This is a genomic window from Amycolatopsis thailandensis, assembly GCF_002234405.1.
In the GTDB taxonomy this organism is placed as follows: Bacteria; Actinomycetota; Actinomycetes; order Mycobacteriales; family Pseudonocardiaceae; genus Amycolatopsis; species Amycolatopsis thailandensis.
Genome location: NZ_NMQT01000055.1, coordinates 1 through 55,620, shown reverse-complemented (window position 1 = coordinate 55,620; position 55,620 = coordinate 1). Strand labels below are relative to the sequence as shown.

Genomic DNA, 55,620 nt, shown 5'->3' with positions numbered 1-55,620 from the left:
CGAAGCGCGATGTCGCGGTCGTACTCGTTGCCCGCCGTCTTTTCCTTGGCGTGCAGCCGCGCGAGGTCGTGGAAGGTGTACCGGTCGTCGCCGCGGTCGATCAGCAGCCCGACGTCGACCAGCTGGTCCAGCAGGTCGTCGGCGACCTCGGGGCGGACGGCGATCGACGCGGCCGCCACGCCGACGCCGAAGTCGGGGCCGGGGTGGAGCCCGAGGGCCGCGTACAGCGCGGCCGCGTCGGAAGGAAGTTCGTCGTAGGACAGGTTGAAGCTGGCTTCCACCGATTGCGCCTCTTTCGTCGAGAGCGTGGCCAGTCGACGATATTCCTTCCCCAGCTCGGTGGCGATCTTCTCCAGCGACATTTTCGGGCGCCCCGCCAGCTTGGCGCTGACCGTGGTGAGGGCGATCGGCAGGCCGCCGCACAGCTCGGCGATGGCCCTCGCCTGGTCGGCTTCGGCGCCGACCCGCTCGGCGCCGACAGCGCGTCCCAGCAGTTCGGCGCTGTGCGCGGAACCGAAGGGGGACAGCTCGACCAGCTTCGCGCGATGCTCGGTCTGGAGCCTGCCGAGGCGGCGTCGCGAAGTCACGATCACGAGACTCGCCCCGTCGGCGGGAAGCAGCGGAAGCACCTGATCGGTCGAAGCCGCGTTGTCGAGCAGCACGAGCAACGGCCGCTCGGCGGTCGTCGTGCGGTACAGGGCGGTGAGCTCCTCGACGTCCGCGGGCAGTCCCTCCGGCGGGACCCCCAGCGCGCGGAGGAACCGGCCGAGCGCTTCGCTCACCGACAGCGGGCCGTTGGCGCTGAACCCGCCGAGATCCGCCCAGAGGTGCCCGTCCGGGAACCGGTCGGCGAGATGACGCCCCCACGCGGCGGCCAGCGCCGTCTTCCCGATCCCGCCCTGGCCGCTGATCAGGTGCACCGAAGGACCGTCGGTGTCGTGCTGGGCCAGCAGCTTTTCGAGCAGCGCGAGCTCGGCCGCACGGTTGGTGAAATGCGCGGGGGCAGGCGGAAGCTGCCGCGGCCCCGAGCTGGTCTGCCTGGTGAGCCGGACCGCCGATCGCTGGCGCGGCACCCGCGGAGCGCTGATTTCGCTGTCACCCGGCAACGGGCCGCCCATTTTCCATCCCCTCATCGGGTTAACCCCAGCGATCGCGTAGAGCATCCCGGTGAAGGTCCGGAGAGGACAGTGAAACCGGTCAAATGCGGCCGGATGGAGCAAGGCGTGTAACAGCCCGAAAAAAAGATCCGCCGCCGATGTCGAGACCGGCGGGACGGCTCCGTCCCCGGGGCGATCGCGGCCGAAGTGGCCGCAAGCACCGGAAGGACGGACATGCGCAAGCTCATCGTTCAGCAGTGGGTCACCGCCGACAACCTCGTCGCGGACGAGGACGGCGGGCTCGGCTTCGTGCCGGGAGAGCCGTTCTCCGAGAAGACCCAGCCCGCGTTCAAAGCGAGCGTGATGGGGCTCGTCGATTCGGTCGACACGATGATCCTGGGCGCGAACACCTACGCCATGGCCAAGGACTACTGGCCGCACGCCGAAGAGCAGGGCGAATACGGCGAGAAGGTCAACGCGCTGACCAAGTTCGTCGCCTCGTCGAAGCTGGAGAAGGCCCCCTGGGGTGACTTTCCCGAAGCGACCGTGACCCGCGACCCCGCCGCCACCGTCCGGGAACTCAAGGAACAGGGCGGCAAGGACCTCTGGTTGTGGGGGAGCCTGACGCTCATGCGATCCCTGCTGGACGCCGGCCTCGTCGACGAGGTCCGGATGATGGTCGCCCCCGTGGCGCTGGGCAAGGGGAGGCGCCTTTTCGAGGACCGGCGGGACCTGAAGCCGGTCGAGGCCACCGCGTTCGAGAACGGCGTGGTGATCCTGCGGTACGAGGTGAAGAACTAGGAGGTCGGGACGACGGGAGCTCGCGTGAGGACGACGGCGAACCCGAACGCGAGCCCCATCACCGTCAGCTCCAGCGTCGCCCAGGCCGCCAGCGCCGTGCGGTTGTGCCGGATGATCCGCGGCATCAGCTTCCACCGCGTGTACGCGCCGAGGGTCGCGATCACCCCGGTGCACAGCAGCTTGAGCAGCACCAGTTGCCCGTACGGCGTGGTGAAGACGCCTTCCCAGAACCCGAGGGACGGGTTGAGCGAGATCTCGATCAGCCCGTTGAACAGGCCGGTCGCCGCGCCGAGGATCAGGCACAGCGTCGCCAGTTTCGAGAACCGCGGCAGGGCGTGCGCGAGCAGGGTCCGGTTCCCGACGAGCAGCACCGTCATCGCGCCGAGCCCGCCGGTCCAGGCGACGGCGCTCATGACGTGCAGTTCCATCGAGATCATCGTGTAGTCGTGGTAGTTCCAGTTCGACGCGTGCCCGGTGACCGGCAGCGGCAGCAGCGCGAACAGGCCCAGCCCGACGCGAACCTCGGCGGGCACCTTCTCGCCGTGCTTCAGCGAGAGGATGCCGAGCCCCGCGTGGAGCAGGGCCAGCACCGCGACGATGAGCAGCGCCTTCCCGGCGCCGACGTCGGCGATGTAGCTCCCGACGTCCGACATCGACAGCGTGCTGGAACCAGGCCGGTATTCGGCGGTTTGCAGGATCAGCGCGACGAGCGCCGTCGTCGCCCAGATCAGCGCGGCCGCGACGCTCGCCGGCCGCGCGAGCCGCATGATCGGCTCGGAGAGCTTCGGCCGGTCGTAGCCGACCAGCACCGAAAGCAGCGCCAGCCCGATCGTGGCGACCGCCGAGATGTCCAGCAGGACCCGCACGAGCGGGATGGAGACCGAGACCGCCTCGCTGACCTGCGCGACCCCGGGAACCGGGGCGGTGGCCGTGAGCGCGACGCCGATCAGGGCGCCGACGATGCCGGCCGTCACCACGCAGAACAGCACGGCGACGCGGGCGCGCGAGGTGGTCTCGGCCTGTGTCATGACCCGCTCTTCTCCTTGTCGCCCGCTCCGGTGCGCAGCGCGACGGTCAGTCCGACGGCGAGCAGCACGACGGCGCCCGCGATCCACACCCAGATCGGCACGCCGGACGAGCCTTCGCCGCCGGTCGCCGGGGTGGTCTCGGCCTGGCCCGCGTTGCCGCGCGCGGCGTCGGCGCTCGCCGGGGTGCCGGTGCCCGCGGCGGTGAGGGTGAACGGCACCTCACCGGTCACGGCGTGCCCGTCCGCGGACAGGATCCGGTAGCCGATCTTGTACTCGCCCGCCGGGCCGAGCGGTCGCAGCGCGACACTCACGGCGCTGTCGCGGACCTCGACCTGGCCCTCGGCCCACTGGCCGCCGCCCGGTCCGATGACCGCGATCTGGTTGACGTTCGCGTTCTGGACGTACTGGTCGAACGTGAGCGTGATCTTCGCGGGCCCGGCGGCGATCGAAGCGCCCTTCGCCGGGTCCGAGGAGATCAGGACGTTGTGCGCCAGCGCCGGGGTGGCCGTGGCGAGCCAGGCCACCCCGGTGATCGCCAGCGCGACGATCGCTTTACGCATTTACTCGGTTCCCTCGGTGTTGCTGCTCTTGGTGGAAGCTCCCGCGGTCGCGCGGCGGGCGCGCAGGGTGGCACCGGCGCCGACGCCGAGGCCCAGCGCGCCGACGACGAGCCCGGCGCCGCCGAGCCAGCGGGCGGTGCTGTCGGACGACGACGAAGCGGCGTGGGAGTCCTCGGACGTGGCCTTCGTGTCGGCGCCGTGACCACCGCCGTGCCCGTCACCGCTCTTCTCGGCGAGCTTCACGCTCGGCGCGGGGTGCTCGGGCTCTTCACCGGAGGCCGGGGTCGGCTGGTTCCACTCGACGACCTTGCCGTTCTCGTAGGTCTGGGTGGCCGGGAACTCGATCGCGTCGACGTTGGTCGGGAGCTTGCCCGCGCTGATCTGGAACTCCTGGAACTCGGTCGACCCGGCGGCGATCTTCGTGCCGGGCTCCGCGGTCCAGGAGACCTTGGTGACGGCCTCGGTGATCTGCGTGCCGGAGTCGGTGGTCACCGGGGCCGGCAGCTTGGACTTGACGACCTCGGCCTTCCAGCCGGGCAGCGGCTTGGCCCGCACGGAACTCAGCGCGTACTCGGGCTTGACGGTGATCTCCACCTTGATGGTGCCGGCGTCCTTCTCCTCGTTGGGGACGCGGAAGAAGATCGACCCGTAGCCGCCCTTCGCGGGCTGGGGGCCGTAGACGTTGGCGGTGACGTGGGCCGAGGCGACCCCGGCGGACAGCAGACCGGCGGCGCCGATGGCGGCGGCGAGGAAACCGGCGCGCTTGAAGACGTGCTTGGACACGGAAACTCCTGAACATGATCGAGACGGCGGGTTCGAGGACCTCGCCGGGTTACGGGGGATCGAGCTGGGGTTCAGGAGAACAGCGGCGGGCCGCGTCTGCCGTGGACGCGGCGGAGGTCCACGCGGACGAGGTGGCCGGGGCCCGCCGGACGGGCGAGCACCGGGGACGCCGTCGCGGCGCGCACCGGGAGGGCGCCGAGGATGAAGGGGACCAGCGCGCGCAGGCAGGAGAGGACGCCGAGCAGCAGTCCGTCGGCCTTGGCCAGCAGCAACGCGGTGACCAGGGTGGCGACGACGTGCGCGACGGTCATCGCGAGCCCGCCCGAGACCGGTGCTGGTTCGTCGTGCATCAACTCGTGGCTGCTCAGCGAGCTGAGCACGAGGTGCATCACGACCTGGCCGGCGCCGAGGTCGACGATCGTGGCCAGCGGGCCGCGGGCCTTCGCGGCGAGCGCGGCCGCGTTCCAGCCGATCAGCACGGTGAGCAACAACGTCATCGCCGTATCGGGTACTTCGCCGTCCCCGATCACGTGAGCGGTCACGGCGAGCGCCGCGGAACTCACGCCGAGCAAGCCACCACGTACGGCGCGTAGCGCGCTTCGGTGATGGCTGCCCTTACTCACGGGTGAAGAGTATTCGACGTCCAGCCGGGTGGTCGATGTCCTCCCGGCTGTTGAGCAGCCTCAAAGACACCTCCGGGTCGGCGCGTGCGTTTGCCTGATTGCGCCGAATGGGGAAGGTTTGCAGGACAAGAAGCGGTAAACAGGGGTTTGACCGCGAGCGTTCTGGGTAGTCAGGCTCCCGATACAGCTACTCCGAATGGGTGAGGAGTCTCACCCAGAGGCGGCGGGAGAACCAGCACGCGATGAATCTCTTCGAGTACATCTCGGATCGGTGGGACAGACTCGCCCTCCAAGGGCTCCTGCATGTCAGCGCGGTCGTGCAGTGCACGATCCTGGCCGCCGTGCTCGGCGTGGTGATCGGCATCGCCGTCTACCGCAGCCCGATCGGGTCGGCCGTGGCGACGGCCTTGGCGAGCACGATCCTCACCGTCCCCTCCTTCGCCCTCCTGGGCCTCCTCATCCCGGTGTTCGGCCTCGGCGCGAACACCACCGTCATCGCCCTGGTGCTCTACGCGCTCCTGCCGATCGTGCGGAACACGATCGTCGGGCTGAGCGGCGTGGATCCAGCGGTCAGCGACGCGGCGCGCGGCATCGGCATGAGCCGGTTCGGCGTGCTGACCAGGGTGGAGCTGCGGCTCGCCTGGCCCGCGATCCTGGCGGGCATGCGGGTCGCGACGCAGATGCTCATGGGCATCGCGGTCATCGCGGCCTACGCGAAAGGCCCGGGTCTCGGCTCGGAGGTCTTCTCCGGCCTCACCAACGCGGGGAGCACGAACTCCCTCAACCAGGCTCTGACCGGGACGCTCGGCGTGGTCGTCCTCGCTCTGATCCTCGACGCCGTTTACGTCCTGATCAACCGTCTGACCGTCTCAAGGGGTGTCCGTGGCTGAGACCGAAACCGTATCCGGCGTCGAAATCGAGCTGGAGAACGTCACGAAGCGCTACGCCGGCACCCGTGAGCCGGCCGTCGACGACTTCTCGATGGTGGTGCCCGCCGGCAAGATCGTGGTCTTCGTCGGCCCGTCCGGCTGCGGCAAGACCACCACCATGCGGATGATCAACCGGCTGATCGAGCCGACGTCGGGCCGCATCACCATCGGCGGCGACGACGCGCTGAAGCTCGACGTCGACACCCTGCGCCGCCGCATCGGCTACGCGATCCAGCAGGCCGGGCTGTTCCCGCACTTCACCGTCGCGCAGAACATCGCGGTGGTCCCCGGGCTGCTCGGCTGGGAGAAGAAGAAGGTCAACGACCGGGTCGAGGAGATGATGGACCTGGTCGGGCTGGACCCGGCCGACTTCCGCGACCGGTTCCCGCGTCAGCTGTCCGGTGGGCAGCAGCAGCGGGTCGGCGTCGCGCGGGCGCTCGCGGCGGACCCGCCGGTGCTGCTGATGGACGAGCCGTTCGGCGCGGTCGACCCGATCACCCGCGGCAACCTCCAGGACGAGCTGCTGCGGCTGCAGACCGAACTGAAGAAGACGATCGTCTTCGTCACCCACGACTTCGACGAAGCCGTGAAGCTGGGCGACAAGATCGCGGTGCTCGGCAACCAGTCGCGGATCCTCCAGTACGACACCCCGGACGCGATCCTCGCGAACCCGGCCGACGACACGGTCGCCGGTTTCGTCGGCGCCGGTGCCTCGCTCAAGCAGCTGACACTGCTGCGGGTCCGCGACGTCGAGCTGAAGCAGGACGCCCTGACCGCGATGGTCAGCGAATCGCCGTCGGACGTCCGCGAGAAGCTCACCCAGCAGCGCAAGCATTTCGTGCTGGTGCTCGATCAGCGCCGCCGCCCGATGCGGTGGGTGCACGTCCGCGAGCTGACCAAGGCGTCGTCGCTGGCCACCGCCGGCAAGCCGCTGCGCGACTCGGTCAGCACTCAGTCGACGTTGCAGGACGCGCTCGAAGCCATGCTCGCCGAGGGCGGCAGCGTCCCGGTGACCGGCGCCCGCGGCGAGTACGCCGGGACGATCGAGCTCGACACCGTCATCTCGACGATCCAGCAGCTGCGCGAGGAGCACTCCGACGACAACCCGGCGGAAGGTGTGACCGCATGACGGCCGTCGATACCGGGTTCACCACCGAATCCTCGTCGAGAGGCGCCGAACGGGTCCGGCTGTTCGCCCAGCCCGCGGCGGTCCTGCTGATCGTCGCCGGCGTGCTGATCTGGGTGTTCACCAGCGATCTGACTGCGACGGAAAAGGCGACCCTCAACGCCTCCGGGCTGTTCACCGCGTTGCGCGACCATCTGGCGATGACCGTCGTGGTCACCGCGATCGTGGTGGCCGTGGCGGTGCCGCTCGGCGTGCTCGTCACCCGGCCCTGGGCGAAATGGGCGGCGCCGGTGTTCCTGGCGATCGCGAACATCGGCCAGGCCGCGCCCGCGCTCGGTGTGCTGGTGCTGTGGTTCATCGTCACCGGCGCGACCGGCGGACTGTGGGTCGCGGCGCTGCCGCTGGCGTTCTACTCGCTGCTTCCCGTGCTGCGGAACACGATGGTCGGCTTGCAGCAGGTCGACCCCTCGCTGATCGACGCGGGGCGCGGCATCGGCATGTCGGCCTCCGGCGTGCTGTGGCGGGTCGAACTCCCGCTGGCCGTCCCGCTGATCCTGGCGGGCCTGCGGACCTCGCTGGTGCTGGCCGTGGGCACGGCGACGTTCGGCATGTTCGTCAACGCCGGCGGTTTCGGCCTGCTCATCGACACCGGCTACAAGCTCAACCTGACGAAGGTGCTGATCACCGGCTCGGTGCTCGCCGTCGCGCTGGCGCTGCTGGTGGACTGGCTCGGCGCGGTGGCGGAACAGTTCTTCGGACCGAAGGGACTGCGCTGACATGCGACTCAAAGCGATCCTGGGCGCTGTCCTGTTGTGCGGCACGCTTTCCGCGTGCGGACTCGAGGTCAACACCGCGCTGCCGTACAAGATCGAACCCGGTTCGATCAAACCCATCGAATCCCTCAAGGGCGTCAAGGTGACGGTGGGGTCGAAGGACTTCACCGAGAACATCATCCTGGGCTACATGGCCGAAATGGCGCTTTCCGCGGCGGGCGCGGACGTCGTCGACCTGACCGACATCAAGGGCTCGAACTCGTCGCGGCAGGCGCTGCTCGCCGGCCAGACCGACGTCACCTGGGAGTACACCGGCACCGGCTGGATCAACTACCAGGGCAACGAACTCCCCGTCCCCGGCGGGGAACAGGCCCAGTACGAAGCCACGAAGACGGCCGACGAGGCGAAGTTCGGCGTCACCTGGCTGAACTACTCGCCGCTCAACGACCAGTACGCCTTCGCGGTCACGGAGGCCTACGGCGCGGCGAACAACCTGAAGACGACGTCGGACCTGGCGGAGTTCCTGAAGCGGAAGCCGGACCAGAACGTGTTCTGCCTGGAGACCGAATTCACCAGCCGTCAGGACGGTTTCCCGGCCGCCGTGCGGGCGTACGGGTTCCAGAACCCGGTGATCAAGAACTTCGGCATCGGCACGATCTACTCGGCCGTCGCGAGCGGGACCTGCCCGATCGGCGAGATCTTCACGACCGACGGCCGCATCGCCGGACTCAACCTGCGCGTCCTCGAAGACGACAAGAAGGCGTTCCCGCAGTACAACGCCGTGCCCACGTTGCGCACGGACTTCCTCAAGCAGTACCCGGAACTGCGCGGACCGCTGGAAGCCGTCGGCGCGGCGCTGGACAACAAGCAGATGATCGAACTGTGCAAGCAGGTCGACGTCGACGGCCGGGACCAGGGCGAAGTCGCCTACGAGTGGATGAAGTCGAAGGGGTTCATCTCTTAGCCGCCAGGTGTGTCATGAGGGGTCCCCATGAGACGAAATTCGTCTCATGGGGACCCCTCATGACATCCGGCGAGGCGGAGGTGAGTCAGATCCCCAGCCGGTGCAGCAGCTTCCCCTCCAGCTGGTCCAGCTCCCCGGCCACGGCCCGGTGCGCCGCCTTCCGCCGCGCGGCGGGCATCCGCTCCGAAGCGCGGACGGTCGCCGAGAGCTGCTCCAGCGTCCCCTGAGTGTCCTTCGCGAAGGCCGCGTCGGCGTCCGTCGCCTTCGCGGACCTCTTCAGTTCCGCGAGCCCCTGCGTCAGCCCCGCGATCCGCGCGTGCAGCGCGGCACCGCGTCCGCTGAACTCGCCGAGCTGGTCGACGGCCACGCCGAGCTTCTTCGCCTGATAACGGTCGTATAGCTCTCGCGCGGCACCCGCCGCTCGAACGGCGTACGGCGCGATCACCGGCAGTACGGCCGGCCCGAGTACTTTGGCCACCGCGACGGCGTTCTTCGCCTTCTTCGGGGTGATCCTGCCTTCGCCCTCGATGGCTTTGGCCTTGCGCGCCATGGCACCTCCCACGCTGTGTCACTGACGAACTTACTGGTCCCCGAAGTGGCGGGCATGTCGGCTTGCCGGTGGCCTTCTAGAGTGTTGTCCGTGAGTAACGAGGTGCTACTGGACGCGGGAGCGGTGAGCCGCTGCCGGCGTCGCGTGCACCTGGAACACGACCCGGCGATGCGCGAGGTCCCGCTCGCCCCGCCCGACCCCGCCGCGCAGCAGCGGATCGCCGACGCGTCAGCGCATCGCGACGCGATCGTGCGGCGGCTCATGGACGCGACGGGCCCCGACGCGGGCTGGGTCAAGATCTCCCGCGACCTCCCGGCCGCCGAGCGCGTGCAGCTCACCGAAGAGGCCTTCGCCGCCGAAGCGCGCTACATCTGGGGCGGGCTGCTGCCGGTGGATCGCGCCGGTCACCGGCGTGGTGGTTCCGAACTCCTGGTCAACACCGGCTCCGGCTACGTGCCGGTGCTGGTCGTGCGGCACCGCATCACCGATCGCGGTTCGGGCGCGCCGACCACGGTGATGACCGATCTCGACCCGGCCAACCGGCTGCCGGACGCGGCACGGAAGGTCCGTTCGCAGCCGCGGGACCAGATGCGGCTCGCGCACCTCTACCGGATGCTCGAAGCGCTCGGAAAGCACGAGGGGCACCGCGCCATCGGCGGCGTCATCGGCCTCGACGCGGACGTCGTCGTCTGGCACGACCTGTCCGCGGGCACCTGGCCGGGCGGGAAAAGCGCGCTGACGGAGTACCAGAGCCGCTTCGCCGACAGGCTCGCCATCGCGAGCGCGGCCGCCGAAGGGGAAGAGGCGCTCGCCGAACCGTCCCGGGTGCTGGAATGCCGTCGCTGCCCCTGGTGGCCGACGTGCGAGGTCGTGCTCACCGAGACCCGCGACGTCAGCCTGGTCGTGCGCGGCGAGGACGCGATGGAGCTCCGCCGCGCCGGAGTGTCCACAGTGGACAAGCTGGCCGCGCTCGATCCCGCCGACGAACCCCCGCCGATGAACTGGACCGGCGGCACCTTCGCCGATTCGATCATCCTCGCGCGCGCCTGGCTCGCCGATCTCACGATGGTGCGCAAGGTCGACCGCGTCGAGGTCTCGCGCGGCGACGTCGAGGTCGACGTCGACATGGAGAGCTTCGGTGATTCCGGCGCGTATCTGTGGGGTTCGCTGCTGACCGGCGCCGACATCGGGATGGAGCAGGGCTACCGGGCCTTCGCGACGTGGGAGCCGTTGCCGACCGCCGACGAGGCCCGGTCGTTCGCGGAGTTCTGGGCTTGGTTCTCCGAAGTCCGCGAACGCACGCTCGCCGCGGGCCTGACCTTCCGCGCCTACTGCTACAACGCGCTCGCCGAGAACCGCTGGCTCTTCGGTTCGGCAGGCCGGTTCGGCGAGTACCCCGGCATTCCCGCCAAGGCCGAGATCGCGTCCTTTGTGGACTCCGAAGAATGGGTGGATCTCTTCCGCAGCGTCACCGACCAGTTCCTGTGCTCGCAAGGCAAGGGGCTCAAGGTGATCGCCCCGGTCGCCGGGTTCGCCTGGCGTGACCCGGAAGCGGGCGGTGAGGCGTCGATGCGCTGGTACCGCGACGCGGTCGGCATGGACGGCGGAATCCCGGACGACGTCCAGCGGGAACGCCTGCTGCGCTACAACGAGGACGACGTCCTGGCGACGCACGCGCTGCGGAACTGGATGACCGACCACGCGCAGACGTCCGTGCCGTACATGAACGACCTCTGACCTCACGTCGTCTGCCAGGCCGCGTTCAAGAACTTCGTGTGGCCGGTGAAAGCGCTCGACGAGATGTACCGCGTGCTGCGCCCGGGCGGCACGGCCGTGGTGCAGGACACGAACCGCGACGCGACCGACGGCGAGATCGCGCGTGAGGTCGAGAGCATGAAGATCGGGAAGCTGGCGGGGCTCGGCGTGCGGCAGGCGCTCGGCGGGCTCCGGCGGCGTGCTTACACGCCTGTCGACTTCAGCGGACTGGTCGCCGAAACCGCGTTCCGGACCTGTGAGGTCACCACCGTGGGCATCGGTCTGGACGTCCGCCTCACCCGTCCGTAGCGCGCCATGAAAGGTCCTTTCCTTGCAAATTTCGCAAGGAAAGGACCTTTCCTCTCACGCGGGGAAGGCTCAGCGAGGAGCCATGCGCAGCGAGCCGTCCATCCGGATGACCTCGCCGTTCAGGTAGTCGTGGTCGATCAGCGACAGCGCGAGCTGCGCGTACTCGTCCGGCCGCGCGAGCCGCTTCGGGAACGGGACGCCTTCGGCCAGCGAAGCGCGGAACTCGTCGCTCACGGTCGCCAGCATCGGGGTGTCGACGATGCCCGGCGCGATGGTCAGCACCCGGATCCCGTGCGACGCGAGGTCGCGCGCGGCGGGCAGGGTCATCCCGACGATGCCGCCCTTGGACGACGAGTACGCCACCTGCCCGATCTGGCCGTCGAAGGCCGCGATCGACGCGGTGTTGATGATGACGCCGCGCGCGTTGTCGGCCAGCGGTTCCGTCTTCGCGATGGCTTCGGAAGCCAGCGTCAGCACGTTGAACGAGCCGATCAGGTTGATCTGCACGACCTTCGCGTACAGGGCGAGGTCGTGCGGGCCCTTCTTCGAAAGGATCCGGGCGGACGGCCCGATCCCGGCGCAGTTCACCACGGTCCGCAGCGGCACCCCGGATTCGGCGGCGGTCGCGACGGCGGCGCGCACCTGCTCCGGGTCGGTCACGTCGGCCTCGACGTAGGTGATGCCGTCGATCTGCTCGGCGTTGGCGATGGCACCGGCGAGGTCCAGCGCGAAGACCCGCGCGCCCTTCGCCGCGAGCGCCTTCGCGGTGGCGCCGCCGAGCCCGGACGCGCCGCCCGTGACGAGCGCCGCGGTATCGGTGATCTGCATGTTCTCCCTTTCGTCGACAACCGCGTCTAGGTTAACGCTCGTTCGCATCGGGGTAGCGCGTGTGTTGTCTCACGTCGGTGGGCGGCATGTCGTGAGGAGTATTCGGGCCTGAAGCATTCCGTTCGCTCGGAGGTCAACTCCGGCTGTCACCTTCAGCAGCATGAGCGCTGCTCGGATCGTGGTGGTGGGGACCGGTTACGTCGGATTGACCACGGGGGCCTGCCTGGCCGGCCTGGGGCATCGAGTCACTTGCGTCGATGTCGACCAGGCGAAGGTCGCAAGGCTCTCCGCCGGACGCGTGGACATCCTGGAGCCGGGATTGTCCGAGCTGGTGTCGAGGGGGCTGACCAGCGGAAGACTCAATTTCGTGGTGGGCGCGCGCGACGCCGTCCGGGACGCGGAGGCCGTCTTCCTCTGCGTGCCGACGCCGATGGGCGCGGGCGGCTCGGCGGATCTGCGGGCCGTCGAGGCCGTGACCAACGAGATCGGCGACGTCATCCCCGCGGGGTGCGCGCTGATCACCAAATCGACCGTTCCGGTGGGCACGTCGAAGCGGATCCAGGCGATGCTCGGCCGCACGGACGTGCCGGTCGTGTCGAATCCGGAGTTCCTGCGCGAGGGCACCGCGGTGGAGGACTTCCTCGGCCCGGACCGGATCGTCGTCGGTTCGGACGACGTCGCGGCCGCCCGCTGGGTCGGCGACCTCTACGCCGACCTCGCCGCCCCGGTCGTCGTCGCCGACGCGGCCAGCGCGGAACTGGTGAAGTACGCGGCGAACTGCTTCCTCGCGATGAAACTGTCCTATGTGAACTCGATCGCCGAACTGTGCGAACGCCTCGGCGCGGACATCGACCTGGTCACCGAAGGCATGGGCTACGACCGGCGCATCGGCCGCTCGTTTCTCAAACCCGGCCCCGGCTGGGGCGGCTCGTGCCTGCCAAAGGACACCAGCGCGCTGGTCCGGGTCGCCGAGTCGGTGAACTACGACTTCACGCTGCTCACCTCGGCGATCGAGGAGAACATCGCGCAGCGGGACCGCATCGTCGCGAAGATCGCCGGCGCCGTCGGCGGCACCCTCGCGGGTTCGCGGATCGGCGTCCTCGGGCTGGCGTTCAAGGCCGGGACGAACGACCTGCGCGACTCGCCCGCCCTCGCGGTCGCTTCCGTGCTGGGCGCGCTCGGCGCGGACCTGACCGCCTACGACCCGGCCGTCGGCGGCCAGATCGCCGGGATGACCGTGGTCGACGACCCATATCAGGTCGCGAAGGCGGCCGACGCCGTCGTCGTGCTGACGGAATGGGACGAGTTCAAACGGCTCGACTGGACCTATATGGCCGAGCAGATGGACGGCGACTCGGTCGTCGACACCCGCAATCTCCTGGAGCCGCAACGGATCCTGGACGCCGGCCTGTCGTGGCAGGGCGTCGGGCGGCCGCGGGCGGCGCTGCGGCGGAAGGTCGCCGTCTCCTGACCCACCTGCCTCCCGCGGGTGTCATGAGGGGTCCCCTTAGGACGAAATCCGTCTTAAGGGGACCCCTCATGACACGCGGGAGACGAGCGCCATCAGCCCGTCCACGACCTCCTCGGCCGTCGGAGCGTTCTCCGGGTCGAGCATGTGCTGCAGCATCACGCCCGAGTTGAGCGCCGTCGCGACCGCCCCGATCCGGCGCTCGTCGGCCTCGGTGAGCGTGTCCTCGTCGATCCCCAGGATGCCCGCCGCCATCCCGCGCCGTCCCTCGCGCTGTGCCGCGGCGAGCTGCTTCCGCAGCTCAGGGTGATGTTCGGACTGGGTGAACGCCTCGATCGAGGCGATCCACAGCTGCCGGTTGCGGCCGTAGGAGTCGATCATCGCGCGCCAGGACGCGACGTACTGCTCGGCCGCCGTCGCCGCCGGGTCGACAGCGCTCCGCATCTCCAGCTGGATCTCTTTGCCCCAGTCGTCCATCGCCTGCGAGAACGCCGTCAGCAACAGGGCTTCGCGCGATCCGAAGTGGTAGCCGATCGCCGCGTGGCTGACCCCGGCCGCCGTCGCGATGTCGCGCACCGTCGTGCGTGACCAGCCTTTTTCCTTCAAGCACTGGATGGCACCCGCCATCAGGTCCTCGCGATTACCCATGTCCGGGATCGTAGACCACGCGGTTTATCCAAATGGTTTAACCAAGCGGCTTGACCAAGCGTGCAAATCTGCCGTACGGTCGTTCTCGACACCACGAACCCCTGGGAGCAGCCATGACGACCACCGTTCTGATCTCCGGCGCCGGCATCGCGGGCCCGGCCCTCGCCTTCTGGCTACGCGAGCGCGGCTTCGCGCCGACAGTCGTGGAGCGCGCCCCGGCGCTGCGCGAAGGCGGCAGCGCGGTCGACTTCCGCGGCGAGCAGATGACCCTGCTGGAGCGCATGGGGATCCTCGAGGACATCCGCGCGAAGGAAACCGCGATGGGAGCGCAGGTCATCGTCGATCCGAACGGCAAGAAGGTCGCTCAGATGCCGTCGGTCTTCTTCAGCGGCGAAGTCGAGATCGAGCGCGGGGACCTCACGCGCATCCTGTACGACCACACGAAGAACGACGTCGAATACGTCTTCGGAGACTGGATCACCGGGCTGGACGAGGTTCCGGACGGCGTCGACGTCAGCTTCGCCCATGGCGCGTCACGCAAGTTCGACCTGGTCGTCGGCGCGGACGGGCTGCACTCGGGCGTACGACGGCTCACATTCGGCGACGAAGAACAGTTCCGGACCGACCTCGGTTTCCAGACGGCGGGTTTCACCGTGCCGAACCACTTCGGCCTCGATCACCTCGGCTTGATCTGCAGCGTTCCCGGCCGGACCGTGATGGCCGCCAGCGGACGCGACGGTGCGGCGCTCAACGTCAGTTTTCTCTTCACGTCCGGCACGGTGGACGTGCACCGGCGCGACGTCGAAGGCCAGAAACGCCTGGTCGCCGAGCGGTTCGCCGACTTCGGCTGGGAAGTTCCGGCGCTGTTGGATGGCCTCGGCGACGTCGACGCGCTGTACTTCGATTCGCTGAGCCAGATCCATCTCGACAAGTGGTCGAAGGGCCGTGTCGTGCTGCTCGGTGACGCGGCTTGGTGTGCCGGTCCGGGCGGCTCGGGCACCGGGCTCGCGATGATGGGCGCGTACACGCTGGCCGGGGAACTCGCCGCCGCGCGCGGTGATCACGAGGTCGCTTTCGCGCGGTACGAGGAGAAACTGCGCGGACCGGTGAAGATCTCGCAGAAGCAGGCGGCCGGGATCGGCACGTTCCTCATCCCGACGTCGCGGTTCGTGATGGGCTACCGGAACTTCATGTACCGGGTGCTGGGTTCGAAGCCCATGACCAAGGTGTTCACGTGGATCACCTCGCGTGCGGCGAACGCGGCGACGCTCGAAAACTATGACGTTCCGGTCGCCGCGCGGGGATAGTTTCGGCGGGTGACGGACCAGAAGGAGTTTCGCCGGGCCTGCTACGAGGCGGCCCGGCGGACGCGCGGCAAGGTCACCCGGTTCGTGCCCTCCGAGGTGGCACGGAACTTCGAAACCGGCGAGATCGCGTTTGACCATCGAACCGTCGCGGTGCTGTGGACGCAGGACGGGGACGAGGGCGGAAGCCGGGAGATCCTCGGCATCGCCGACGCGTTCATCACCTTCGGAACGATCACCTTCGTCGACGAGCCGGGGTTGCTGGCCGTCTTGGGAGAGCTTCTTCCCGGGCACCGGTTGTACTCCCGTGCCGAACTCGAAGCGCCGATCGACCTCACGGCGCCGCGCTGGAGGAACCACTACGACGCCCAGTACTGGAAGCCCGACTGTCTCGGCAAGGTTCTCTTCAGCTGCTGGGACTGAAAAGGTACTCAGCCTGACGGAATCGTCACGACCGTCACTTGCCCATCCATCAGGCATTCGATGAGCACTGAACCGCCAAGCGGGTGGATCCAGAAGTGTGGCCCGGCGTCCAGGATGTCCCGCGCGTGCCGCACCGCGACATCAACGGGCATGGTCACGGTCGGCATCAGATAGTTGCCCCAGATGACGGCGATCCGCTCATCCCGCTCCGCGTACGAGGAGAACAGCTCCGCCGCCATCCTGGTCCAGTGCTCCTCATCGTCCCACCAGAGGCGGTCTTCGAACGGGGTGGACCCGAAGTCGATCACGTCGCCGGTAGCAGCAGGGAATCTGCTCAGTGTCGCTGCCGCCAGCGCGCGGTTCTCGGCGAAGTCCAGCTTCGTCACTTGCCGGCCGTCGTCGTCACGAGGGTCGTTCATGAAGTCCGGAAGATATTCCGGATGACTCCCGTAAGAACTGCCGTCGGTCATACGTTCCGCCTCGACTGGGACTGAAAAAGTACTTAGCAAAGCGTAGTATCGGCCGGGTGTTCACGACCAGGCCGGAACTGGCCGGCACCCACGGCATGGTGGCATCGACGCACTGGCTGGCTTCGGCCACCGGCATGGCGGTGCTGGAAGACGGCGGCAACGCCTTCGACGCGGCGGTAGCGGCCGGGTTCGTCCTGCAGATCGCCGAGCCGCATCTGTGTGGTCCGGCCGGGCAGGTCCCCGGCATCTTCGTCACCGCCGAGGACCGAACCCCGCGAGTCCTCGCGGGTCAGGGCGTCTCACCTGCGGCGGCGACGCCCGAGCACTTCGCGGACCTCGGGCTCGATCTGATCCCCGGCAGCGGCTTGCTCCCCGCGACCGTCCCGGGCGCTTGGGACGGCTGGCTGCTGCTCCTGCGGGATCACGGCACGAAGTCGTTGCGCGAAGTCCTCGGTTACGCGATTTCCTACGCGCGCAACGGGATTCCGCTGGTCAGCCGGGTCGGTGACACGATCCGCGCGGTCCGGGACCTCTTCACCGAACATTGGCCGACGTCGGCGGCGCTCTGGCTGCCGGACGGCAAGCCCGCCGAGGGCCTGCACCGGAACCCGGCGCTCGCGGACACGTGGGAGCGGCTGGTCGCCGAGGCCGAGTCGGTCAGCGGACGTGAGGCGCAGATCGACGCCGGCCGCCGCGCGTGGTCGCGGGGTTTCGTCGCCGAGGCGATCGAAGCGTTCAGTCGCAAAGCTTTCCGTGACGACTCCGGCCGCGACCACGCCGGTCTCCTCACCGGCGAGGACATCGCGGGCTGGGAAGCGACGTACGAGGACGCGCTGCAAGTCGACTTCGGCGACTGGGGCCTGGTGAAGATGGGCGCCTGGACGCAGGGGCCCGCGTTGCTTCAGCAGGCGCGACTGCTGGACGGCCTGCGCGGCGAATTGTCCTATGTGGACGGAATCCCGACGGAGCGCACCGTGCACTTGGCCGTCGAGGCGGCGAAGCTGGCGTTCGCGGACCGCGAGGCTTGGTACGGGGACTCTCCCGACGTGCCGATCGAGTTGCTGATCTCCCGCGAATACGCGGACACCCGGCGTGCCTTGATCACCGACGAGGCCTCGGCGGAGCTCCGGCCCGGTGGTCCTTCACCGCGGCTGCCCGCGATTCTCGAAAAGCTGCGCGGACTCGAATCCGGTTCCGGCGCGACGGGGGAGCCGACGGTCGGGCCGCTGGGCGAGACCCGGGGCGACACCGTGCACATCGACGTCGTCGACGCGGCAGGGAACATGATCTCGGTGACGCCGTCGGGTGGCTGGTTGCAGTCGAGTCCGACGATCCCGGAGCTCGGTTTCTGTCTCGACTCGCGCGGGCAGATGTTCTGGCTGGAACAGGGCTTGCCGAACTCGCTGGCGCCGCGGAAGCGGCCGCGGATCACGCTTTCGCCGTCGATGGGCCTGCGCGACGGCGAGCCGGTGCTGGCGTTCGGGACCCCCGGCGGCGACCAGCAGGACCAGTGGCAGCTGTGTTTCTGGCTGGCGCACACGCTCGGCGGGCTGAACCTGCAGGAGTCGATCGACTCGCCCGCGTGGCACACCACCGCGTTCCCGAGTTCGTTCTACCCGCGCTCGTGGACGCCGCGGGAACTGGTGGTCGAATCGCGGCTCGGTCAGTCCACAATGGACGCTCTCGCCGTGCGCGGGCACGACGTCGTCGATGCCGGACCTTGGGCGCTGGGGCGGCTTTCGGCCGTTTCGCGTTCCGGTGGCGTGCTCCGCGCCGGTGCCAACGCGCGAGGAATGCAGGGCTACGCCGTCGGCCGCTGACGCTGTTCCGCTCGACTGTCCGTGAAGGCCTCCTTCCCTACCTTGAAGGTAGGGAAGGAGGCCTTCACGGCGCACGGCGTCCTCCCACCCCGTGCCCGGTTGTCCACAATGACCCCCGTCTGTGGACAACTCACGTCAGCTCCCCACCCGACCCCTCATCGGCGATAGACTGGCTTCGGCTCCTTCCGACAGGCCCTCACCGCGCCGAGGAACGTCTCCGACGTCAGCTCCTCGGCGAGGGCGCGATCACCGCACCGGGACAGCAGGTACCCGTAGACCTCCGGCAACGCCGTCTCGTACAGCGAAAGCAGCGCGAAGGCCGGGTCCCGATGCACCCGTGGTTCCGTCACATCCCCATCGTCGCTCGGGGAGCCACAACTCCGACGGGTGAAAGCGAACTTTCTCAGATCCGCGGATCCGGCAGCCGCCGCGCCACCGTGATCACGCCGACCGTCAGCACCGCCTGAATCCCGATGACCAGCACGAACGCGCCTTTCATCCCGAGCGGGCCCGCCCCGACGGACGCGAACAAGGTCCCCAATGTCGCCACTCCCAGCGCCATCGCGGCCTGCTGTGACGTCGTCAGCATCCCGCTGCCGACCCCGGCGATCTCCGGCGGCACCTTGGACAGCACGATCCGGAACACCGTCGTCATCGCGAGCCCCTGACCGAGACCGCACAACAGCATCCCCGGCGCGAAATCGAGCACGCCGAGATCCGGCCACTCCAGCAGCACGGTGCCGATCAGCACCAGGAGCCCGAGCAGCTGGATCGAAAGACCGGCGGCCACCACCCGCTGCCCGAACCGCGTCACCAGACGGCTGCTGACCAGGCACATCGCAAAGAACGCGAGCGAAAGCGGCGCCGTCACCAGTCCCGAATCCAGCGGGCCGAGGTGCAGGCCGTCCTGCAGCGTCACCGCGAAGACGAACATGAACGCGCTGAAGCCGACGAAGAACGGCAACCCGACCATCAACCCTTGCCGCACACTCGGCATCCGCATCACCGACGGCGGCAGCAGCGGAACACCACCCAGCCGCTCCATCCGGCGTTCGACGTGGACGAAGCCCGCCGCGGCGAACGGGAACACGACGAGCAGCGCGACCGTCCACAGTGGCCAGTCCAGGGCCGGCCCTTCCGCCAGCGGCAGCAACAGCGACACCAGGGCGATCGTCAGGAGGACCGTGCCCATGCGGTCGATGCCGAGAGGGTTGCTCGAGCGGCTCTCCGGAACGAGCCGCCGCGCGACCAGCAGACCGGCGATCCCGACCGGGACATTGACCAGGAAGATCGGCCGCCAGCTCGTGCCCCACAGATCGGCGGCGACCAGTGCCCCGCCGAGGAACTGGCCGAGCACCATCGAAAGCCCCGCTGTCGCGCCGTAGAGCCCCAGCGCCTTGCCCCGGCGTTCGCCGGTCGTGGTCGCCTGGATGATCGACAGCACCTGCGGCAGCATCAGCGCGGCGGCCGCCCCCTGCGCGGCCCGCGCCAGCACCAGCGTCAACGCCGTCGGCGCGATCCCACAGAGCAGGGAGGTGAAGGTGAACGAGGCCAGACCGATCAAGAACAGCTTGCGGCGGCCGAAGGCGTCGCCGAGCCGCCCGCCGACGACGAGCAGGACGGCGTAGGCGATCCCGTAGGCCGCGACCACCAGTTCCAAGGTGGCCGACGAAGTGCGGAGGTCGGAGCCGATCGCGGGCAAGGCGATGTTGACGATGAAGAAGTCGATGAGCGGAAGTGCCGCCCCCAGCAGCACGGTGACCAGGCCCGCCGAGGTCAGGGCCGGTCCGGCGGTGACGCGGACAGGCGTCGCCGGAACTTGCGTCGAAGTCATGGATACCACGATCGACCGATTCCCACCCTGGTACCAGGAGTGTGTTTATCCTGGTACCAGCACTACCTGGTAATCGGCTTCGAGCTTTGAGAACCTGCTGAGGTGACCATGACCGTCGATTCGCGAGTGGCCGACGTGCGACGGCACGAACTGGCCGCCTTCCTGCGCAGCCGCCGCGAACGCATCACCCCGGACCAGGTCGGCCTGCCGATCGGCGGCAGACGCCGCACGCCGGGGCTGCGCCGCGAGGAGGTCGCGCAGCTGGCCGGGGTCGGGGTCACCTGGTACACGTGGCTCGAACAGGGCCGCGACATCAACGCGTCCGAGCAGGTGCTGGACGCGATCTCCCGCACGCTGCGGCTCGACCCGTACGAGCACACGCACCTGTTCACCCTCGCCGGCGCGCCCGAGCCGCCGCTGGAGAAGGACTGCAAGCTCCTCAGCGACAACGTCCACCGGATGATGACGAAACTGGAGCCGTTCCCGGTCTGCGTACGCAACGCGCGCTGCGACATCCTCGCCTACAACCGGGCCTACGACTGGCTGATGGGCGGCCTCGACGCGATCCCGTTCGAAGACCGCAACACGATGATCCAGTGCCTGACCAACCCCGAGTGGCGACAGAGGCTCCCGGACTGGGAGCTCAACCTGCCCCGCGTGGTCGCCGGCTTCCGCGCGGCGATGGCCGAACACCTCGCCGAACCGGCGTGGAAGAACCTGGTCAAGCGGCTGCGGCAGGAGTCCGACGTCTTCGAGCGGATGTGGAAGGAACACGACGTCTCGACCGAGCGGATCGTGCTGAAGCGGTACCTGCACCCGGACGTCGGCCTGCTGCGGTTCGAGTTCTCCTACCTGTACCTCGGACGACGCTCCGAGATCTCCCTCGCGACGCTGACCCCGGCGGACGAGGAAACCGCGGCGAAACTGCCCAGCTCCTTCTGACGGGGGAGACGGACCAGGCTCACGAGGGAGTCTTTCCGCCGCGCGAACGCCGACGCTGAATCCATGACCGCAGCGATGGCTCCACCCAAGATCTCCAGCGCCCGCCTGATCGTCTGCTACGCCGCGATCCTGGGGACGCTCCCGTACCTGACCCTCAAGGCGTCCTGGGTCACGGGCGGCAGCCTCGGCCTCCGCGAGCCGTCCTTCATGGACTCCGACATAGTGCTGTTCGCGAACCTCGTCACCGGCGGGATGGACGTCGTCGCGGTGGTGCTCGCGCTGGCGTTCACCTACTCCTGGGGCCGCCGGATCCCCGCGCCGCTCGTGCTGTTCCCGATCTGGATCGGCACCGGACTGCTCGCGCCGATCGTGCTGGACCTCCCGGTGATCGTGGCCGAGCTGACGACGACGCGACTGACCGAAATGCCTCTGGAGAACTGGGTCTGGGCCGTCGTCTACGGCGGTTTCGCCTGGCAAGGGGTCCTGCTGCTCACCGCGTTCGTGCTCTACGCGCGCGACCGCTGGTGGTTCGTCGTCACCGGCACCGTGCGGCCGGGAACACTCGGCGCCGCGGGCAAACTCGGCATCACCGCCGCACTCGTTTCCGCGATCGGCCACTCGATCTGGGCCTTCGGCTCCGGCGGCCTGGCGGCCCGCGGCCAAGACGTCGTGATCGCGCTGCTCGGCGTGCTCGCCGCGATCGCGCTGGCGACCGTTTCACGGGGACGGTTCTGGCCGCGGCTGGTCCTGGTGTGGACCGGCGCCGGGGCGATGGCGGGCTCGGGAGTGTGGAGCCTGTTCGGCGCGTTCACCGCGGGATCCGCGGATGTTGCCCTGGTACTGGTCGTGCAGGTGATCGGCGGGGTGCTGATGATGACGTCGGTCCTGCGGCGGCTACCGCACGCGGCGTAGCCGGTAAGCCGCTTTCCGACGGACGCGGTACGCCTCCGCCCCGGGTAGCTTTCGTCTGTGCTGCTGAAAGAACGGTATTCGTGGAGCCCCTGGGTGGGCCGCGTGCTGCGCGTGGTCCTGCCGCTGGGGTTCGTCCTCGGTGCCACGAGCGGCGCCTCCCGCTGGCAACCGGACACCCCACCGCTGACCACCTTCGGTGGGCTCTGGCTGGTCGCCACCGCGCTGCCGTTGCTGGTGGTCCACCGGTACCCGATGCCGATCTTCCTGCTCACGTCCGCGCTGACCTTGGGCTATTACGCGTCGGGCAACCCGGGCGGGCCGGCGATCGTGCTGCCGACCATCGCGCTGTTCATGCTCACGAAGATCCGGGGGCCGATCGTCGCGAGCGTCACCGGCGGGTCGCTGCTCCTGGCCGCCGGCATCGTGCTGTTCGTCCGGCACGGGTTCGGCACCTTCGACGTCCGCGCCGGGCTGGGGGTGGTCTGGGTGATCGCGGTCGTCGGGATCGGGACCGCGGTGCGCAACGGGCTGGCCGCCGCGCGGGCCCGCCGCGAGCAGGCCGACGAGCACCGGCACCGGATGGCCGAACAGGAACGGCTCACCATCGCCCGCGAGGTCCACGACGTCGTCGCGCACAGTCTCGCGATGATCAACGTCCAGGCCGGGGTCGCGGCGCACGTCGCCGACAGGCGCCCTGAACAGGCGAAAGAGGCTTTGCTGAACATCAAGGAGGCGAGCGCTTCGGCGCTGAAGGACCTTCGCGCGACGTTGGCCGTGCTGCGGTCCGGGGAAGACAAGGCACCCGCGCCGAGCCTCGCCCAGGCCGACGAGCTGTTCGAGCACGCGCGGGCCGCCGGGCTGGAGGTCCGCGTCGACGGCGAGCCGGGCGAGCTGCCCGCCCCGGTCGACGGCGCCGCGTACCGGATCCTGCAGGAATCGCTGACGAACGTGGTCCGCCACGCGAACCAGGCGCGCGGAGTCGTCGTCACGTTCGAGCGGAAAACCGGTGCGCTGACCCTGCTCGTCCGCGACGATGGCCGTGGCGCCGTCGAACCCGCGCCGGGGCACGGCCTGCGCGGGATGTCCGAACGGGCGGCCGCGCTGGGCGGCGCGTTCACGACGTCCGTGGTGGACGGCGGCTTCCAGGTCCGGGTGGACCTGCCCATCAAGGGGGAAGAATGACGATCCGGGTGGTTCTCGCCGACGACCAGGCGCTGGTGCGCGCCGGTTTCCGTGTGTTGCTGGAGACCGAAGACGGCTTCGAGGTCTGTGCCGAGGCCGGCGACGGTGAGCAGGCCGTCGCGGCCGCTGTCGAGCACGAACCGGACATCGTCGTGATGGACATCCGGATGCCCGGCGTCGACGGGCTCGAGGCGACGCGGCGGATCACCGCGAATCCGCAGCTGGCCGGGGTGAAGGTCCTGGTCCTGACCACTTTCGACGTCGACGAGTACGTCTACGAGGCGTTGCGCGCCGGCGCGAGCGGATTCCTGTTGAAGGACACCGATCCGGTGGAGCTCCTGCGGGCGTTGAAGGTGGTCGCCGAGGGGGAGGCGCTGCTGGCGCCGACCGTGACCCGGAGGCTGATCGCGGAGTTCGTCGACCGGCCGGAGAACCGCCGCATCGACGTGAGCGCCGTCCGCGAGATCACCGACCGCGAACGCGAGGTCCTCGGCCTGGTCGCCGGCGGTATGTCGAACGACGAGATCGCGGCGCATCTGGTGATCTCGACGGCCACCGCGCGCACGCACGTCAGCCGCATCATGACCAAGATCGGGGCGCGCGACCGGGCGCAGCTGGTGGTGCTCGCCTACGAATCCGGCCTGGTCAGTCCTCGTCGCGGCTGAGCGAGCCGTGAGGTTCCCCCAAAAAGCTGAGATTGCGGAAAAATCCCGCCTGTCACGGGGAGTCGTCGTAGCGGCCTCGACGCTGACACTCCGTTAATCAGGCGGAGTGCACGTGCAGATGCACGTCCCGGACCAGGGTGGACGGACCTCCGGTCAGGCTCCCGTCGCCGTCTCATCTTCGTCTCCACCAGGGAGTCGAAGAAGTGATCGCGGGATCCCGGCGATCGATCCGAAAGCGTACGCTCGTACTGCAATTCCTGATTTCCTGACGAGTTCAGGGATTTCCCGGCGATTTCGCCCCGATTTCCGTGCACGGAGCGTGACTTTACTCGCGGCCGCCGCGAGGAATGGTCGTCACTTTCCGTCGCGTAATGCCTCCCCGGACCGGGGAGACGGGGAGCGCTTTGCTTTCTCGCGATGCCGCTGAGCACTAGTCTCCGGCTGAACGGCCTGTGGTGCGGTCACCTACCCGAAGTGATTCTCACCCGGCCAGGCAAGAAATCGACGCGCTTTCTTCTCTCACTGGGAGTCACTATTGAGGGCAAAGACTGATCCACTCCGGGTGGTCGGCTGATGGGCGGGGATTTCCTGGCGGCGGTCACCGAACGGCAGCGGCAGCGGCTGCTCGACCTCGGCAAGCACGTGGACCATGTGGCGGGTTCGACCCTGCTCAACCAGGGCGATCCGGCGCCGCCGGTGCTGATCCTGCGCTCCGGATTCGTGAAGGCGCTGCGGGCGGCGCAGGGCGGCACGTCGCCGATGATCGTGGACCTGCTCGGCGCCGGCGACGTCCTCGGCGTCGAAGACTGCCTGGCCAGACGGTCGAGCCAGCTTTCTTACGTCGCCACGAAACCGGCCCGTGTGCTGGAGATCCCGCAGAACGCCTTCCGCGGCTTTCTCGACGACGACAAGCAGGCGATGGCCTTGATCACCGTGGACCTGGCCGTCCGGCTGCGGCTGCGGAACGTCGCGCTGGGGTTCGCGACGGCCAAGGTCCGGAGCAGGCTGACCGCGTACCTGACCAGGCTGCAGGCGCTTCACGGGATCCCGGGTGACGGCGGCGTCGTCATCGACGTGGGGCTCAACCACGCGGATCTCGCCTCCGCGATCGGCGCTTCGGCCGCGTCGGTCAACGCCGTGATGGCGAAACTGAAGAACGAGGGGTTCTTGGCCACCGGCTACAAGACGATCCACGTGAAGAAACGCCTGCGCGAGGACGGCCCTCCGCTTTCCCCCGCCCCCGCGGCCAGGCCGCGGCGGATTCCGCAGATGCGGATAGGGCGGCGGATCGCGATGGGGTGAACGGGGCTTTCACCGCGAAAACCGCTATGAAAGCCCCGTTCTCCTCATTCACTGCGCCGCGGGGTGCGCAAAACGGGGTCAGCCGCGCTTCAGCTGAAGCGCGAGCCGTATGACGAATACGACGGCCAGCACGGCGACCAGGGCGATTTCCCAGGCCATGGCTGTTCCTCCTCGTCCGACAACGTTTCGATGCTCTGCCCCTAAGGCGCATCAGCGGGGGAGGTCGTTCACCGACACGGCCCAACTCACACTTTCGGACTAACGCCACGCCCACTCCCCGTGCAATGAAAGGCCCCTTCATCGCAAAATTTGCGATGAAGGGGCCTTTCATTGCACGGGGGGGCTCAGACGAGCCAGACGGCCGCGTCCGGCGGCAGTTTCCCGTCCACCAAAGGCACGCTCGACAGCAGCACCTCACCCGGCGGCAGCGCGATCGGGCTCGCCGACGTGTTCAGCGCGCACACCAGCCCGCCGCCCCGCCGCCGGAACGCGAAACAGCCCGCCGGGGCGCCGTACCACTCCAGCTCGTCCCCGCCGAAGGCCTTGTGCGTCTTGCGGATCTCGATCGCCCGCCGGTACAGCGACAGCGTCGACGCCGGATCCTCCAGCTGGGCCTCCACGGTGACCGACGCCCACGAGGCGGGCATCGGCAGCCACGTCCGCGGATTCCGCGAGAAACCGAACGGCGGCAAGTCGCCTTCCCACGGCAACGGCACCCGTGACGCGTCCCGGCCGAACTCGGCCCCGGAGGTCTTGGCGCGCGGGTCCGCGAGAGCTTCCAAGGGAAGGTCGACATTGCCGAGCCCCAGCTCCTCGCCGTTGTACAGATAGACCGTCCCGGGAAGCGCGAGTTCGACCAGCGCCATCGCCCGCGCGCGCCGGACGCCGCGTTCCCCGCCGCCGTATCGGCTGACCTGCCGCCAGACGTCGTGGTTGCTCAGCGTCCAGGTGGCGGACGCCCCAGCCGATTTCGGCACCGCCAGGGACCGCTCGATGGCCGTCCGCAGCGCGTCCGCGTCGAAATGCGTGAGCACGAGCCGGAAGTTGAAGGCCAGGTGCAGTTCGTCCGGCCGCAGGTACCGCGCGAGGCGTTCCTCGTCGGTCACCCAGATCTCGCCGACGGCCATCGTGCCCGGGTACTCGTCGAGCACCTTGCGGATCATCTGGTGGATCTCGTGGACGCGGTCGTTGTCGAACCGCGGGTCGTAGAACTCGCTCGGACCCATCGCGTTCACCCGCGGGTCCATGTCCGGCAGGCCCGGCGGTTTCGCCATGCCGTGCGCGACGTCGACGCGGAAGCCGTCGACCCCGTGGTCGAGCCAGAACCGCAGGGTCCGCTCCAGATCCGCGGCCACCTCGTGGTTGGTCCAGTTCAGATCCGGCTGCTGCGGCGAGAACAGGTGCAGGTACCACTGGCCGTCCGGGACCCGGGTCCACGCCGGGCCACCGAACGCGCTGACCCAGTTGTTCGGCGGCTGGTCGCCGCGTTTGCCCAGCCCGTCACGGAAGATGTAGCGATCCCGTTCCGGGCTGCCCGGCGGCGCCGCCATGGCCGATTTGAACCAGGCGTGGGTGTTGCTGGTGTGGTTGGGGACGACGTCGATGGTGACCTTGATACCCCGCTTGTGCGCCTCGGTGCGCAGCACGTCGAAATCACCGAGGGTGCCGAACATCGGGTCGACGTCACGCGGGTCGGCGATGTCGTACCCGTGATCGGCCATCGGCGACCGGTAGAACGGCGTCAGCCACAGCGCGTCGACCCCGAGCAGCTCCAGGTACCCGAGCTTGCCGCGGATGCCTTCGAGGTCACCGACGCCGTCCCCGTCGGAATCGGCGAAGGAGCGTACGTAGACCTGGTAGAAGACCGCCTGGTCCCACCACGCCCCGTCGCGCTTCATCACACGAAACTGTTCATCATGCTGTTGGCGGCCATCTCCAGGTACGCCCACAGCTGCCCGCGGTAGGGCTCCTCGATCTTCTCCTCGTCGACAGCGATCTTGATGCAGCGCAACCAGGCGTCGCGCTCGATCGGGCCGATCTTGAACGGGGCGTGCCGCATCCGCAGGCGCGGGTGGCCGCGCTGGTCCGAGTAGGTGTGCGGGCCGCCCCAGTACTGCATGAGGAACAGCCGGAAGCGCTCCTCGGCCGGGCCGAGGTCCTCCTCGGGATACAGCGGGCGAAGCACCTCGTCGACCGCCACTTCGGCGTAGAACCGCGCGACGATCCGGGTGAACACCGGCTCACCGCCGATCGCTTCGTACAAGGTGGTGGGGTCAGGTTCGGTCACGGACACAGCTCCATTCTGCCCTTGTCCTACTGCCCGGCGGTGCCGGAGGACATAAAGCGCCCGAGAGGTGGCTCGAAGCCGGCTTCGTCCAGCGCGGCGAGCAGGTGCGCTCGCAGCGCGCGCTGCACGGCCCACTGCTTGCCGGGGCGGACCTTCACCGTGAGGCGGAGTTTGATGCCTTCGGGGGTGACGGTCTCGACACCGAGCATCTCGGGCGGCTCCAGCACGTTCGGTGCGAGCCCTTCGCCTTCCAAGAGCGTCTTCGACTTCTCGGCCATCAGTTCGGTGGCCTTCTCGACGTCGGCGGAGTAGCTGAGCGGGACGTCGACGACGGCCACCGCGAAGCCCTGGCTCGAGTTGCCGACCCGCAGCACCTCGCCGTTGCGGACGTACCAGACAGTGCCGTTGAGGTCACGCAGGGTGGTGATCCGGAGGCCGACGGCCTCGACGGTGCCGGACGCCTCGCCGACGTCGACGACGTCACCCACGCCGTACTGGTCCTCGATCATCATGAAGATCCCGGACAGGAAGTCCTTGACGAGGTTCTGCGCGCCGAAACCGAGCGCGACACCGACGATGCCGGCGGAGGCGATGATCGGCGCCAGGTCGATGCCCAGCTCGCCCAGCACGAGGATGAACGCCAGGCCGTAGATGAACAGTGTCGCCACCGACTTGAGGACCGAGCCGATGGTGGCGGCGCGCTGACGGCGTCGTTCCATCACGGCCGACCCGAGAACTTCGGGAGCCTTCTCCCGCAGCGGTCTCAAGAGGGCCGGCAGCTTCGAGGAGCCGCTGGGCATCCTGGTCACGCGGTTGATCAGGCGCCGCACCACGTAGCGCAGCAGGAACGCCACGGCGACGATCATCACTATCTTGATCGGCTTCGTCAGCAGCCAGCCTGCCGACGCGGAGAGCCATTCGTTGTTTGTGACCTGGAACACCTGGCCGCACAAGGTGCTGGCGTCCTTCGTGCATGCCGGGGGTTCGGTGGGCAGCAGGTTCACGGAGAAGAAATGTCCTTTCGTACTCGGCGGGGATCGCATCCGCTGCTCGGCGCGGCAGGCGCCCCGGCGGAGGCGAAACGGCCGACTTCAGGTGGCCGCCGGGTCGCGCGCATATGACACGTCCAGTAACACACGTGCACTTTGGGGCTGATCTGTGGTCGACTATGCCTGCACCGGTGGAGGTGGTCGAGTGCCAGACCGACAACCCATCCCCCTCGGCGTCCCGAGCCAAGCCTTGGCCGGACAGGCGCCGGAGGTCGTGTTGCGCGCCCATCCGGGAGGTGCCCCCTCGCACGGGGCTCCACCGGGCGGGCCGGGAACGCGGCCAGGAGGTGTTGCCCGCCCGCCCGGACAGCGTAGAGGGCGGGATCCGTCTACCGCGGCGGTACCCACCACGACCACGGCGTCGTCCTGGGGCCGCAGACGGGTATTGCTGTTGAACGCCACGTTCGAGCCGCTCACGGCGCTGCCGTTGCGGCGCGCGGTGGTCCTCGTGATGTGCGGCAAGGCCGAGGTGGTGCACGGCGACCCGGCAGGGCTCGAACTGCACGCCGCCACGGTCTCGCTGCCCGTGCCCTCGGTGATCCGGCTGAGCACCTATGTACGTGTGCCCTACCGCGCGCAGGTGCCGCTGACCCGGGCCGGGCTGATGCATCGCGATCGGTACCGCTGCGCCTACTGCGGAGGGCGGGCCGAGACGATCGACCACGTCGTCCCGCGCAGTCGTGGAGGTCCCCACAGCTGGACGAACTGCGTGGCCTGCTGCGCCAAGTGCAACCACCGGAAGGCGGACAAACTGCTTTCCGAGATCGGCTGGCGCCTGCGCGTCGTGCCGAGGGCCCCGCACGGGCCGCACTGGCGGCTGCTGGCCCATTCCAAGGAGGCCGACCCGTTGTGGCGGCCGTACCTGGGCACGGCGGCCTGATCAGTTCCTGAACACGTCGGCGCCCCGGCTGCCTTTCGGCGGCCGGGGCGGGCCGATGATGCCGTGGTGAAGCTCGCTACCGCTGCAAATCCCCTGCTGGCAGGTCGTGCTCGAAGCTCAGGCGGCGAGAGAGAAGTCGCTCTGGCAGGTGACGCGGGTGCCACGGGTGACGCGCGTGCCGCGAGTGACCCGGGTGCCGCAGGTGACGCGGGTGCCGGCCGTGACGCGGGTGCCGCGAGTGACTCGCGTGCCACGGGTGACGCGGGTTCCGGCGGTGACGCGGGTGCCACGGGTCACTCGGGTGCCGCGGGTGACGCGAGTACCGGCGGTGACCCGGGTACCGCGAGTGACGCGAGTACCGCGCGTAACCCGTGTGCCCGCCGTCACACGCGTACCGGGGACGAATTCAATTTCGAAGAGTGACGAAATGTCGTCGATGATCGCCTGGCCGGGTGTCTGGGTGCTCTGCATGACATGTCCTCCTGCGACCGGTGCGTTACCTGCTGGGGTGGGGGAGCTGGGCGCAAGGCCCGTACAGGTGAAAAAGCTACGAGGATTTCAAGGCTCGGACAAGACGACAGCGCCGGGTGCGGCCGCCCGTACGTTGAGTTGCAACCTTTCGGCCTTGAGGGCTTCGCCCCAACGTGGGAGCGCTTTCGCGGCAAGCGGCGGACGGCGCCCTGCGGACGGTGAGCGGTAGGTGTCGCGGACCACGTCCGCGCGGGTGGGTGCGGCCCAGCGACGGCGATCAGGGTCGGATACGCTCACGCGCGTGAACCTTGTCGAGACGATCCTGGTCTTCGCGGTGATCCCCTTGGTCATCTACGCGCTTTGCGGGGTGGCCACGCTGCGGTCGAAGGGCGCGGGCGTCGCCCGGTACCGGCCGGGGCAGCCGTGGGAGTACCCGGCCATGTGGTGGAGCGCCAACCCCGACGGTGTCGGCGCCAGGCATTCGCACGCGGGCGGCGCGACAGCCGTCGACGCCGCGAACGGAGCTTCGGTGACGGGAGGCGCTCGTGGCAACTGGTGAACTGACCCATTCGTCCACCGCTGTTGACGAAGAGCCCGGTTACGGCGCCGCCGTTACCTCCAGCGGCCGGGTTTCCGCCGCCAAGATGTACGAACCCGCTGGGCCGATCAGCCCATTCACGACCCAGCAGCTTGCCCGGCTGGACGAGGCGCTGACGCTGGCCAGCCGCGAGACCGGCCTGGACTTCAGCGTGTACCTCGGCGACCTCGGCGAGGACACCCGCGCCACCGCCGAGGGCCTGCTGGCCTCGACCGACAACCCGGCCGACGCCGTGGTCGTCGCCGTGTCGCCCGGCCAGCGCGCCATCGAGGTTGTGACGGGCTCGCAGGCCCGGCACCGCCTGCCCGACCGCGGCGCGAAGCTCGCCGTGGCCAGCATGGTGGCCTCCTTCAAGGAAGGCGACCTCACCGGCGGTCTCGTGAACGCCCTCCGCATGCTGAGCGACCAGGCGGGCGCTCCGCAGCACTGACGCTCTTCAGCCGCTTTCAAGCGCAATGAAGGGGCCTTTCATCGCGAAATTTGCGATGAAAGGCCCCTTCATTGCACTCGAGGATTGCGCTCGGGGGCCACAGACCGCTCCCGGACGCTATGAAAGGTCCTTTCCTTGCAAATTTCGCAAGGAAAGGACCTTTCATAGCGTCTTACGGGACTAAACCCCGGCCTGCGAGTCGAACTCCCGGGCGGCCAGCGCCCGCACGATCCCGGCCCGGCCCTCCGACACCAGACGGCGCAGCGCCGCCGGGTGCTCCCCGGCCAGCCACTCGTCCGAAGCCGTGACCGTCGCCGGTTCGACGGCCCACGACGGGTACAGCCCGACCACGGTCGGCTGCGCCCGCTCGCTGGAGCGCCGCTGCCACACCTCGTCGATGACCTCGAAGTAGCGCGTCACGTAGCCGCCGAGCAGGTGCTTCTGCCCCGGGTGGGAGAAACCGGTGATGAGCGAGTCGCTGACCGCGTTGGGCAGCTCGTCGTCGTACACCGCCCGCTGCCACGCGTCGGCCTTCGCCTCGTCGGTCGGCCGCAGCGCCCGCGAGCGCTCCGCCTGACGCCGTCCGGCGGCGGTGTCGTCGTTGGCGAGCTCCGCGTCGATCTCGGGGTTCTCCGCCTTGCCGTGCGCGACCAGCGCGTGCAGCAGCCGCCAGCGCAGGTCGGTGTCGACGGTCAGGCCCTCCAGAGGCGCGGTGCCGTCGAGCCAGCCCGCGATGATCCGCAGCGTCTTGTCGTCGAGCACGCAGCCGGCGAGCGAGTTCACGAACGCGAGCTGGTGGTCCGAACCGGCCTCGGCGCCCTGCACCAGGTCAAGCAGCCGGGCGGAGAACTCCGGCCAGCCCTTGTCCGCCGCCCACGCCGGGTTCGCGTACGAGTTCAGCGCCGTCTGCGCCTGCAGCAGCAGCCGCTGCACCACGCCGACCTCGGTCTCGGTGTGCACACCACGCTGGACCAGCGTGACGAAGTCGCGGGCCTTGAGCTCGGCCTCGCGCGTCATCTCCCACGCCGCCGACCAGCACAGCGTGCGGGGCAGCGGATCGGTGATGTCGGCGATGCGGTCGATCAGCGTGGTCAGCGACGCCGGGTCGAGCCGCATCGTGCAGTAGGTCAGGTCGTCGTCGTTGACCAGCACGAGCTTGCCCGCCGGGAGACCGACCAGTGCCGGCACCTCGGTGCGCTCGCCGTCGACGTCGAGTTCGACTCGGTGCTTCCGGACGATCTTGCCGTTCTCGTCCTCGTCGTAGACGCCGACCGCGACCCGGTGCGTCCGCAGCTCACCGGCACCCGGCTTGGCGCCGGTCTGGGTGACGGCGAACGCGGTGTACTCGCCGTCGGCGCCGATCTCGTAGCGCGGGCTCAGCGAGTTGAGACCGGTGGTCTCCAGCCACTGCGCGCTCCACCACGACAGGTCGCGGCCCGACGCCTCTTCCAGCGCGCCCAGCAGGTCCGCCAGGGTCGCGTTGCCCCAGGCGTGCTTGCCGAAGTAGACCTTCAGGCCTTCGAGGAAGTGCTCGAGCCCGACGTAGGCGACGAGCTGCTTGAGCACGCTCGCGCCCTTGGCGTAGGTGATGCCGTCGAAGTTCACCTCGACCGCGTGCAGGTCGACGATGTCCGCGGCGATCGGGTGCGTCGAGGGCAGCTGGTCCTGCCGGTACGCCCACGACTTCTCGATGTTCGCGAAGCTGGTCCACGCGTTCTTGTACTCGGTCGCCTCGGCCTGGGCCAGCACGCTCGCGAAGGTCGCGAACGACTCGTTCAGCCACAGGTCGTCCCACCAGCGCATGGTGACCAGGTCGCCGAACCACATGTGCGCCATCTCGTGCAGCAGCGTCTCGGCGCGGCGCTCGTAGGCGTAGCGGGTGACGCGGCTGCGGAAGACGTAGTCCTCCAGGAAGGTGACCGCGCCCGCGTTCTCCATCGCGCCCGCGTTGAACTCCGGCACGAACAGCTGGTCGTACTTGGAGAACGGGTACGGGGTCGCGAACTTCTCGTGGTAGAACGCGAAACCCTGCTTGGTCTCGGTGAACAGCTTGTCCGCGTCCATGTGCTCGGCGAGCGAGGCGCGGCAGTAGATGCCCAGCGGGATCGTGCGGTGGGAGTCCGAGAACTCGTCCCGCCACTCGCTGTACGGGCCCGCGATCAGCGCGACCAGGTAGGTCGAGATCCGCTCGGACACCTTGAAAACGGTGCGGACGGCCCCTTCCGGGGTCTCCTCGGCCGACTCGATCAGCGCGTTCGAAATGACCTTCCAGTCCTTCGGCGCGATCACGGTGAGCCGGTAGACCGACTTGAGGTCGGGCTGGTCGAAGCAGGCGAACATGCGCTTGGCGTCGGCGGTCTCGAACTGCGTGTAGAGGTACACGCCGTCGTCGACAGGGTCGACGAAGCGGTGCAGGCCCTCGCCGGTGTTCATGTACCGGCAGACCGCGTCCACGACGAGCTCGTTCGACTCGGCGAGCGCGGGCAGCTCGACGCCCTTGTCCTCGACGTACCCGCTGACGTCGAGGTCCGTCCCGTTGAGGACGGCCGACTCGATCCCCTCGGCGACGATGTCGACCCACGACGCTTCGCCGCTTCTGGCGCTCGCGAACTTGATCGTCGTCTTCGACGTGAAGGTCTTCTCACCGGGACCGCCGCGGCCGTCGGTCAAATCCAGCTCGATGTCGTAGGACTCGACGTCGAGCAGGTCCGCGCGCAGCTTGGCTTGGTCTCGGGTCAGGTTGGGGGCGGGCACTGGCACCTCTGGTCATCGGTATCGGTTTTGGTTTCCAACTACAGGCATCCAATCATGTCCGGGCCGTCGCTGACGACGGGAACAACGCCGACGGCCGTGATGTTGGCTCGCTGTGTAGCACTCTGTGTGTACCGGCCCACCCCAAGACGATGGCACTGGGAGAACCTGATGACCGCCCCGTCCGAGACGACCAAGGTCGACTTCTACTTCGATCCGATCTGCCCCTTCGCCTGGATCAGCTCCCGCTGGATCCTCGAGGTGGAGAAGCACCGCGACCTCGACCTGAGGTTCCGGATCATGAGCCTGTCCGAGCTCAACAGCGGCCGCGAGGACCTGCCTGAGCAGTACAAGGAGCTCCTGAGCCGCGGCTGGGGTCCCGTTCGCGTCGCGACCGCGCTGGCGCAGAAGAACGGCGAGGAGGCCCTGCGCGACTTCTACACGGAGTTCGGCACGCGCCACCACAACCAGGGCGACAAGGACATCCCCAAGGTCATCAAGGAGACCCTGGAAGCCATCGGCGCCCCGGCCGAACTGGCCGAGGCCGCCGAGTCGACCGAGTACGACGAAGCGCTCAAGAAGAGTCACTACGAAGGTATGAATCCGGTCGGAATGGACGTCGGTACCCCGACCATCCACATCGACGGCGTCGCCTTCTTCGGCCCGGTGCTCAGCTCGATCCCGCGTGGCGAGGACGCCGTAAAGGTCTTCGACGGCGCCCGCGCGCTGGCGAGCTACCCGGACTTCTTCGAGCTGAAGCGCACCCGGAGCGGGGACCTGAACTTCGACTGAGTCATCGAAAGGCCAGTATCGCGTGGGTCGCGAGGCCTCAAAATGTCCCCAATGTGGCATTGGGGACACTCAGCGTCCCCAATGCCACATTGGGGGCATCAGCCACGAAGCGATCACGCACTGACCGTGCCAAGCCAGGACACTAAGGGGTTTCCAGCGCGGCCTTGGTGACATCGCCGGGGTAGGAGGACCTCGCGACGGCTTCGTCCGTCGTGAGGTCCCCTGCCGCGATCAGGGCCTTGAGCGCGACGAGTTCGCGAAGGCCGTCACGGTGCTTCTCGATGAACGCGGTGTCGACGGGATCCCCGTGTCCGGCCACGATCGTCTTCGGCTCCAGCGCGAGGATCGCGTCCATCACGGCGGGCCATTCGGCGAGCCAGCTGCCGTCGTTGAAGGAGAACGCGCTGAAGCCCGCTTCGGCGTTCTCGACGGCGTCGCCCGCGAAGATGATGCCCGCGTCCGGCACGTGCACGAACAGATCGTGGTCGGTGTGAGCGCGGCCGAGGAACCGCAGCACGACGGTGCGGCCGCCGAGGTCGATCTCGGCGGTGTCGGTGACGGGCTTGTCCGGCGGGGTGATCACGGTGCGCTTCAGCGCCTCCGCCATCTCCGGCCGGTTTTCGCCGAGGTAGTGCTGCATCCACTTCTGCCGCGCGCCGTCGCCATAGGTGGTCAGTTCGGCCAAGCAGCCTTCGTGTGCCCAGACGTCGCACGGCAGGAACGCCGTCGTGCCGAAGGCGTGGTCGAAATGCGCGTGGGTGTAGACGACCGACCACGGCAGCGGCGTGATCTCCCGGACCGCGGCGGCCAGTTCGGCGCCCTGGTCGACGTCACCGCGGACGTCGACCACCAGGCAGCGGTCGCTGCCCACGACCAGGCCGACGGTCAGGTCCAGCTCCTCGTACCGGCGGGCGTACACCCCGTCGGCGAGTTCGAGCCAAGTCACAGATCCTCCAGAATTCCGTTGCGCAGCACCGGAACCGTGCTGCTCGTGTCGAGCTGTGCGGCGAGGGTCACGTCGTTCCCGTGTCCGGCACTGGCGAGCTCACGCCCTGAAGAACACTCTGTCAGTGCTTCGGCGATGTCGATCGATTTCGCCGCGATGGCGGCGAGACGGGCTTCGGCGGACAGGCGGCCGTAGCCGCTCAGCGCGGCGACGATCGCTCCCGCACCGAGCTGGTCCTCGGCGCACGGCCTCAGTGGTCCGAAGGTTTTCGCGTCGGTATGCATGTCGATCCCCCAGCGTTCCCCCGCCGGGATGACGCCGATCGGCGCGCCGTCCGCCATCTCGGCGGCGCGTGCGGCGACGGCGGTCGCGTTGCGCAGACAGCCCGCCAGGATTTCGGCACCGGTCGTGGCGGCGGCGTCGCAGAGCGTGGCGCCGTTGGGGGAGGGGAGCGCGAGGAGCGTGCCGGAAGGGGTTTCCGTCACAGACGAAGGTCGCAAGGTCCAGTCGCCTTCACCCGCGAGGATGGCGCCTCGCTCTTTCGCGGCTTCTTCGCCGCGGTGATCGCGCCAGCGGACGGGCAGCACGCGGCCGCCGTTGCCCAGGACGAGATCCGTTGTGGTGCAGAAGGAAAGTACGTCGACGATGACGAGAACGGCGCAATCGCGGCCCAAGGCTTCGACGCCTTCGGGTCCCCATTCGAGCCTGATGTCGGATTCGGTCTGGCCCCAGATGTCCACCCCCACAGCATGCTCGTCCCGGAACGTGATGGCAGACTCCGCGCTGTGCGTGTTTACCTTGGCTCTGACCATGCCGGTTTCGAACTGAAGAACCACCTCGTGGCCCACCTCAAGGAGCAGGGCCACGACGTCGAGGACGTCGGCCCCTTCGTCTACGACGCGGCCGACGACTACCCGGCGTTCTGCATCGAGGCGGCTCGCCGCGTCGTCGCGGACGAGGGCAGCCTCGGCATCGTCGTCGGCGGCTCCGGCAACGGCGAGCAGATCGCGGCCAACAAGGTAAAGGGCGCCCGCGCCGGCCTCGCGTGGAGCGTCGAGACCGCGAAGCTCACCCGCGAGCACAACCACGCCCAGCTGATCGGCGTCGGCGCGCGGATGCACACCACCGAAGAGGCCACGGAGATCGTCGAGGCCTTCCTCTCGACCCCGCCGAGCCCGGACGAGCGCCACGGCCGTCGCGTCCAGCAGATCCTGGACTACGAGAACACCGGCTGGCCGCCGCCGCTTCCCGAGCACTGACATGCCCGAGGGGCACACGCTCCATCGCTTGGCACGTCTGCACAAACGCCGTTTCGCCGGTCACCCGGTCGAGGTGAGCAGCCCGCAGGGGCGGTTCACGGGAGAAGCGTCCCGTTTGGACGGCCGGGTGCTGGTGAAGGCCGAGGCGTACGGGAAGCACCTGTTCCACGACTACGGTCCACACGGGACGGTGCACGTCCACCTCGGCCTCTACGGCACGTTCTCCGACGTGCCGCTGCCGGTCGGCGAACCGGTCGGGCAGGTGCGGATGCGGCTGGTCGGCCCGACGCATTCCGCCGACCTGCGCGGCCCGAACCAGTGTGAGCTCCTGGACGTGCCGCAGGTCGACGCGATCAAGGCCCGGCTCGGACCGGACCCGCTGCGCCGGGACGCGAAACCGGACAAGGCGTGGGACCGGATCTCCCGGTCGAAGACGTCGATCGCGGCGCTGCTGATGGACCAGTCGGTGCTGGCGGGCGTCGGCAACGTGTACCGCGCCGAGGTCCTGTTCCGGCACGGTGTCGCCCCGCTCGTCCCCGGCCGCGCGCTCGATCGCGGGCTGTGGGACGACATGTGGGCGGACCTGGTGACGCTCATGAGGCACGGTGTCCGGGTGGGACGGATCGACACCGTCGCGCCGGAACACCTGCCCGAGGCGACCGGCCGCGCGCCGCGGCAGGACCGGCACGGGGGCGAGGTCTACGTCTACCGCCGCGAGGGGCTGCCTTGTCTCGTCTGCGGGACTCCGGTGCTGCGGAGCGACCTGGCGGCGCGGAACCTCTTCTGGTGCCCGACCTGCCAGCCCGCCTGACTCGCTTTTCGGCCAGTACGTGAAGGGCCCTTCACGTACTCGGGCCGGTGGCGGTTTCGCGTGATCGGACGGACGACACCCGTGACGGGATGGACGGCACGTGTGTCCAGATGGACGACACGCGGCGGGGCCCGGTCACGATCGTGGCGTCCCTCTGATCACGGGTGTCGTCCCTCCAAGCACGCGTGTCGTCCGTCTGGTCACGGGTGTCGTCCGTCCAGTCACGCGAAACCGCCGGCTCGGCTCACTCGCGCTCTCACCTGAAGTACATGAAGGCCCCCTTCCTTACGCCTAGCGCAAGGAAGGGGCCTTCATGTACTTGGGAAGTCGTGAATGTCGAGTTTCCTGCAAGAAGACCACGTCTCCATGGGCTGGTCCGCCGCGCGCAAACTGCGCAAGGCCGTCGAGGGGCTCAATGCCGTCCTCGCCATCGAACTGCTCACCGCCGCGCGCGCCCTCGACATGCGCGCGCCCCTGGTCCCGTCGCCGGTCACCGGCCGGGTCCGGGATCTCGGCTGAGCCGCGTGAAGGGGGCCTTCACGCGGCCCGACCCACGATCGGGGCTGAAGGGGACTTTCCCCGCATCAGACGTAGCGAAGGGGCCCTTCACCGCATCGCATGCGGTGAAGGGCCCCTTCAGCCCTCTCTGGATCCGGTGCTAGAAGTCGAAGCCTCCGCCGTCAAAGCCCCCGCCGTCGAAACCGCCGCCATCGAAGCCGCCACCGTCGAACCCACCGGCGTCCCCGCCCATGTCGCCTCCGGCGTCGCCACCCGCGTCACCGCCGGCGCCCGCGTCTTCCTGGCCCGCGTCGTAGCCCGACTCCCAGGCCGACGCGCTCGCGATACCCGCCATGCCGGAGAACATCGCGCTGAACAGCAGCATCGAACCGAGACCCCAGGCGCCGGCGACGAGCGCGGGCTTCCACCACGGCTCGCTGTACCAGCCCTGCGGCACCGGACGGCCCGCCACGCGACCGCCGGGGTAGTAGTGCGGCGTCCGCTGGCTCGGGTCCGGCGAGGCCTCGTAGTGCTCGCCCTCGACGTCGACCGAGCGGTGCTCGGTGACCTTGCCCGCCCTGTCGCGCTCTTCGCTGCCGGGCAGTTCCGGACCGGGGTCCATGCCCATGGCGAGCCGCGCGGCGCGGACGTAGTAGAGGCCTTCGATGGCTGTCTCGCGCACGAGCCGCGCCTGCTCGATGGTCTGCGCCTGCTCCATCTGGGAGCCCGCCGCGGTGAAACGCTCGGACGCGTCCGCCATCGCCTGCTGGGAAGCGGTGTCCGTGCCGGTGAGGTTCATGACCTGACCGCCCAGTCGTTCGACGAGGCGCCGTGCGTCCGCCTTCGCGTCGTCCAGCTGGCGCTTCTTGGCCGCCGCCTGGGATTTCGCGAAGTAGATGCCGCCGCCGACCACGACGACGAGGAGCACGATCAGGAAGATCGCGGTGCCCATGGGTTCAACTCCAGGAATCGTTCGGCCTTTGCTCCGGACAACGTGGACGGCCTGCCCGAGGTTCCCGTCGGTGCTCGCGGTCACCACTGGCGAGGTAAAATAGAACACGTTATAGTTCAGCCCCATGAAGTTCACCCTGTCGATCGCGATGAATCCGCTCGATCAGCTGGGCGAGCTCGCCCGGGCCGCCGAAGAGGCGGGGTTCTCCTCGATCGCGCTCCCGGATTCCCTGTTCTATTCCGAAACGGTCTCGGCCGACTACCCGTACACGCCCGACGGCAGCCGGTTCTGGACCGAGGAGACGCCCTGGGCCGATCCGCTGGTCGCCGCCGCCTCGATGGGCGCGGTCACCGAACGGCTCACCTTCTACACCTCCGTGCTCAAACTCGGCTCCCGTAACCCGGTCCTGCTCGCGCGCCAGGTCAACTCGGTCGCGGCGCTGACCGGCGGCCGTTTCGGTCTGGGGCTCGGCGTCGGCTGGTCGCCGGAAGAGTTCCGCTGGTGCGGCGCGCCGTACGAGAAGCGCGGCAAACGCGTGGACGAGGCCATCGAAGTGCTGCGGCTGATCCTCGACGGCGGGATGGTCGAGTTCCACGGCGAGTTCTTCGACTTCGACAAGCTCCGCATGAGCCCGACACCGCCGTCGAAGGTGCCGTTCTACATCGGCGGCCACACCGACGTCGCGCTGCGCCGGGCCGCTCGCGTCGCCGACGGCTGGTCCTCGGCGATGATGAAGTTCGACGACCTCCGCGACACGATCGCCAAACTGCGCGGACTGCTGGCGGAGCGGGGTCGCGCCGAAGACCCGTTCGAGTACCAGGCCGTCTGCATCGACAAGTTCGGTCTCGACGGTTACCGCGAGCAGGGCGACATCGGCGTCACCGACATCATCACCATGCCGTGGGTGTTCGACGGCCTCGGTTTCGACGCCGAAGTCGGCCCGAAGCTGGATTCCATCAAGAAGTTCGGCGACGAGATCATCGCGAAGATCGGAGACTGAGCATGGGTGTCGACGTCTGCTGGGATCCCGCCGCCGAACAGCCGCCCGCGAGGCAGGCCGCGTTCCGCTCGATGACCGCCGTCACGGCGGGTGACAAGGAAGCCTGGCTCGCGCTCTTCGCCGGTGACGCCGTCGTCGAAGACCCGATCGGCCCGTCGATGTTCGACGAGGAGGGCAAGGGCCACCACGGCCACGACGGGATCAGTGCCTTCTGGGACAAGACGATCGGATGCGTCAACCGCTTCCAGTTCACCATCCGTGATTCCCACGCCGCCGGGGACGAGGTCGCGAACGTCGGCACGATCACGACGTACCTGCCCGGCGGCTATCGCGTCGACACCGACGGCGTGTTCGTCTACCGGGTGCGCGAGGACGGGCTGATCGTGTCGATGCGGGCGTTCTGGGAAACCGAGCGCGCCATGGCCACCGCCCGCAAAGCCGAGGACTAGGAGAGCCGCTCCGCGCGCCGGGTCAGGTACTGCTTCTCGGGTTCGCTCGCGGTCTTGCCAGCGGCCCGGAGGTATGCCTCGCGCGCGGCGACGGCGTCCCCGGCCAGCTCCAGCAGGTGCCCGCGCACGGAATCGAGCCGATGGGTCTGGCTCATCCGGGTGTCGTCGTCGAGCGTGGCGAGCAGTTCGAGGCCTGCTTCCGGCCCGTTGACCTCGGCGACCGCGACAGCGCGGTTGAGCGTCACGATCGGGCCGGGCGACACCTTTTCGAGGACGTCGTAGAGCGCGAGGATCTGGGACCAGTCCGTGTCGGCCGCGGTGGCCGCCTCGTCGTGGACGGCGGCGATCGCGGCCTGCACCTGGTACGGCCCGACAGGGCCTTCCGCCAGGGCCCCGCTCACCAGCGAGACCCCTTCGGCGATCGTTTCCGCGTTCCAGCGCGAGCGGTCCTGCTCGGCGAGAGGGACGAGCGAGCCGTCCTCGCCGGCGCGGGCGTCGCGGCGGGCGTCGGTCAGCAGCATGAGCGCGAGCAGGCCGGTGACCTCGTCCTCGTCCGGCATGAGCCGCCGGAGCAGGCGGGTCAGCCGGATCGCCTCGGCGGTCAGGTCGGCGCGGTGCAGGTCGGGGCCGCCGCTGGTCGTGTAGCCCTCGTTGAAGATCAGGTACAGCACCTGGAGGACGACGCGGAGCCGTTCGGCGAGTTCCGCGGCCGGCGGCAGGACGAATTCGGCGCCCGCCTTCTTGATGGTCTGTTTCGCCCGGCTGATCCGTTGGGCGAGCGTCGATTCCGGGACCAGGAACGCGGCTGCGATCTCGCCGGTGGTCAGACCGCCGACGGCGCGCAGCGTGAGCGCGAGTTGCGACGGCGCGGACAGGGAAGGGTGGCAGCACAAGAACAACACGGTGAGCGTGTCGTCCGTATCGGACACAGTGGACGGTTCGGCCGGGGCCATCAGCGCGTCGTTCTCCTCGCGCCGCCGTCGCGCGCTCTCGCTGCGCCACTCGTCCACCAGCCGCCGGGACGCGACCGTCGCGAGCCAGGACTTCGGGCTGTCCGGGATGCCCTGCTCCGGCCATTGCTGCGCGGCCGAAAGCAGGGCTTCCTGGACGGCGTCCTCGCAGGCGTCGAACTGCCCGTGCTTGCGCACCAGCAACCCGATGACCTGCGGGGCCAGCTCCCTGAGGAGCGCTTCCACCTGACGATCGTCCTTCACGTCGCCAGTCTTACCGCATTTAGTCCTCTGGATGCGGTTGGTACGCATCCAGAGGACTAAATGCGGGGCGTCAGGCGACGGGGGAGTAGTGCGAAGCGTCGCCTTCGAGGGATTCGCTCGGCACCCCGTCGATGCCGACCGGGACGTCGCCCGCCACGGTGACCCGGTTCAGGCGGCGGGGCAGGTCGTCGTAGTTGTCGACGGCGTAGTGCTGGGTGATGCGGTTGTCGAACAGCACCAGCTGGTTCGGCTCCCAGCTCACCCGGACGACGTTCTCCGGCCGCGTCACGTAGGACTGCAGCAGCCGCAGGATGTCCCGCGACTCGCCCTTGGACAGCCCGATGATCCGCTGCGCGAACCCGCCGATGTACAGCCCGCGTTCGCCGGTCACCGGATGCACCCGCACCACCGGGTGGACCGTGCGGAACTTCTGCGAGACGAACACCTTCCGGCGTTCCTGCTCCGCCTCGTCGAGAGTCTCCGGCGCCTTCGCGTAGTCGTAGTCGTTGGTGTGCTCGGCGCGCAGCGTGTCGGCGAACGCCCGGAGCGGCTCCGGCAGGTCGCGGTACGCGGCGGCCGAGTTGGCGATGAGCGTCTCGCCACCGTAGGGCGGTACGACCAGGCTGCGCAGCGTGCTGGCCTTCGGCGGGTTGTGCACGAAGGTGACGTCGGTGTGCCACTGGTTCGCGCGGCCCTGCTCGCTGTCGACCGGCAGGATGGCGGGCTCCCCGTCGACCGACGGGACGGTCGGGTGCGCCTTGGTCAGCTCGCCGAAGTGCGCGGCGAACCGCTGCTGGCCCGCGTCGTCCAGCTCGACGTCGCGGAACACGAGCGCCTTGTGCTCGTGCAGGGCTTCGGTCACGAACGCGACGGTGGCGGCGTCGAGGTCCTTGGCCGGATCGACGCCGATCACCTGCGCGCCGATCCTGCCGGTGATCTTGCGGACCTCGACCTGGGTGTTTAGGGCGGTCATGCGGCATGCTCCTTCACTGCGGTGCGATGGACGGGACGGGCGAGGCCGTAGTGGCCGCGCAAGGTCGTGGCGGTGTACTCGGTGCGAAACAGGCCGCGCCGCTGGAGTTCCGGGACCACGAGGTCGACGAAGTCCTCGAGGCCGCCGGGCAGGGTGGGCGGCATGACGTTGAAGCCGTCCGCGGCGCCTTCGGTGAACCAGTGCTCCAGCTGGTCGGCCACTTGCGTTGCCGTACCGGCGAAGACACGGTGCCCACGCCCGCCCGCGAGCCGTTCGATCAGCTGGCGGATGGTCAGGTTCTCGCGCCGCGCCAGGCCGGTGACCAGCTCGAACCGGCTCTGCGCGCCTTCGGTGAAGGTGCCGACGTCGGGCAGCGGACCGTCGAGCGGATACGGCGTGAGGTCGTGGTCGAGCATGTTCGACAGCTGCCGCACGCCGTACGCGGGGGTGATCAGGGCGTTGAGCTCGGCCTCGCGTTCCTTCGCTTCGGCCTCCGTGCGGCCCAGGATCGGGCTGATCCCCGGCAGGATCTTGATCTCCTCCGGCGAGCGTCCGTACTTCGCGAGTCTTCCCTTGACGTCGTCGTAGAAAGCCTTGCCTTCGGCGAAAGTCTGCTGCGCGGTGAACACCGCCTCGGCGAACCGGGCCGCGTACTCCTTGCCCGTCTCCGACGAACCGGCCTGCACCAGCAAGGGATGTCCCTGCACCGGACGCGGGATGTTCAGCGGGCCGCGGACCTGGAAATGCGGGCCGTTGTGGTCGATCGGATGGATGCGGTCGGTGTCCGCGTAGACCCCGCTCGCCTTGTCGATGACGGCCGCGTCGTCGTCCCAGCTGTCCCAGAGTTTCCTTGCCACCTCGACGAATTCGGTGGCGCGTTCGTAACGCAGCGCGTGCGCCGGCCGGGCGTCGCGGTTGAAGTTGCGGGCCTCGTCCTCGCCCGCCGACGTCACGATGTTCCAGCCCGCGCGCCCGCCGCTGAGATGGTCGAGCGAAGCGAACTTCCGGGCCAGGTGGTACGGCTCGTTGTAGGTCGTCGACGCGGTGGCGATGAGACCGATGCGCTCGGTGGCCCCGGCCAGCGCCGAAAGCAGCGTCAGTGGCTCGAACAGGGTGTGCGAGTTGTAGCGGACGTTGCCCCACAAGGCGACGCCGTCGGCGAGGAACAGCGAATCCAGCTTGCCGCGCTCCGCCGTACGGGCGATGTCGACATAGTGTTTCAGCGTCGCGGCGCGCCGCGGATCCGTGCTGGGATGCCGCCAGGCCGCCTCGTGATGGCCGTTCGGCATCACGAACGCGTTGAGATGCAGGTGTTTCACGCCTTCTCCTTGACACGCCAGGTGGAGAATCGCCGCTCCAGCGCGACGAAGCCCGCGTTGATGGCCAGGCCCAGCACCGACACCGTGATGATCGCGGCATACATCTGCTGGATCTGGAAGTTGACCTGGGAGTTGTTGATCAGATAGCCGAGCCCGGCCTTGGCACCGACCATTTCGGCGGCGATCAGGATGAGGATCGAGTACGCCGCCGCCATCCGGATCCCGGTGAAGATGGTCGGCACCGCCGAGGGCAGGATCACCTTGCGGAACAGGTTCGGACTCGACAGCCCGAGCGAACGCGCGGCCTTGACCAGCAAGGGATCCACGGTGTTCACCCCGGCGATCGTGTTGAGCAGCACCGGCCAGACGCAGGCGTAGACGATCAGCGCGATCTTGGACACTTCGCCGATGCCGAGCAGGAGCGTGAACACCGGCAGCAACGCCAGCGCGGCGGTGTTGCGGGCGAGTTCCAGCAGCGGGTTCAGGAACTCCGCGAGCGGTCGGTACCAGGCGATCAGCAGCCCGAGCGGGACCGAGACGCCCACCGCGATCACGAACCCGGCGGCGGACCGGCCGAGACTCGCCAGCAGGTGATCGGCCAGCTGGCCGTTGAGGATCAGTTCCCAGAGCGCGACGAGGTCTTCCGACAGCGGCGGAAGGAAGGTCCTCGTTCCTTCGTCGAGGATGAACTGGGGAGCGAGTTCCCAGATGGCGAGGAACAGCAGGATCGCCGCCGAGCTGCGGAAAGCCTTGCCCAGCCTGCTTTTCTTACGTGCCTTCTCGACCGGTTTCGGTCCGGTGTGGACAGTCGGCGCTTCGAGTGTCGCGGTCATGCGGCCCTCCGGATCTCGTCGTGCAGGAGTTCCCACAGCCGGTGCCGGTGCGCCACGAACGCGGGCGCCGAGCGCAGATCGTCGTTGGAGCGGTCGCCGAGGTCGATGTCGACGACGTCCTTGAGCCTTCCCGGTCGCGAGGTGAGCACCGCGACCTTCTGTCCCAAGTAGACGGCTTCTTCGATGCTGTGGGTGATGAAGACGATGGTCTTGCCGGTGCGTTTCCAGATCCGCCGCAGTTCCTCCTGGAGCAGTTCGCGGGTCTGGGAGTCGAGCGCGGCGTACGGCTCGTCCATCAGCAGTACGTCGGGGTCGTAGGCGAGGCTCCTCGCGATCGCGACGCGTTGCTTCATGCCACCGGAAAGCTGGTGGGGGAGATGGTCTTCGAAGCCGGAAAGCCCGACCAGGTCGAGGAATTCCCTCGCCCTGTCGGCGCGCTGCCGCTTGGTCAGCGTGCCGCCTTCGAGCCCGAATTCGACGTTGGCGCGGGCGGTGCGCCAGGGGAACAACGCGTACTGCTGGAACACGACCCCGCGGTCCAGGCCCGGTCCAGTGACGGGCTTCCCGTCGATCAGGACCTCGCCGGACGTGGGTTTCGCGAGGCCGCCGAGCAGGTCGAGCAGGGTCGACTTGCCGGAGCCGCTGGGCCCGACGAGGGAGAGGAACGTGCCGTCCTCGATGTCGAGGGAGACGTCGTCCAGTGCGGTCAGGGCGCCGAAGGTCTTGGTGACCGAGCGGAGGCTGATCTTGGCGGTCACGCGCCACCGCCTTCGCGGAAGGGGTTGAACTCGTTGGTGTAGAGCTTCTTCAGGTCGACCTGGTCGTTCTTGATGAACCCGGACTGCTTGAGCCACTCCGTCCAGAGCGTGTAGTCGTTGTCGGAGATCAGCCCGCCCTTGGTGACGCCGACGCTCTTCCAGTACTTGAGCGTTTCGGTGTTCTCGTTGCGGCCGCGGTTCTGGATGATCTTGGTGAACCGGGCGATGACCTCCTCGCGTGGCGTGGTGCGTGCCCATTCGATCGCCTTGGCCACGCCGGTGACGAAGGTTTTCGTGGTCTCCGGGTACTTCTTGATGAAGTCGGTCCGCAGCACGTACGGCCCGCCGTTGTAGGGGCCAAACGCCTCGACGTCCTTCACGATCGCCCGCACCCCGCCGACGGAGAGGGCGCGGTCCTGGAGGACGCCGTTGAGCGCGGCGACGTCGATCTGGCCGTTGCGCAGGGCCTGTTCGGTGTTGATCGGCGGCAGGACGACCAGTTGCACCTGGCCGATCTCGGCGTCGGAGAGTCCGCTGCGCTTGAGCCAGGTGTCGAGGACGGCCTCCAGGTTCGCGCCGACGGTGTTGACGCCGACCTTCTTGCCGATGAGGTCGCGCGGGTTGCGGATCGGGCTGTCTTCCTTGACGTAGAAGCCCAAGAAGGTCTTCTCGTCGGAGCCGTAGTAGTTGACGACGGCCTTGATCGGGGCGCCGGCGTCCACGAGTTTGGCGACCGCGCCGGTGAAGGCGCCGCCGAAGTCGGTCTGATCGGTCGCGGCGGACTGGATGTCCTGCGGCCCGCTGATCGTGTTGCCGACCCACTTGAGTTTGACCGGGCCGAAGTACCCGAGGTCCTCGGCGAGTTCGGGGTAGGTGACGTTGTTCGCCGAACCTTGGTAGCGGAGTTCGAGTTTCTCCGGCTGTCCGGCGGCGCCCGCCGGGGTCGCGGAGGCGCCGCAGCCCGACAGCGCCAATCCGGCGAGGAGCGCGGCGATCAAGGGCACTGGTTTCTTCACGGTGGGCTCTTTCGTTCGGGTTCGCGTCGTCGAAGGAGATTCTTCGCAGGCCCGGCGGAGAGCGTCAATTTTGCGATTAAATGAAGTAACCCGGCTTTACGATACGTTGGCGAGGTGCGTGAAAAGAGGATCTTCGTAGAGGGCGTTCAGCGTGACCGCGCCACCGGCCGTCGCCAGCTCGGTCCCCGGAAAGCTCGACGACACAACGTTTTCGGTCGCGTTCTGGCAGATCCATGAGCGCTGGGAGACCTCGTCCCGGATCGTGGAAAGGCAACCCTCGACGTCGCGTACACTCTGGTCGAGCACGATGAGGATTTCCGGATTGAGGACGTCGAAGAGCAACGCGGCGGCCTGTCCTATTATTCGTGCGCGTTCCTGGAAAATGTCGATGGCGCCTTTGTTTCCCGATGCCGCCAAATGGAGCACTTCGGCGAAAGTCGGTTTTTCGGCGATTCCTGCTTCAACGGCCTTTCGGACGACCGTGCGCTCGGAAACCGTGGCCTCAAGACAGCCGGAACGCCCGCAGCGGCAAGGTTCTTCGCTGTCATCGACCCTTAGATGCGCGACGGCGCCCGCGGCCGAGCGCGGACCGTGGTGGACGGTTTCGCCGGTGGCGAAGGCCGCGTCGACCACGTTGCCGGTGAACAACTGCACCACACTGCTGCGCGCTCTCGGTTGCCCCAGCAGGCGTTCGGCGTGGATGAGCGCCCGCGAATGCCCGTCGACGCGGACGTCGAGCCCGGTCACCTCGGTGAGCAGCTCGCGCAACGGGACCCCTCGCCAGCCGAGCAATCCATGCTCGACCACCGTCCCCGACGCCTCGTCGACCCAGCCGCCGGTCGCCACCCCCAACCCGAGCGGAGTCCGGTCCGGCGCGTGTCCGATGAGGAGGTCGTCGAGCAGCTCCGCGATCTGCGCGACCTGCACGGCAGGCTCGGCGCCGTGATGCGGGGCTTCCAGCTGTGCCAGCACTTTTCCGCGCAGGTCCAGCAGGCCGACGGTGAGATGGTCGACCGCGATATGCGCTCCGCACACCACGAACCGCTCCGTGTCGAGGTCCACCGGCACATGCGGCCTGCCGACCGCGCCCGCGACCTCGGGCAGCTCGGTGAGGAAGCCCCGGCGCATCAGCTCGGCCACATGCCCCGTGACGGCGGCGGCACTCAGCCCGGTGCGGCGCGCGATGGTGCTGCGCGCTATCGCTCCTTCGTCCAGCACCACGCGGAGCACCGCGCTGGCACTGGCGCTCCGCCTGCCGGTCACGGTGCCGATATTCGCAAGTGGGTGCGGGTGGGCCTAGGGCTCTCAGCATCCGGGAGCTGGTCAGGCGGTCAGTTCACGGAAGAACTTGGCGCTGCGCTCGCAACGGTCCTCGTACCCGCGCGCCCGGTAGAAGGCGTGCGCGCCAGTCCGGCGGCGGGAACTGCTGACCTCCATGGCGACACAACCCCACCGCAGCGCCTGCTCTTCGGCGGCGGTGACCAGTTCGCGCCCGACCCCGGTGCCGCGCTGGCTCTCGTCCACCACGAGGGCCACGATCCGTCCCACGGAGCCCTCCCGTTCGAGGAGCGGGATCGCGACCACCGCGATGACGCCGACCACGCCGTCGCCCGACACGGCGACGAACGCGGCGCCTTCGGGGTGGGCGGCCCAGCGTTCGAGCCGGCGGCGGACGTCTTCCTCGTGGTTGTCCGGGTAGCCCAGCTGGGCGAGCAACGGGGTCACGGCGGGGGCATCCGTGGTGCGTGCCTGGCGGATCTCCATGAATCCCATTAAAGCGAGGGGCACGGAGCGCAGGTCGGTCCGGCGGCGCCGTCGGAGCGGGTGGCCGCGCGGCAACCCGCTCCGTGCCGGTCAGGAGCAGCAGGTGGCCGGGGTGGCGAGGGCGGCGCTGTCGGTGCCGAAGGTCTGCGAGTCGGCCTTGACGGTGTAGACCTCCCAGGGTTCCTGGCCGGGACCGTGGACCCAGATCTTGTCCTGCACGGCGTAGCAGCAGGTGGTGTCGTCCTCGGTCAGCGTCTCCAGGCCTTCGCCGGTCAGGCGCTTGCCGGCTTCGCTGACCTGGTCGGTGGACTCGACCTCGACGCCGAGGTGATCCATGACCGTGGCCTGACCGGGCTCCCCTTCGAGGAGCACGAGCTTGAGCGCGGGTTCGGCGATGGCGAAGTTCGCGTACCCGGGACGGAGTTTGGCCGGTTCGGTGCCGAAGAGCTTCGAGTAGAAGTCGATCGAACCTTCGAGGTCCCCGACGCGCAGCGCGAGCTGTACCCGTGACATCGCATCCTCCTTGAATAGACGTTCATCGAAACAGTGACTCGGCTTAGATTGTCCTCTAATTAGAAGTCTGTCAAGATAGACGCATGCCGAAACAGCTGCCGATCGCCGCGATGGACGCCTGTTGCTCGCCACTGGCCCGCGAACCGCTGAGCGAGGACCAGGCCGTCGAGCTGTCGAAGTTGTTCAAGGCGATGGCCGACCCGGTGCGGTTGCGGCTGCTTTCGCTGATCGCCTCCCACGCGGGCGGCGAGGCGTGCGTGTGCGACCTGACCGACGCGTTCGACCTGACCGGCCCGACCATCTCCCATCACCTCAAGGTGTTGCGGGAGTCCGGGCTGATCACCGGGCAGCGGCGCGGCACCTGGGTGTACTACCGCGTCCACCCCGAGGTGCTGGCCCGCCTGTCGGCCGTCCTGGTCCCCGGTGACACCGCGGTCCCGGCATGACCGGCCCGGACACGGGGGTGGTCGGCAAGCTGTCCACCCTGGACCGGTTCCTGCCCGTGTGGATCGCGGCCGCGATGGTCGCCGGGCTGCTCGCCGGACGCTGGATTCCCGGCCTGAACACGGTCCTGTCGGCGGTGCAGGTGGACGGGATCTCGCTGCCGATCGCGCTCGGGCTGCTGGTGATGATGTACCCGGTGCTGGCGAAGGTCCGCTACGACCGCCTCGGCACGGTCACCGGCGATCGGCGGCTGCTGTGGCCCTCGCTGGTGCTGAACTGGCTGATCGGCCCGGCGCTGATGTTCGCCCTCGCCTGGCTGCTGCTGCCCGATCTGCCGGAGTACCGGACCGGGCTGATCATCGTCGGCCTCGCCCGCTGCATCGCCATGGTGATCATCTGGAACGACCTCGCCTGCGGCGATCGCGAGGCCGCCGCCGTGCTGGTCGCGCTGAACTCGGTGTTCCAGGTGATCGCGTTCGGGTTCCTCGGCTGGTTCTACCTTGCGGTCCTGCCCGGCTGGCTCGGCCTCCCGCAAGCCGGCCTCGCGGTGTCCGGCTGGCAGATCGCGAAAAGCGTGCTGATCTTCCTCGGTATCCCGCTCCTGGCGGGCTACCTGACCCGACGCCTCGGCGAACGCGCGAAAGGCCGCGCCTGGTACGAGACCCGGTTCCTGCCGAGGATCGGACCGGCCGCGCTCTACGGGCTGCTGTTCACCATCGTGGTTCTCTTCGCGTTGCAAGGGGAACAGATCACCGCGCGGCCGCTGGACGTCGTCCGGATCGCGGTGCCGCTGCTGGTCTACTTCGGACTGATGTGGGCCGGGTCCTACGCTTTCGGCCGCGCGGTCGGCTTGTCCTACGAGCGCACCACGACACTGGCGTTCACCGCCGCGGGCAACAACTTCGAGCTCGCCATCGCCGTGGCCATCGCGACCTTCGGAGCGACCAGCGGCCAAGCGCTCGCCGGGGTCGTCGGTCCGCTGATCGAAGTCCCCGTCCTCGTCGCGCTCGTCTACGTTTCCCTGGCACTGCGCCGCCGCTTCACCCCAGCCCGCGTGGAGGTCACCCCGTGAACACCCCCGAAGTCCTGTTCGTCTGCGTCCACAACGCCGGGCGCTCCCAAATGGCCGCCGCGCTGCTGCACCACCACGCCGCCGGACGCGTCGCCGTCCGCTCCGCCGGATCCGCCCCCGCCGGCGAGATCAACCCCGCCGTGGTCGCGGTCATGGCCGAACTCGGCATCGACGTCTCCCGCGAATTCCCCAAGCGGCTGACCACCGACGCGGTCGAAGCCGCCGACGTCGTCATCACCATGGGCTGCGGCGACGCCTGCCCGGTCTTCCCCGGCAAGCGGTACCTCGACTGGCAGCTCGACGACCCCGCCGGCCGGGTCGTCGACCAGATCCGCCCGATCCGCGACGAGATCGACCGCCGCGTCCGCGAACTGCTCACCGAGCTGGTCGCCGGATGAAGCCCGCCCCGGTCCCGGTGCGGATTGCGCCCATGGAGGCAGGTCACGCCGAACAGGTGCTGGCGATCTACCAAACCGGACTAGACAGCGGCGACGCCGCCTTCGAGACCGCCGCACCCGACTGGACGACCTGGGACGCCACCCACCTCCAGGCGCACCGCCTGGTAGCGCTCGACGCGGCCGGGAAAGTGCTTGGCTGGGTCGGCGTCAGTGCTGTATCCGACCGGTGCGTCGACGCCGGAGTGGTCGAGCACGGCGTCTACGTCCACCCCGGCGCCCAAGGCCGGGGTGTCGGCCGGGCCTTGCTGACCGCGCTCATCACCTCGACGGAGAACGCGGGGATCTGGACCCTCCAAAGCGGGCTCTTCCCCGAGAACACCGCGAGCAGGGCACTGCACCGCGGCGCGGGCTTCCGGGAGATCGGAATCCGCGAACGCGTCGGCCGGCACCACGACCGCTGGCGCGACGTCGTAATGATCGAACGCCGCAGCGCGATCGCCGGCACCGACAAGGCGGCCACCTAGACCGGACCCCAGCCGCCCTGGGGGACTCGGGAGGTTGATCAATGGGTGCGAACCCAAGCCGGAAGAGACCTCTGATGTTCGGCAAGGCGTGTATAACGCTTTGTACTGAGACGGCGGGTTTGGCTCGTTCGAGCTGGTCCCGCCGTTGTGATGGTGACAAAGTCGGGATGACAGGATTTGAACCTGCGACCCTCCGCTCCCAAAGACCCGGGGGAGCGGTTTCTTGGGGTAGCCCAAGTTGCTTAAGCGCAGGTCGGCGCGATTTGTGCGACTCGTGAAGTGTCCCGACGGGGTACGAACTGAGACGGAATTTGAGACGGGCGCCGCCCCGCGCCCCGTGTCTACGACGCTCGCTCGCCGGAGTGCGGCAACTGTTGGGCTCGCAGCGGATGCGTCAGACTGTTGGACGTGGTCGAACTTGTGCTGACAGACAATCGCCGCAGTGAGCTGGTCGCGCTGCTTGACGATCAGGAACGTCTCCAGAGGGAGTACCCAAAACTCGCCGAGTACTTGGACTTCGCACCAGGCTTGCCAGGCACTGGTGACGACCAGCTCGATGCAGCCTTCGACTTGCGGATGATCCACTACCTGACAGCCAGCGAGTCGGCCAGTAGCAATCCGTACTGGGACATCGTTGCGCCGCTCGTTTCTGAACGCGCCGACCGCCGAGTCGTCGACGGCGGCCGTCCTTCGGGCAGCAGTCGGCTCGCGTTCGCTGCCACGATCTTGCAGTCGAGCTTCGCATACGCCATTCCGTCGCCGGAAACCCTGGAGTGGGTTGCATCAGCCTGCTCGGGACGTGCGGTGGTCGAGGTAGGTGCGGGCCGCGGCTACTGGGCGGCCCAGCTGAGCCAGTCGGGCCTCGACGTTCGTGCGTTCGATATCGCACCGCCCGATGCGACTTTGAACGCGTCATTTGACCATGCAGTGGGGCGGCAAGCCGTCTGGCATTCTGTCCGAAACGTTGAAGAGTTGCGGCCGGATCTCTGGGACGGCGGCAATAGTGCGCTGTTCCTGTGTTGGCCGCCAGGATGGGGCAACTCGATGGCTTCAGAGTCGTTGGCCAAATTCGAGGCGTCTGGCGGCCATCGACTCTTGTTCATTGGCGAGCCATGTGGCGGAAAGACAGGCGATGAGTCATTCTTCGATGCTCTAGCAGCGCGATGGAGTCTTATCGCCGAAGATGATCGATTTGTGTCATGGTGGAACCTGAACGACGTTGCTCAGGTTTGGGAGAGGCGCTAATCAGCGAACGAATGCGGGCCAGACTGCGAAAGCCTGGCCCGCATTCGAGGGTTAATCGCCGGTCGATCTCACCGCAGGGTCATCTTGAACACAAATGCATCATACCTGTCCCGAGGGTAGGAGATGTCAGAAATCATCACCACGTCGCCGTCTTCTGTGATGAATTTTTGATGCACGGTCTTCACGATTTCTCCGGGTTCAACCTTCAGCCATTGGGCGTGTTCCGGAACAGGAAGCCGGTCGGCGTGGGTTTCCTCAAGGTACTTTGCGGTGGATACTCCGGTGATCCCGAGTGGCTGATAGGTGTCGGATATGGAGATCGGCAGCCGCTCTTCAGTCGCTCTCGTAACAACATGAGTCACTATCTCGCCGACCGGCACGTTTAACGCTTCGGCTACTTCGGGGGGCGCAGGAATTTCCTCAGTGTCCCGCTCCACATGTGCCTCTTCGGCCGATTCATGGCCAAAGGTTGTTTCCGCATCTTCGAACTGTCGCTCCAAGGCCACTCGAATGAGGTTTGTTCGGCTCGAAACGAAGACGCCTCGACGTTGAACTGTTCGAACGAGACCCTGGTTCTGCAGAAGCTCGATCGCCTTTCTTGCAACGATCTTTGAGACACCGTTCTCTGCGGAAATCTCAGTGAGACTTGGCAGCTGAACGCCCGGGGGAAGCTGCCCGCTTCGAATTTTTCGAGCGTATTTACCTGCGATGGAAACGTACGCTGGCTCGGGCATTTGTTTCCTTCCATGCATTGGGCGGGCGGACATTTCGCAGAGTATACACAGCTGCGTATACATAGCGCTTCGTTGATGGGTTGCCGTATCGCGACGCCAGTCGCCGTTGGGGGATTGGCGTCGCTTGCTCGAACTCTCGGTCCGGCGTGGGCCGATTTGGTTCGTTGCCTGATCGTTACATTGCACTGTCTTCCCAGGTGGCGGCCACAAAGCCGAACTCTCCGGCGCTGTGCATATCCAGCTGTGCAGCACCAGGTCTGTTGTGCATACACAGTTGCGTATACGCTGCGATCACAGCGACTCCAGAGGGGGTTGCGACCGCAGCAAAAGCAGATGCCCCGGCCAGTGCTGGCACACCGACCGGGGCTTGCACCGGAACCTTGGGAGAAACGATGCAGGTGGAACGTACCCGGCTGTACCGGGTTCGGACGGTCGCGGACAGCTTCGACGTCTCAGTGGCCACGATCTATCGAGCGGTCGAATCCGGAGCGCTACGCGCGATCCGGATTGGCACCGGGAGGGGCGCGGTTCGGATCCCGGGTGTGGCCATCGAGCAGTACATCGCCGCATGTGAGTCCGCCGCGGTGACAAGGGCTGAGCGAGAAGACCAGGACGAAGCTGGGTTCGCGGCTGGGGGTGCGGCCTGATGCGCACGTTCGGGGCTCTTCTGACGGCGGTCGTGTTGATTGCGCTGGGGAATTTGCTGAGCGACTGGCATGTGAAGGCCGCTGTGGTGTGGCCGTGGTTTGTGGTCGCGGGTGTCGCGGCCGGCGTGTTCGGTCTGGCGGAGCTGATTCGGGGGAACTCGGCACGGCTGGTGACGGTCGCGGCCGGGCTGACCGGCTTGTCGATCTGGTTCGCGGGCTGGGTTCCCGCCGAGACGCCGGGCTACGACGTGTGGCCGTTCGGTCTGCTGATCGGCGGTCCGGTGCTCGCCGTGGCGGCGTTCGTGGGTTTGCGTGGCCGGAATGGTTCGTCGGGGTTGATCGGGAAGTGGTCGCGGCGTTCGCGCCGCAATGGTGGTGTGGCGTCGCGGTGGCAGATCTGGCGGGTGGCGTCGAAGTCGGCGATGCGGCGCAAGGCGAAGGTGCTGAAACCGGGGTTGAAGCGGGCGATGTGGTGGACCCGCCGCCAGGTGCCGGTCACGGAGTACGCGACGGCGGTGGCGCGGGTCGGGTTTCAGCGGATCTGGTCGCCGGTGGAGGACGTGACGTTGCGGCTGGGTGGGCCGCGGTCGGGGAAGACGGGGGAGCTGGCGTGCCGGATCCTCGACGCACCCGGCGCAGTGATCGCCACCAGCACGCGGACGGACCTGATCGAGCTGACCGCGCAGCTGCGCGAGCAGCAGCACGGGCCGGTGTTCGTGTTCAACCCGTCGGGGCTGGGGAAGCTGGACTCGACGATCACATTCGACCCGCTGGCCGGATGCGAGAACCCGGTGACCGCGACGCACCGCGCGTCCGATCTCTTGCCCGACGGCGGCAGTGACGAGCGGGAGCACTGGGTGTCGCAGGCCCGCCGCGCTTTGGCGACGCTGATGCACGCGGCCGCCCTGGGCGGCCTGGACATGGTGGATGTGCAGTCGTGGGTGGCGGACCCGGAGGGTGCGGCGGATGAGGTGCTGCGGCTGCTGCGCCGCTCGCCGGAACCGGCGTTCGAGACCACCGCGCGGCAGTTCCTGACCACGAACGACCGCACGAGGTCGTCGATCACGACCACGATCATGCCCGCCCTGGGGTGGCTGACCGACCCGACCGCGCGCGCCGCGGCCACGGGTGGCGCGTTCGACGTCGCCGACCTGCTCGACCAGCGCGGCACCGTCTACATGCTCGGCGCCGAGGAAGGCCACACCGCCCCGCTGGTGGCGGCGCTGACCTCCCACATCGCCCGCGAGGCCCGCCGCATCGCCTCCGAATCGCCCGGTGGACGACTCGATCCCGCGCTGACGATGGTGCTCGACGAGGCGGCGCTGATCTGCCCGGTTCCGTTGGACAACTGGACCTCGGACATGGGTGGCCGCAACATCACCATCCACATCGGTGCCCAGTCCCGCGCGCAGCTGCGCAAGCGGTGGGGCGACACCGGGTGTGCGGCGATCCTGACGAACTCCTCGACGCTGCTGGTGCTGGCCAACCAGAAGGACCCGGACGACCTACAGGCGTATTCGCTGCTGACCTCGGATCGGCACGAGATGGTCGCCACCGAGGACGTCGACGGGCACGTCACCGGCCGGACGCCGCAGCGGGTGCCGGTGCTGTCGCCGGGGCAGATCTCGCAGCTGCCGGAGCTGCACGCGGTGATCGTGCGCCGCGGGATGCCCGCCGCGATCGGGACACTGCAGATGGCGTGGAAGCGCCGCGAGGTGAAGGCGATCGAGCGCCGCTGGCGCCACGCCGAGCTGATGATCCGCTGGGCCGACCGCCGCGAGCTGTGGCTGACCAAGGCCGGGGCGTTCGTGGACATGCTCGCCGACCGCGTCGAGCCGTGGGTGGCTCGTGCGCAGGACTGGGCCGCCGAGCGTCGGGCCGCTCGTGTCGAGGCGGT

Annotated in this window: 58 protein-coding genes and 3 pseudogenes (1 of these 61 only partly in view); 32 read left to right on the top strand and 29 right to left on the bottom strand. The window is 68.3% G+C overall.

All coding sequences use genetic code 11. The features are described from left to right. On the bottom strand, positions 1-1,133 hold the 5' portion of the coding sequence (locus CFP71_RS15780) for a tetratricopeptide repeat protein (RefSeq protein ID WP_244199704.1). 958 nt of this gene lie to the left of the window's left edge; the window shows 1,133 of its 2,091 coding nt (coding positions 1-1,133); it begins with the start codon at positions 1,131-1,133; its stop codon lies off the left edge, out of view. A 198-nt stretch (positions 1,134-1,331) separates the two neighbouring features. Between CFP71_RS15780 and CFP71_RS15775 the strand changes: the two genes are divergently transcribed. Then, positions 1,332-1,898, top strand: a complete 567-nt coding sequence (locus tag CFP71_RS15775) for a dihydrofolate reductase family protein (protein WP_093934600.1) — start codon at positions 1,332-1,334, stop codon at positions 1,896-1,898. Here the strand turns inward: CFP71_RS15775 and CFP71_RS15770 are convergent. From CFP71_RS15770 to CFP71_RS15755, 4 genes are all read right to left on the bottom strand, one after another. Further along, complete coding sequence (locus CFP71_RS15770) at positions 1,895-2,926, bottom strand: copper resistance D family protein (RefSeq protein WP_093934599.1); 1,032 nt, start codon at positions 2,924-2,926, stop codon at positions 1,895-1,897. The genes CFP71_RS15775 and CFP71_RS15770 overlap by 4 nt on opposite strands. Then, positions 2,923-3,486 carry a copper resistance CopC family protein gene (locus CFP71_RS15765; RefSeq protein ID WP_093934598.1) on the bottom strand — a complete coding sequence of 188 codons (564 nt, stop codon included), beginning with the start codon at positions 3,484-3,486 and terminating at the stop codon, positions 2,923-2,925. Before CFP71_RS15765 ends, CFP71_RS15770 begins: the two co-directional genes overlap by 4 nt. Continuing rightward, positions 3,487-4,269: a YcnI family copper-binding membrane protein gene (locus CFP71_RS15760; RefSeq protein ID WP_093934597.1), complete on the bottom strand. Its 783-nt coding sequence runs from the start codon at positions 4,267-4,269 to the stop codon at positions 3,487-3,489. A gap of 71 nt (positions 4,270-4,340) precedes the next feature. Continuing rightward, on the bottom strand, positions 4,341-4,832 hold the full coding sequence (locus CFP71_RS15755; protein ID WP_093934662.1) for a hypothetical protein: 492 nt from the start codon (positions 4,830-4,832) through the stop codon (positions 4,341-4,343). A 302-nt stretch (positions 4,833-5,134) separates the two neighbouring features. Here CFP71_RS15755 and CFP71_RS15750 point away from each other — a divergent pair, with 302 nt between their 5' ends. The 4 genes from CFP71_RS15750 to CFP71_RS15735 are packed head-to-tail and all read left to right on the top strand — an operon-like array spanning position 5,135 to position 8,684. Further along, positions 5,135-5,782, top strand: coding sequence for an ABC transporter permease (locus CFP71_RS15750; RefSeq protein WP_093934596.1), 648 nt, complete (start codon positions 5,135-5,137; stop codon positions 5,780-5,782). Beyond that, positions 5,775-6,950 (top strand): ABC transporter ATP-binding protein, encoded by a 1,176-nt coding sequence (locus CFP71_RS15745; protein ID WP_093934661.1) that lies wholly within the window; start codon positions 5,775-5,777, stop codon positions 6,948-6,950. The genes CFP71_RS15750 and CFP71_RS15745 overlap by 8 nt, the downstream gene beginning before the upstream one ends. After that, positions 6,947-7,723, top strand: coding sequence for an ABC transporter permease (locus tag CFP71_RS15740; RefSeq protein WP_093934595.1), 777 nt, complete (start codon positions 6,947-6,949; stop codon positions 7,721-7,723). The genes CFP71_RS15745 and CFP71_RS15740 overlap by 4 nt, the downstream gene beginning before the upstream one ends. A 1-nt stretch (position 7,724) precedes the next feature. Then, on the top strand, positions 7,725-8,684 hold the full coding sequence (locus CFP71_RS15735; protein WP_093934594.1) for a glycine betaine ABC transporter substrate-binding protein: 960 nt from the start codon (positions 7,725-7,727) through the stop codon (positions 8,682-8,684). A gap of 85 nt (positions 8,685-8,769) precedes the next feature. Here the strand turns inward: CFP71_RS15735 and CFP71_RS15730 are convergent, their stop codons facing one another. Next, positions 8,770-9,234: a DUF6474 family protein gene (locus CFP71_RS15730; RefSeq protein WP_020632747.1), complete on the bottom strand. Its 465-nt coding sequence runs from the start codon at positions 9,232-9,234 to the stop codon at positions 8,770-8,772. A gap of 90 nt (positions 9,235-9,324) precedes the next feature. On the opposite strand from CFP71_RS15730, the gene CFP71_RS15725 reads away from it, so the two are divergent. Then, the gene (locus tag CFP71_RS15725; RefSeq protein ID WP_425266620.1) at positions 9,325-10,971 is read left to right on the top strand and encodes a TM0106 family RecB-like putative nuclease; all 1,647 of its coding nucleotides are present in this window, start codon (positions 9,325-9,327) and stop codon (positions 10,969-10,971) included. A gap of 18 nt (positions 10,972-10,989) precedes the next feature. Further along, positions 10,990-11,298 (top strand): annotated as a pseudogene (locus CFP71_RS15720) (class I SAM-dependent methyltransferase); the annotation flags it as partial. 69 nt (positions 11,299-11,367) lie between these two features. Here CFP71_RS15720 and CFP71_RS15715 read toward each other — a convergent pair. Continuing rightward, complete coding sequence (locus CFP71_RS15715; protein ID WP_093934592.1) at positions 11,368-12,126, bottom strand: SDR family NAD(P)-dependent oxidoreductase; 759 nt, start codon at positions 12,124-12,126, stop codon at positions 11,368-11,370. Positions 12,127-12,286: 160 nt separating this feature from the next. Here CFP71_RS15715 and CFP71_RS15710 point away from each other — a divergent pair, with 160 nt between their 5' ends. Continuing rightward, on the top strand, positions 12,287-13,597 hold the full coding sequence (locus CFP71_RS15710; RefSeq protein ID WP_093934591.1) for a UDP-glucose dehydrogenase family protein: 1,311 nt from the start codon (positions 12,287-12,289) through the stop codon (positions 13,595-13,597). A 66-nt stretch (positions 13,598-13,663) separates the two neighbouring features. On the opposite strand, the gene CFP71_RS15705 is transcribed toward CFP71_RS15710, so the two are convergent. Continuing rightward, entirely contained in the window at positions 13,664-14,242 is a 579-nt protein-coding gene (locus CFP71_RS15705) for a TetR/AcrR family transcriptional regulator (protein WP_093934590.1), read from the bottom strand. A gap of 113 nt (positions 14,243-14,355) precedes the next feature. Here CFP71_RS15705 and CFP71_RS15700 point away from each other — a divergent pair, with 113 nt between their 5' ends. Both CFP71_RS15700 and CFP71_RS15695 read left to right on the top strand, forming a co-directional pair. Next, positions 14,356-15,549: an FAD-dependent monooxygenase gene (locus tag CFP71_RS15700; protein ID WP_093934589.1), complete on the top strand. Its 1,194-nt coding sequence runs from the start codon at positions 14,356-14,358 to the stop codon at positions 15,547-15,549. Between the two features lie 9 nt (positions 15,550-15,558). Further along, positions 15,559-15,969: a hypothetical protein gene (locus tag CFP71_RS15695; protein ID WP_093934588.1), complete on the top strand. Its 411-nt coding sequence runs from the start codon at positions 15,559-15,561 to the stop codon at positions 15,967-15,969. Between the two features lie 8 nt (positions 15,970-15,977). On the opposite strand, the gene CFP71_RS15690 is transcribed toward CFP71_RS15695, so the two are convergent. After that, positions 15,978-16,439, bottom strand: a complete 462-nt coding sequence (locus CFP71_RS15690; RefSeq protein WP_093934587.1) for a hypothetical protein — start codon at positions 16,437-16,439, stop codon at positions 15,978-15,980. A gap of 56 nt (positions 16,440-16,495) precedes the next feature. On the opposite strand from CFP71_RS15690, the gene CFP71_RS15685 reads away from it, so the two are divergent. Continuing rightward, positions 16,496-18,259 (top strand): gamma-glutamyltransferase family protein, encoded by a 1,764-nt coding sequence (locus CFP71_RS15685; RefSeq protein WP_093934586.1) that lies wholly within the window; start codon positions 16,496-16,498, stop codon positions 18,257-18,259. Positions 18,260-18,429: 170 nt separating this feature from the next. Here the strand turns inward: CFP71_RS15685 and CFP71_RS15680 are convergent. Beyond that, positions 18,430-18,609, bottom strand: a pseudogene (locus tag CFP71_RS15680) (RNA polymerase sigma factor); the annotation flags it as partial. 53 nt (positions 18,610-18,662) lie between these two features. Then, on the bottom strand, positions 18,663-20,093 hold the full coding sequence (locus tag CFP71_RS15675) for an MFS transporter (RefSeq protein WP_093934585.1): 1,431 nt from the start codon (positions 20,091-20,093) through the stop codon (positions 18,663-18,665). A gap of 108 nt (positions 20,094-20,201) precedes the next feature. Here CFP71_RS15675 and CFP71_RS15670 point away from each other — a divergent pair, with 108 nt between their 5' ends. From CFP71_RS15670 to CFP71_RS15650, 5 genes are all read left to right on the top strand, one after another. Then, positions 20,202-21,035, top strand: a complete 834-nt coding sequence (locus tag CFP71_RS15670) for a helix-turn-helix transcriptional regulator (RefSeq protein WP_093934660.1) — start codon at positions 20,202-20,204, stop codon at positions 21,033-21,035. Between the two features lie 63 nt (positions 21,036-21,098). Next, entirely contained in the window at positions 21,099-21,947 is an 849-nt protein-coding gene (locus CFP71_RS15665) for a hypothetical protein (protein WP_244199702.1), read from the top strand. Positions 21,948-22,004: 57 nt separating this feature from the next. Then, the gene (locus CFP71_RS15660) at positions 22,005-23,129 is read left to right on the top strand and encodes a sensor histidine kinase (protein WP_093934584.1); all 1,125 of its coding nucleotides are present in this window, start codon (positions 22,005-22,007) and stop codon (positions 23,127-23,129) included. Further along, entirely contained in the window at positions 23,126-23,794 is a 669-nt protein-coding gene (locus CFP71_RS15655; protein ID WP_093934583.1) for a response regulator, read from the top strand. The genes CFP71_RS15660 and CFP71_RS15655 overlap by 4 nt, the downstream gene beginning before the upstream one ends. A 573-nt stretch (positions 23,795-24,367) precedes the next feature. Beyond that, positions 24,368-25,096, top strand: coding sequence for a Crp/Fnr family transcriptional regulator (locus tag CFP71_RS15650; RefSeq protein ID WP_093934582.1), 729 nt, complete (start codon positions 24,368-24,370; stop codon positions 25,094-25,096). 344 nt (positions 25,097-25,440) lie between these two features. On the opposite strand, the gene CFP71_RS15645 is transcribed toward CFP71_RS15650, so the two are convergent. Genes CFP71_RS15645 through CFP71_RS15635 form a run of 3 tightly spaced genes read right to left on the bottom strand, consistent with a single transcriptional unit; the run spans position 25,441 to position 28,387 of the window. Next, complete coding sequence (locus CFP71_RS15645) at positions 25,441-26,994, bottom strand: glycoside hydrolase family 13 protein (protein ID WP_093934581.1); 1,554 nt, start codon at positions 26,992-26,994, stop codon at positions 25,441-25,443. Next, positions 26,994-27,389, bottom strand: a complete 396-nt coding sequence (locus CFP71_RS15640; protein ID WP_093934580.1) for a globin — start codon at positions 27,387-27,389, stop codon at positions 26,994-26,996. The genes CFP71_RS15645 and CFP71_RS15640 overlap by 1 nt, the downstream gene beginning before the upstream one ends. A 20-nt stretch (positions 27,390-27,409) precedes the next feature. Beyond that, positions 27,410-28,387 (bottom strand): mechanosensitive ion channel family protein, encoded by a 978-nt coding sequence (locus CFP71_RS15635; protein WP_093934579.1) that lies wholly within the window; start codon positions 28,385-28,387, stop codon positions 27,410-27,412. A 430-nt stretch (positions 28,388-28,817) separates the two neighbouring features. Here CFP71_RS15635 and CFP71_RS15630 point away from each other — a divergent pair, with 430 nt between their 5' ends. After that, complete coding sequence (locus tag CFP71_RS15630) at positions 28,818-29,312, top strand: HNH endonuclease (RefSeq protein ID WP_007034711.1); 495 nt, start codon at positions 28,818-28,820, stop codon at positions 29,310-29,312. 117 nt (positions 29,313-29,429) lie between these two features. On the opposite strand, the gene CFP71_RS15625 is transcribed toward CFP71_RS15630, so the two are convergent. Beyond that, positions 29,430-29,783, bottom strand: a complete 354-nt coding sequence (locus CFP71_RS15625; RefSeq protein ID WP_093934578.1) for a hypothetical protein — start codon at positions 29,781-29,783, stop codon at positions 29,430-29,432. 301 nt (positions 29,784-30,084) lie between these two features. Here CFP71_RS15625 and ctaJ point away from each other — a divergent pair, with 301 nt between their 5' ends. After that, a complete protein-coding gene (gene ctaJ / locus CFP71_RS15620) occupies positions 30,085-30,342 on the top strand; it encodes an aa3-type cytochrome oxidase subunit CtaJ (protein ID WP_007034712.1) in 258 nt (85 codons plus the stop codon). Beyond that, a complete protein-coding gene (locus CFP71_RS15615; RefSeq protein ID WP_093934577.1) occupies positions 30,329-30,811 on the top strand; it encodes a DUF5130 family protein in 483 nt (160 codons plus the stop codon). Before ctaJ ends, CFP71_RS15615 begins: the two co-directional genes overlap by 14 nt. 180 nt (positions 30,812-30,991) lie before the next feature. Here CFP71_RS15615 and pepN read toward each other — a convergent pair whose 3' ends face one another. Next, on the bottom strand, positions 30,992-33,565 hold the full coding sequence (gene pepN / locus CFP71_RS15610) for an aminopeptidase N (RefSeq protein ID WP_093934576.1): 2,574 nt from the start codon (positions 33,563-33,565) through the stop codon (positions 30,992-30,994). Between the two features lie 168 nt (positions 33,566-33,733). Here pepN and CFP71_RS15605 point away from each other — a divergent pair, with 168 nt between their 5' ends. Further along, positions 33,734-34,354 carry a mycothiol-dependent nitroreductase Rv2466c family protein gene (locus CFP71_RS15605; RefSeq protein ID WP_093934575.1) on the top strand — a complete coding sequence of 207 codons (621 nt, stop codon included), beginning with the start codon at positions 33,734-33,736 and terminating at the stop codon, positions 34,352-34,354. A gap of 142 nt (positions 34,355-34,496) precedes the next feature. On the opposite strand, the gene CFP71_RS15600 is transcribed toward CFP71_RS15605, so the two are convergent. After that, positions 34,497-35,300, bottom strand: coding sequence for an MBL fold metallo-hydrolase (locus CFP71_RS15600; RefSeq protein ID WP_093934574.1), 804 nt, complete (start codon positions 35,298-35,300; stop codon positions 34,497-34,499). After that, positions 35,297-36,040, bottom strand: coding sequence for a 2-phosphosulfolactate phosphatase (locus tag CFP71_RS15595; protein ID WP_093934658.1), 744 nt, complete (start codon positions 36,038-36,040; stop codon positions 35,297-35,299). The genes CFP71_RS15600 and CFP71_RS15595 overlap by 4 nt, the downstream gene beginning before the upstream one ends. A 45-nt stretch (positions 36,041-36,085) precedes the next feature. Between CFP71_RS15595 and CFP71_RS15590 the strand changes: the two genes are divergently transcribed. The 3 genes and pseudogenes from CFP71_RS15590 to CFP71_RS15580 all read left to right on the top strand — a co-directional run. Continuing rightward, positions 36,086-36,559: a ribose-5-phosphate isomerase gene (locus tag CFP71_RS15590; protein WP_093934573.1), complete on the top strand. Its 474-nt coding sequence runs from the start codon at positions 36,086-36,088 to the stop codon at positions 36,557-36,559. Between the two features lies 1 nt (position 36,560). Further along, positions 36,561-37,370, top strand: coding sequence for an Fpg/Nei family DNA glycosylase (locus CFP71_RS15585; RefSeq protein WP_093934572.1), 810 nt, complete (start codon positions 36,561-36,563; stop codon positions 37,368-37,370). A gap of 336 nt (positions 37,371-37,706) precedes the next feature. Next, a pseudogene (locus tag CFP71_RS15580) lies at positions 37,707-37,883 on the top strand (aromatic amino acid lyase); the annotation flags it as partial. Between the two features lie 145 nt (positions 37,884-38,028). Here the strand turns inward: CFP71_RS15580 and CFP71_RS15575 are convergent. Beyond that, on the bottom strand, positions 38,029-38,820 hold the full coding sequence (locus CFP71_RS15575; protein WP_093934571.1) for a hypothetical protein: 792 nt from the start codon (positions 38,818-38,820) through the stop codon (positions 38,029-38,031). Positions 38,821-38,944: 124 nt separating this feature from the next. Here CFP71_RS15575 and CFP71_RS15570 point away from each other — a divergent pair, with 124 nt between their 5' ends. Together CFP71_RS15570 and CFP71_RS15565 are read left to right on the top strand one after the other, a co-directional pair. Beyond that, on the top strand, positions 38,945-39,820 hold the full coding sequence (locus CFP71_RS15570; RefSeq protein ID WP_093934570.1) for a TIGR03619 family F420-dependent LLM class oxidoreductase: 876 nt from the start codon (positions 38,945-38,947) through the stop codon (positions 39,818-39,820). 2 nt (positions 39,821-39,822) lie between these two features. After that, entirely contained in the window at positions 39,823-40,269 is a 447-nt protein-coding gene (locus CFP71_RS15565) for a nuclear transport factor 2 family protein (protein ID WP_093934569.1), read from the top strand. Here CFP71_RS15565 and CFP71_RS15560 read toward each other — a convergent pair. The 9 genes from CFP71_RS15560 to CFP71_RS15520 form a co-directional block, all read right to left on the bottom strand. Continuing rightward, on the bottom strand, positions 40,266-41,483 hold the full coding sequence (locus CFP71_RS15560) for an RNA polymerase sigma factor (protein WP_093934568.1): 1,218 nt from the start codon (positions 41,481-41,483) through the stop codon (positions 40,266-40,268). The two genes, CFP71_RS15565 and CFP71_RS15560, sit on opposite strands and share 4 nt — an antisense overlap. A gap of 70 nt (positions 41,484-41,553) precedes the next feature. Further along, the gene (locus CFP71_RS15555; protein ID WP_093934567.1) at positions 41,554-42,456 is read right to left on the bottom strand and encodes a TauD/TfdA dioxygenase family protein; all 903 of its coding nucleotides are present in this window, start codon (positions 42,454-42,456) and stop codon (positions 41,554-41,556) included. After that, complete coding sequence (locus CFP71_RS15550) at positions 42,453-43,775, bottom strand: LLM class flavin-dependent oxidoreductase (RefSeq protein ID WP_279629225.1); 1,323 nt, start codon at positions 43,773-43,775, stop codon at positions 42,453-42,455. Before CFP71_RS15550 ends, CFP71_RS15555 begins: the two co-directional genes overlap by 4 nt. Continuing rightward, positions 43,772-44,608 (bottom strand): ABC transporter permease, encoded by an 837-nt coding sequence (locus tag CFP71_RS15545; protein WP_093934566.1) that lies wholly within the window; start codon positions 44,606-44,608, stop codon positions 43,772-43,774. The genes CFP71_RS15550 and CFP71_RS15545 overlap by 4 nt, the downstream gene beginning before the upstream one ends. Then, positions 44,605-45,366: an ABC transporter ATP-binding protein gene (locus CFP71_RS15540; protein ID WP_093934565.1), complete on the bottom strand. Its 762-nt coding sequence runs from the start codon at positions 45,364-45,366 to the stop codon at positions 44,605-44,607. Before CFP71_RS15540 ends, CFP71_RS15545 begins: the two co-directional genes overlap by 4 nt. Beyond that, on the bottom strand, positions 45,363-46,382 hold the full coding sequence (locus tag CFP71_RS15535) for an ABC transporter substrate-binding protein (protein WP_093934564.1): 1,020 nt from the start codon (positions 46,380-46,382) through the stop codon (positions 45,363-45,365). Before CFP71_RS15535 ends, CFP71_RS15540 begins: the two co-directional genes overlap by 4 nt. A gap of 96 nt (positions 46,383-46,478) precedes the next feature. Further along, positions 46,479-47,645 (bottom strand): ROK family transcriptional regulator, encoded by a 1,167-nt coding sequence (locus CFP71_RS15530; RefSeq protein ID WP_093934563.1) that lies wholly within the window; start codon positions 47,643-47,645, stop codon positions 46,479-46,481. A 60-nt stretch (positions 47,646-47,705) separates the two neighbouring features. Beyond that, entirely contained in the window at positions 47,706-48,146 is a 441-nt protein-coding gene (locus CFP71_RS15525) for a GNAT family N-acetyltransferase (protein ID WP_244199700.1), read from the bottom strand. 90 nt (positions 48,147-48,236) lie between these two features. Beyond that, entirely contained in the window at positions 48,237-48,659 is a 423-nt protein-coding gene (locus CFP71_RS15520; RefSeq protein WP_093934561.1) for an ArsI/CadI family heavy metal resistance metalloenzyme, read from the bottom strand. 83 nt (positions 48,660-48,742) lie between these two features. On the opposite strand from CFP71_RS15520, the gene CFP71_RS15515 reads away from it, so the two are divergent. The 5 genes from CFP71_RS15515 to CFP71_RS15495 all read left to right on the top strand — a co-directional run bounded on the left by CFP71_RS15515 (position 48,743) and on the right by CFP71_RS15495 (position 52,342). Further along, positions 48,743-49,105, top strand: a complete 363-nt coding sequence (locus CFP71_RS15515) for an ArsR/SmtB family transcription factor (protein WP_093934560.1) — start codon at positions 48,743-48,745, stop codon at positions 49,103-49,105. Then, on the top strand, positions 49,102-50,175 hold the full coding sequence (gene arsB / locus CFP71_RS15510; protein ID WP_093934559.1) for an ACR3 family arsenite efflux transporter: 1,074 nt from the start codon (positions 49,102-49,104) through the stop codon (positions 50,173-50,175). The genes CFP71_RS15515 and arsB overlap by 4 nt, the downstream gene beginning before the upstream one ends. Then, on the top strand, positions 50,172-50,573 hold the full coding sequence (locus tag CFP71_RS15505) for an arsenate reductase ArsC (protein ID WP_093934558.1): 402 nt from the start codon (positions 50,172-50,174) through the stop codon (positions 50,571-50,573). The genes arsB and CFP71_RS15505 overlap by 4 nt, the downstream gene beginning before the upstream one ends. Before the next feature lie 32 nt (positions 50,574-50,605). Then, a complete protein-coding gene (locus tag CFP71_RS15500; RefSeq protein WP_208635965.1) occupies positions 50,606-51,097 on the top strand; it encodes a GNAT family N-acetyltransferase in 492 nt (163 codons plus the stop codon). A 408-nt stretch (positions 51,098-51,505) separates the two neighbouring features. Continuing rightward, on the top strand, positions 51,506-52,342 hold the full coding sequence (locus tag CFP71_RS15495) for a hypothetical protein (protein ID WP_093934656.1): 837 nt from the start codon (positions 51,506-51,508) through the stop codon (positions 52,340-52,342). Positions 52,343-52,410: 68 nt separating this feature from the next. Here CFP71_RS15495 and CFP71_RS15490 read toward each other — a convergent pair whose 3' ends face one another. Then, on the bottom strand, positions 52,411-53,076 hold the full coding sequence (locus CFP71_RS15490; RefSeq protein ID WP_093934556.1) for a GntR family transcriptional regulator: 666 nt from the start codon (positions 53,074-53,076) through the stop codon (positions 52,411-52,413). Positions 53,077-53,468: 392 nt separating this feature from the next. Between CFP71_RS15490 and CFP71_RS43555 the strand changes: the two genes are divergently transcribed. Both CFP71_RS43555 and CFP71_RS15480 read left to right on the top strand, forming a co-directional pair. Next, positions 53,469-53,723, top strand: coding sequence for a helix-turn-helix transcriptional regulator (locus CFP71_RS43555; protein WP_244199699.1), 255 nt, complete (start codon positions 53,469-53,471; stop codon positions 53,721-53,723). Further along, on the top strand, positions 53,723-55,620 hold a 1,898-nt coding region (locus CFP71_RS15480; protein WP_093934555.1), incomplete at its 3' end, for a type IV secretory system conjugative DNA transfer family protein. The genes CFP71_RS43555 and CFP71_RS15480, both read left to right, overlap by 1 nt.

Bases quoted from the DNA above. Each gene is read 5' to 3' on its own strand.
- CFP71_RS15775 (WP_093934600.1), top strand. From the start codon at position 1,332: ATGCGCAAGCTCATCGTTCAGCAGTGGGTCACCGCCGACAACCTCGTC.
- CFP71_RS15770 (WP_093934599.1), bottom strand. From the start codon at position 2,926: ATGACACAGGCCGAGACCACCTCGCGCGCCCGCGTCGCCGTGCTGTTC.
- CFP71_RS15765 (WP_093934598.1), bottom strand. From the start codon at position 3,486: ATGCGTAAAGCGATCGTCGCGCTGGCGATCACCGGGGTGGCCTGGCTC.
- CFP71_RS15750 (WP_093934596.1), top strand. From the start codon at position 5,135: ATGAATCTCTTCGAGTACATCTCGGATCGGTGGGACAGACTCGCCCTC.
- CFP71_RS15740 (WP_093934595.1), top strand. From the start codon at position 6,947: ATGACGGCCGTCGATACCGGGTTCACCACCGAATCCTCGTCGAGAGGC.
- CFP71_RS15735 (WP_093934594.1), top strand. From the start codon at position 7,725: ATGCGACTCAAAGCGATCCTGGGCGCTGTCCTGTTGTGCGGCACGCTT.
- CFP71_RS15730 (WP_020632747.1), bottom strand. From the start codon at position 9,234: ATGGCGCGCAAGGCCAAAGCCATCGAGGGCGAAGGCAGGATCACCCCG.
- CFP71_RS15715 (WP_093934592.1), bottom strand. From the start codon at position 12,126: ATGCAGATCACCGATACCGCGGCGCTCGTCACGGGCGGCGCGTCCGGG.
- CFP71_RS15710 (WP_093934591.1), top strand. From the start codon at position 12,287: ATGAGCGCTGCTCGGATCGTGGTGGTGGGGACCGGTTACGTCGGATTG.
- CFP71_RS15705 (WP_093934590.1), bottom strand. From the start codon at position 14,242: ATGGGTAATCGCGAGGACCTGATGGCGGGTGCCATCCAGTGCTTGAAG.
- CFP71_RS15700 (WP_093934589.1), top strand. From the start codon at position 14,356: ATGACGACCACCGTTCTGATCTCCGGCGCCGGCATCGCGGGCCCGGCC.
- CFP71_RS15690 (WP_093934587.1), bottom strand. From the start codon at position 16,439: ATGACCGACGGCAGTTCTTACGGGAGTCATCCGGAATATCTTCCGGAC.
- CFP71_RS15675 (WP_093934585.1), bottom strand. From the start codon at position 20,093: ATGACTTCGACGCAAGTTCCGGCGACGCCTGTCCGCGTCACCGCCGGA.
- CFP71_RS15670 (WP_093934660.1), top strand. From the start codon at position 20,202: ATGACCGTCGATTCGCGAGTGGCCGACGTGCGACGGCACGAACTGGCC.
- CFP71_RS15665 (WP_244199702.1), top strand. From the start codon at position 21,099: ATGACCGCAGCGATGGCTCCACCCAAGATCTCCAGCGCCCGCCTGATC.
- CFP71_RS15655 (WP_093934583.1), top strand. From the start codon at position 23,126: ATGACGATCCGGGTGGTTCTCGCCGACGACCAGGCGCTGGTGCGCGCC.
- CFP71_RS15650 (WP_093934582.1), top strand. From the start codon at position 24,368: ATGGGCGGGGATTTCCTGGCGGCGGTCACCGAACGGCAGCGGCAGCGG.
- CFP71_RS15645 (WP_093934581.1), bottom strand. From the start codon at position 26,994: ATGAAGCGCGACGGGGCGTGGTGGGACCAGGCGGTCTTCTACCAGGTC.
- CFP71_RS15625 (WP_093934578.1), bottom strand. From the start codon at position 29,783: ATGCAGAGCACCCAGACACCCGGCCAGGCGATCATCGACGACATTTCG.
- CFP71_RS15605 (WP_093934575.1), top strand. From the start codon at position 33,734: ATGACCGCCCCGTCCGAGACGACCAAGGTCGACTTCTACTTCGATCCG.
- CFP71_RS15585 (WP_093934572.1), top strand. From the start codon at position 36,561: ATGCCCGAGGGGCACACGCTCCATCGCTTGGCACGTCTGCACAAACGC.
- CFP71_RS15575 (WP_093934571.1), bottom strand. From the start codon at position 38,820: ATGGGCACCGCGATCTTCCTGATCGTGCTCCTCGTCGTCGTGGTCGGC.
- CFP71_RS15570 (WP_093934570.1), top strand. From the start codon at position 38,945: ATGAAGTTCACCCTGTCGATCGCGATGAATCCGCTCGATCAGCTGGGC.
- CFP71_RS15565 (WP_093934569.1), top strand. From the start codon at position 39,823: ATGGGTGTCGACGTCTGCTGGGATCCCGCCGCCGAACAGCCGCCCGCG.
- CFP71_RS15555 (WP_093934567.1), bottom strand. From the start codon at position 42,456: ATGACCGCCCTAAACACCCAGGTCGAGGTCCGCAAGATCACCGGCAGG.
- CFP71_RS15545 (WP_093934566.1), bottom strand. From the start codon at position 44,608: ATGACCGCGACACTCGAAGCGCCGACTGTCCACACCGGACCGAAACCG.
- CFP71_RS15525 (WP_244199700.1), bottom strand. From the start codon at position 48,146: ATGGAGATCCGCCAGGCACGCACCACGGATGCCCCCGCCGTGACCCCG.
- CFP71_RS15520 (WP_093934561.1), bottom strand. From the start codon at position 48,659: ATGTCACGGGTACAGCTCGCGCTGCGCGTCGGGGACCTCGAAGGTTCG.
- CFP71_RS15515 (WP_093934560.1), top strand. From the start codon at position 48,743: ATGCCGAAACAGCTGCCGATCGCCGCGATGGACGCCTGTTGCTCGCCA.
- arsB (WP_093934559.1), top strand. From the start codon at position 49,102: ATGACCGGCCCGGACACGGGGGTGGTCGGCAAGCTGTCCACCCTGGAC.
- CFP71_RS15500 (WP_208635965.1), top strand. From the start codon at position 50,606: ATGGAGGCAGGTCACGCCGAACAGGTGCTGGCGATCTACCAAACCGGA.
- CFP71_RS15490 (WP_093934556.1), bottom strand. From the start codon at position 53,076: ATGCCCGAGCCAGCGTACGTTTCCATCGCAGGTAAATACGCTCGAAAA.
- CFP71_RS43555 (WP_244199699.1), top strand. From the start codon at position 53,469: ATGCAGGTGGAACGTACCCGGCTGTACCGGGTTCGGACGGTCGCGGAC.